The 54,104-nt window shown below is 61.3% G+C and carries 66 protein-coding genes (1 of these 66 running past the window's edge); 57 read left to right on the top strand and 9 right to left on the bottom strand.

Annotated features, from left to right (window positions below; translation table 11 throughout):
* Both hemA and murI read right to left on the bottom strand, forming a co-directional pair.
* Positions 1-1,033, bottom strand: the 5' portion of a protein-coding gene (hemA, locus tag FEV51_RS03615) for a 5-aminolevulinate synthase (protein ID WP_138615946.1). It extends 188 nt beyond the left edge of the window; 1,033 of the gene's 1,221 nt are visible here — the first part of the coding sequence; it begins with the start codon at positions 1,031-1,033; the stop codon falls past the left edge of the window.
* Positions 1,034-1,140: 107 nt separating this feature from the next.
* The gene (gene murI, locus FEV51_RS03610; protein WP_246034417.1) at positions 1,141-1,941 is read right to left on the bottom strand and encodes a glutamate racemase; all 801 of its coding nucleotides are present in this window, start codon (positions 1,939-1,941) and stop codon (positions 1,141-1,143) included.
* A gap of 131 nt (positions 1,942-2,072) precedes the next feature.
* On the opposite strand from murI, the gene plsY reads away from it, so the two are divergent.
* The 5 genes from plsY to FEV51_RS03585 all read left to right on the top strand — a co-directional run bounded on the left by plsY (position 2,073) and on the right by FEV51_RS03585 (position 7,906).
* Complete coding sequence (gene plsY, locus FEV51_RS03605) at positions 2,073-2,672, top strand: glycerol-3-phosphate 1-O-acyltransferase PlsY (protein ID WP_246034416.1); 600 nt, start codon at positions 2,073-2,075, stop codon at positions 2,670-2,672.
* Entirely contained in the window at positions 2,669-3,763 is a 1,095-nt protein-coding gene (gene dprA, locus FEV51_RS03600) for a DNA-processing protein DprA (RefSeq protein WP_138615944.1), read from the top strand. Before plsY ends, dprA begins: the two co-directional genes overlap by 4 nt.
* An 87-nt stretch (positions 3,764-3,850) precedes the next feature.
* Positions 3,851-4,840 (top strand): hypothetical protein, encoded by a 990-nt coding sequence (locus tag FEV51_RS03595; protein ID WP_138615942.1) that lies wholly within the window; start codon positions 3,851-3,853, stop codon positions 4,838-4,840.
* Between the two features lie 145 nt (positions 4,841-4,985).
* Positions 4,986-7,604, top strand: a complete 2,619-nt coding sequence (gene topA, locus FEV51_RS03590; RefSeq protein ID WP_138615940.1) for a type I DNA topoisomerase — start codon at positions 4,986-4,988, stop codon at positions 7,602-7,604.
* 119 nt (positions 7,605-7,723) lie between these two features.
* A complete protein-coding gene (locus tag FEV51_RS03585; protein ID WP_138615938.1) occupies positions 7,724-7,906 on the top strand; it encodes a hypothetical protein in 183 nt (60 codons plus the stop codon).
* Between the two features lie 121 nt (positions 7,907-8,027).
* Here the strand turns inward: FEV51_RS03585 and era are convergent, their stop codons facing one another.
* Genes era through lepB form a run of 3 tightly spaced genes read right to left on the bottom strand, consistent with a single transcriptional unit; the run spans position 8,028 to position 10,458 of the window.
* A complete protein-coding gene (gene era / locus FEV51_RS03580) occupies positions 8,028-8,945 on the bottom strand; it encodes a GTPase Era (RefSeq protein WP_138615936.1) in 918 nt (305 codons plus the stop codon).
* Entirely contained in the window at positions 8,942-9,613 is a 672-nt protein-coding gene (gene rnc, locus FEV51_RS03575; RefSeq protein ID WP_138615934.1) for a ribonuclease III, read from the bottom strand. Before rnc ends, era begins: the two co-directional genes overlap by 4 nt.
* Entirely contained in the window at positions 9,610-10,458 is an 849-nt protein-coding gene (gene lepB, locus FEV51_RS03570) for a signal peptidase I (RefSeq protein ID WP_138615932.1), read from the bottom strand. Before lepB ends, rnc begins: the two co-directional genes overlap by 4 nt.
* A gap of 30 nt (positions 10,459-10,488) precedes the next feature.
* Between lepB and pgi the strand changes: the two genes are divergently transcribed.
* On the top strand, positions 10,489-12,075 hold the full coding sequence (pgi, locus tag FEV51_RS03565; protein WP_138615930.1) for a glucose-6-phosphate isomerase: 1,587 nt from the start codon (positions 10,489-10,491) through the stop codon (positions 12,073-12,075).
* Here pgi and FEV51_RS03560 read toward each other — a convergent pair.
* Positions 12,068-12,256, bottom strand: coding sequence for a hypothetical protein (locus FEV51_RS03560; protein ID WP_138615928.1), 189 nt, complete (start codon positions 12,254-12,256; stop codon positions 12,068-12,070). The genes pgi and FEV51_RS03560 overlap by 8 nt on opposite strands.
* 327 nt (positions 12,257-12,583) lie before the next feature.
* Between FEV51_RS03560 and FEV51_RS03555 the strand changes: the two genes are divergently transcribed.
* Positions 12,584-13,969: a DEAD/DEAH box helicase gene (locus FEV51_RS03555; RefSeq protein WP_138615926.1), complete on the top strand. Its 1,386-nt coding sequence runs from the start codon at positions 12,584-12,586 to the stop codon at positions 13,967-13,969.
* A gap of 6 nt (positions 13,970-13,975) precedes the next feature.
* On the opposite strand, the gene FEV51_RS03550 is transcribed toward FEV51_RS03555, so the two are convergent.
* On the bottom strand, positions 13,976-15,037 hold the full coding sequence (locus FEV51_RS03550; RefSeq protein ID WP_138615924.1) for a phosphatase PAP2 family protein: 1,062 nt from the start codon (positions 15,035-15,037) through the stop codon (positions 13,976-13,978).
* Between the two features lie 110 nt (positions 15,038-15,147).
* Between FEV51_RS03550 and gorA the strand changes: the two genes are divergently transcribed.
* From gorA to FEV51_RS03505, 9 genes are all read left to right on the top strand, one after another.
* Entirely contained in the window at positions 15,148-16,512 is a 1,365-nt protein-coding gene (gene gorA, locus FEV51_RS03545; protein WP_138615922.1) for a glutathione-disulfide reductase, read from the top strand.
* 75 nt (positions 16,513-16,587) lie between these two features.
* Positions 16,588-17,607: an SDR family oxidoreductase gene (locus FEV51_RS03540; RefSeq protein ID WP_138615920.1), complete on the top strand. Its 1,020-nt coding sequence runs from the start codon at positions 16,588-16,590 to the stop codon at positions 17,605-17,607.
* A complete protein-coding gene (locus FEV51_RS03535; protein WP_138615918.1) occupies positions 17,607-18,329 on the top strand; it encodes an SDR family oxidoreductase in 723 nt (240 codons plus the stop codon). Before FEV51_RS03540 ends, FEV51_RS03535 begins: the two co-directional genes overlap by 1 nt.
* Positions 18,330-18,429: 100 nt before the next feature.
* The gene (locus tag FEV51_RS03530; protein WP_138615916.1) at positions 18,430-18,990 is read left to right on the top strand and encodes a TspO/MBR family protein; all 561 of its coding nucleotides are present in this window, start codon (positions 18,430-18,432) and stop codon (positions 18,988-18,990) included.
* A 90-nt stretch (positions 18,991-19,080) separates the two neighbouring features.
* Positions 19,081-19,332 (top strand): accessory factor UbiK family protein, encoded by a 252-nt coding sequence (locus FEV51_RS03525; protein WP_138615914.1) that lies wholly within the window; start codon positions 19,081-19,083, stop codon positions 19,330-19,332.
* 58 nt (positions 19,333-19,390) lie between these two features.
* Positions 19,391-19,636, top strand: coding sequence for a hypothetical protein (locus FEV51_RS03520; protein ID WP_138615912.1), 246 nt, complete (start codon positions 19,391-19,393; stop codon positions 19,634-19,636).
* Positions 19,637-19,682: 46 nt separating this feature from the next.
* The gene (gene recO / locus FEV51_RS03515; RefSeq protein WP_138615909.1) at positions 19,683-20,282 is read left to right on the top strand and encodes a DNA repair protein RecO; all 600 of its coding nucleotides are present in this window, start codon (positions 19,683-19,685) and stop codon (positions 20,280-20,282) included.
* Positions 20,282-21,352, top strand: a complete 1,071-nt coding sequence (leuB, locus tag FEV51_RS03510) for a 3-isopropylmalate dehydrogenase (protein WP_138615907.1) — start codon at positions 20,282-20,284, stop codon at positions 21,350-21,352. The genes recO and leuB overlap by 1 nt, the downstream gene beginning before the upstream one ends.
* Positions 21,353-21,384: 32 nt before the next feature.
* Entirely contained in the window at positions 21,385-22,533 is a 1,149-nt protein-coding gene (locus FEV51_RS03505) for a glycosyltransferase family 2 protein (RefSeq protein WP_171033021.1), read from the top strand.
* A gap of 21 nt (positions 22,534-22,554) precedes the next feature.
* On the opposite strand, the gene FEV51_RS03500 is transcribed toward FEV51_RS03505, so the two are convergent.
* Complete coding sequence (locus FEV51_RS03500; protein WP_138615903.1) at positions 22,555-23,826, bottom strand: phospholipid carrier-dependent glycosyltransferase; 1,272 nt, start codon at positions 23,824-23,826, stop codon at positions 22,555-22,557.
* Positions 23,827-23,910: 84 nt separating this feature from the next.
* Here FEV51_RS03500 and FEV51_RS03495 point away from each other — a divergent pair, with 84 nt between their 5' ends.
* The 5 genes from FEV51_RS03495 to FEV51_RS03475 all read left to right on the top strand — a co-directional run bounded on the left by FEV51_RS03495 (position 23,911) and on the right by FEV51_RS03475 (position 29,358).
* Entirely contained in the window at positions 23,911-25,116 is a 1,206-nt protein-coding gene (locus FEV51_RS03495; RefSeq protein WP_138615901.1) for a trans-sulfuration enzyme family protein, read from the top strand.
* Positions 25,113-25,715 carry a 2-hydroxychromene-2-carboxylate isomerase gene (locus tag FEV51_RS03490; protein WP_138615899.1) on the top strand — a complete coding sequence of 201 codons (603 nt, stop codon included), beginning with the start codon at positions 25,113-25,115 and terminating at the stop codon, positions 25,713-25,715. Before FEV51_RS03495 ends, FEV51_RS03490 begins: the two co-directional genes overlap by 4 nt.
* Positions 25,716-26,061: 346 nt before the next feature.
* Complete coding sequence (gene apaG, locus FEV51_RS03485) at positions 26,062-26,460, top strand: Co2+/Mg2+ efflux protein ApaG (RefSeq protein WP_138616391.1); 399 nt, start codon at positions 26,062-26,064, stop codon at positions 26,458-26,460.
* Between the two features lie 69 nt (positions 26,461-26,529).
* Positions 26,530-28,518, top strand: a complete 1,989-nt coding sequence (locus FEV51_RS03480) for an alpha/beta hydrolase family protein (protein WP_138615897.1) — start codon at positions 26,530-26,532, stop codon at positions 28,516-28,518.
* Positions 28,519-28,560: 42 nt separating this feature from the next.
* On the top strand, positions 28,561-29,358 hold the full coding sequence (locus tag FEV51_RS03475; protein ID WP_138615896.1) for a LysR family transcriptional regulator: 798 nt from the start codon (positions 28,561-28,563) through the stop codon (positions 29,356-29,358).
* On the opposite strand, the gene FEV51_RS13295 is transcribed toward FEV51_RS03475, so the two are convergent.
* Positions 29,348-29,899: a hypothetical protein gene (locus tag FEV51_RS13295; protein ID WP_246034415.1), complete on the bottom strand. Its 552-nt coding sequence runs from the start codon at positions 29,897-29,899 to the stop codon at positions 29,348-29,350. The genes FEV51_RS03475 and FEV51_RS13295 overlap by 11 nt on opposite strands.
* A 284-nt stretch (positions 29,900-30,183) precedes the next feature.
* On the opposite strand from FEV51_RS13295, the gene FEV51_RS03465 reads away from it, so the two are divergent.
* The 36 genes from FEV51_RS03465 to FEV51_RS03290 all read left to right on the top strand — a co-directional run bounded on the left by FEV51_RS03465 (position 30,184) and on the right by FEV51_RS03290 (position 54,077).
* The gene (locus tag FEV51_RS03465) at positions 30,184-31,227 is read left to right on the top strand and encodes a type I restriction endonuclease (protein WP_246034414.1); all 1,044 of its coding nucleotides are present in this window, start codon (positions 30,184-30,186) and stop codon (positions 31,225-31,227) included.
* A 142-nt stretch (positions 31,228-31,369) separates the two neighbouring features.
* Positions 31,370-31,603 (top strand): hypothetical protein, encoded by a 234-nt coding sequence (locus FEV51_RS03460; RefSeq protein ID WP_138615892.1) that lies wholly within the window; start codon positions 31,370-31,372, stop codon positions 31,601-31,603.
* Between the two features lie 55 nt (positions 31,604-31,658).
* Positions 31,659-31,886 carry an AbrB/MazE/SpoVT family DNA-binding domain-containing protein gene (locus FEV51_RS03455; protein ID WP_138615890.1) on the top strand — a complete coding sequence of 76 codons (228 nt, stop codon included), beginning with the start codon at positions 31,659-31,661 and terminating at the stop codon, positions 31,884-31,886.
* Positions 31,887-31,925: 39 nt separating this feature from the next.
* Positions 31,926-32,294, top strand: coding sequence for a type II toxin-antitoxin system death-on-curing family toxin (locus tag FEV51_RS03450; RefSeq protein ID WP_222927434.1), 369 nt, complete (start codon positions 31,926-31,928; stop codon positions 32,292-32,294).
* 351 nt (positions 32,295-32,645) lie between these two features.
* A complete protein-coding gene (rpsL, locus tag FEV51_RS03445; protein ID WP_138615888.1) occupies positions 32,646-33,017 on the top strand; it encodes a 30S ribosomal protein S12 in 372 nt (123 codons plus the stop codon).
* Between the two features lie 148 nt (positions 33,018-33,165).
* Positions 33,166-33,636: a 30S ribosomal protein S7 gene (gene rpsG / locus FEV51_RS03440; protein ID WP_138615886.1), complete on the top strand. Its 471-nt coding sequence runs from the start codon at positions 33,166-33,168 to the stop codon at positions 33,634-33,636.
* 135 nt (positions 33,637-33,771) lie between these two features.
* Positions 33,772-35,865, top strand: coding sequence for an elongation factor G (gene fusA, locus FEV51_RS03435; RefSeq protein WP_138615884.1), 2,094 nt, complete (start codon positions 33,772-33,774; stop codon positions 35,863-35,865).
* A 93-nt stretch (positions 35,866-35,958) separates the two neighbouring features.
* Positions 35,959-37,149 carry an elongation factor Tu gene (tuf, locus tag FEV51_RS03430; RefSeq protein WP_138615882.1) on the top strand — a complete coding sequence of 397 codons (1,191 nt, stop codon included), beginning with the start codon at positions 35,959-35,961 and terminating at the stop codon, positions 37,147-37,149.
* A 149-nt stretch (positions 37,150-37,298) separates the two neighbouring features.
* Positions 37,299-37,610: a 30S ribosomal protein S10 gene (gene rpsJ / locus FEV51_RS03425; protein WP_138615880.1), complete on the top strand. Its 312-nt coding sequence runs from the start codon at positions 37,299-37,301 to the stop codon at positions 37,608-37,610.
* Positions 37,611-37,898: 288 nt separating this feature from the next.
* A complete protein-coding gene (rplC, locus tag FEV51_RS03420) occupies positions 37,899-38,774 on the top strand; it encodes a 50S ribosomal protein L3 (RefSeq protein WP_138616388.1) in 876 nt (291 codons plus the stop codon).
* A 2-nt stretch (positions 38,775-38,776) separates the two neighbouring features.
* Positions 38,777-39,412, top strand: coding sequence for a 50S ribosomal protein L4 (rplD, locus tag FEV51_RS03415; protein WP_138615878.1), 636 nt, complete (start codon positions 38,777-38,779; stop codon positions 39,410-39,412).
* Positions 39,405-39,722 carry a 50S ribosomal protein L23 gene (locus FEV51_RS03410; protein ID WP_138615876.1) on the top strand — a complete coding sequence of 106 codons (318 nt, stop codon included), beginning with the start codon at positions 39,405-39,407 and terminating at the stop codon, positions 39,720-39,722. The genes rplD and FEV51_RS03410 overlap by 8 nt, the downstream gene beginning before the upstream one ends.
* Before the next feature lie 11 nt (positions 39,723-39,733).
* Positions 39,734-40,570 (top strand): 50S ribosomal protein L2, encoded by an 837-nt coding sequence (rplB, locus tag FEV51_RS03405; RefSeq protein WP_138615874.1) that lies wholly within the window; start codon positions 39,734-39,736, stop codon positions 40,568-40,570.
* Between the two features lie 6 nt (positions 40,571-40,576).
* Positions 40,577-40,852 carry a 30S ribosomal protein S19 gene (gene rpsS, locus FEV51_RS03400; RefSeq protein WP_138615872.1) on the top strand — a complete coding sequence of 92 codons (276 nt, stop codon included), beginning with the start codon at positions 40,577-40,579 and terminating at the stop codon, positions 40,850-40,852.
* Positions 40,852-41,229 (top strand): 50S ribosomal protein L22, encoded by a 378-nt coding sequence (rplV, locus tag FEV51_RS03395; RefSeq protein ID WP_138615870.1) that lies wholly within the window; start codon positions 40,852-40,854, stop codon positions 41,227-41,229. Before rpsS ends, rplV begins: the two co-directional genes overlap by 1 nt.
* Before the next feature lie 2 nt (positions 41,230-41,231).
* On the top strand, positions 41,232-41,927 hold the full coding sequence (gene rpsC, locus FEV51_RS03390) for a 30S ribosomal protein S3 (RefSeq protein WP_138615868.1): 696 nt from the start codon (positions 41,232-41,234) through the stop codon (positions 41,925-41,927).
* 23 nt (positions 41,928-41,950) lie between these two features.
* Positions 41,951-42,385 carry a 50S ribosomal protein L16 gene (gene rplP / locus FEV51_RS03385; protein ID WP_138615866.1) on the top strand — a complete coding sequence of 145 codons (435 nt, stop codon included), beginning with the start codon at positions 41,951-41,953 and terminating at the stop codon, positions 42,383-42,385.
* Positions 42,386-42,396: 11 nt separating this feature from the next.
* A complete protein-coding gene (rpmC, locus tag FEV51_RS03380; RefSeq protein ID WP_281281592.1) occupies positions 42,397-42,606 on the top strand; it encodes a 50S ribosomal protein L29 in 210 nt (69 codons plus the stop codon).
* Between the two features lie 10 nt (positions 42,607-42,616).
* On the top strand, positions 42,617-42,907 hold the full coding sequence (rpsQ, locus tag FEV51_RS03375) for a 30S ribosomal protein S17 (protein ID WP_138615864.1): 291 nt from the start codon (positions 42,617-42,619) through the stop codon (positions 42,905-42,907).
* A 59-nt stretch (positions 42,908-42,966) separates the two neighbouring features.
* Positions 42,967-43,335: a 50S ribosomal protein L14 gene (rplN, locus tag FEV51_RS03370; protein WP_138615862.1), complete on the top strand. Its 369-nt coding sequence runs from the start codon at positions 42,967-42,969 to the stop codon at positions 43,333-43,335.
* Positions 43,335-43,655 (top strand): 50S ribosomal protein L24, encoded by a 321-nt coding sequence (rplX, locus tag FEV51_RS03365; RefSeq protein WP_138615860.1) that lies wholly within the window; start codon positions 43,335-43,337, stop codon positions 43,653-43,655. Before rplN ends, rplX begins: the two co-directional genes overlap by 1 nt.
* The gene (gene rplE, locus FEV51_RS03360) at positions 43,648-44,226 is read left to right on the top strand and encodes a 50S ribosomal protein L5 (protein ID WP_138615858.1); all 579 of its coding nucleotides are present in this window, start codon (positions 43,648-43,650) and stop codon (positions 44,224-44,226) included. Before rplX ends, rplE begins: the two co-directional genes overlap by 8 nt.
* A 27-nt stretch (positions 44,227-44,253) precedes the next feature.
* A complete protein-coding gene (gene rpsN / locus FEV51_RS03355) occupies positions 44,254-44,559 on the top strand; it encodes a 30S ribosomal protein S14 (RefSeq protein WP_138615856.1) in 306 nt (101 codons plus the stop codon).
* Positions 44,560-44,570: 11 nt separating this feature from the next.
* The gene (rpsH, locus tag FEV51_RS03350; RefSeq protein ID WP_138615854.1) at positions 44,571-44,966 is read left to right on the top strand and encodes a 30S ribosomal protein S8; all 396 of its coding nucleotides are present in this window, start codon (positions 44,571-44,573) and stop codon (positions 44,964-44,966) included.
* The gene (gene rplF, locus FEV51_RS03345) at positions 44,966-45,499 is read left to right on the top strand and encodes a 50S ribosomal protein L6 (protein ID WP_138615852.1); all 534 of its coding nucleotides are present in this window, start codon (positions 44,966-44,968) and stop codon (positions 45,497-45,499) included. Before rpsH ends, rplF begins: the two co-directional genes overlap by 1 nt.
* 1 nt (position 45,500) lies before the next feature.
* Positions 45,501-45,845, top strand: coding sequence for a 50S ribosomal protein L18 (rplR, locus tag FEV51_RS03340; protein WP_138615850.1), 345 nt, complete (start codon positions 45,501-45,503; stop codon positions 45,843-45,845).
* A complete protein-coding gene (rpsE, locus tag FEV51_RS13290; protein WP_246034413.1) occupies positions 45,845-46,660 on the top strand; it encodes a 30S ribosomal protein S5 in 816 nt (271 codons plus the stop codon). Before rplR ends, rpsE begins: the two co-directional genes overlap by 1 nt.
* A gap of 5 nt (positions 46,661-46,665) precedes the next feature.
* Positions 46,666-46,857 (top strand): 50S ribosomal protein L30, encoded by a 192-nt coding sequence (gene rpmD / locus FEV51_RS03330; RefSeq protein ID WP_138615848.1) that lies wholly within the window; start codon positions 46,666-46,668, stop codon positions 46,855-46,857.
* Between the two features lie 86 nt (positions 46,858-46,943).
* A complete protein-coding gene (gene rplO, locus FEV51_RS03325; RefSeq protein WP_138615846.1) occupies positions 46,944-47,456 on the top strand; it encodes a 50S ribosomal protein L15 in 513 nt (170 codons plus the stop codon).
* A 106-nt stretch (positions 47,457-47,562) separates the two neighbouring features.
* Positions 47,563-48,927: a preprotein translocase subunit SecY gene (gene secY / locus FEV51_RS03320; protein ID WP_138615844.1), complete on the top strand. Its 1,365-nt coding sequence runs from the start codon at positions 47,563-47,565 to the stop codon at positions 48,925-48,927.
* Between the two features lie 31 nt (positions 48,928-48,958).
* A complete protein-coding gene (locus FEV51_RS03315) occupies positions 48,959-49,603 on the top strand; it encodes an adenylate kinase (protein WP_138615842.1) in 645 nt (214 codons plus the stop codon).
* Positions 49,604-49,697: 94 nt separating this feature from the next.
* Positions 49,698-50,342: an SRPBCC family protein gene (locus FEV51_RS03310; protein ID WP_138615839.1), complete on the top strand. Its 645-nt coding sequence runs from the start codon at positions 49,698-49,700 to the stop codon at positions 50,340-50,342.
* A gap of 99 nt (positions 50,343-50,441) precedes the next feature.
* Positions 50,442-51,803 (top strand): NADP-specific glutamate dehydrogenase, encoded by a 1,362-nt coding sequence (gene gdhA, locus FEV51_RS03305; RefSeq protein WP_138615837.1) that lies wholly within the window; start codon positions 50,442-50,444, stop codon positions 51,801-51,803.
* Between the two features lie 293 nt (positions 51,804-52,096).
* Positions 52,097-52,465: a 30S ribosomal protein S13 gene (rpsM, locus tag FEV51_RS03300; protein ID WP_138615835.1), complete on the top strand. Its 369-nt coding sequence runs from the start codon at positions 52,097-52,099 to the stop codon at positions 52,463-52,465.
* A gap of 57 nt (positions 52,466-52,522) precedes the next feature.
* Positions 52,523-52,912, top strand: a complete 390-nt coding sequence (rpsK, locus tag FEV51_RS03295; RefSeq protein WP_138615833.1) for a 30S ribosomal protein S11 — start codon at positions 52,523-52,525, stop codon at positions 52,910-52,912.
* A gap of 109 nt (positions 52,913-53,021) precedes the next feature.
* Complete coding sequence (locus FEV51_RS03290) at positions 53,022-54,077, top strand: DNA-directed RNA polymerase subunit alpha (RefSeq protein ID WP_138615831.1); 1,056 nt, start codon at positions 53,022-53,024, stop codon at positions 54,075-54,077.
* Positions 54,078-54,104 lie beyond the last annotated feature (27 nt).

The following is a 54,104-nucleotide window of genomic DNA, read 5'->3' as shown; positions in this document are numbered from 1 at the left end:
TGATCTTCTTGGCGCGGACCGGGTCGCCCACCATCAGCGGCACGATATGCGTCACGCTGTTCATTACCGGCAATCCGGCATCGCGCATTGTCTGTTTGAGCAGAGCGGCGGCGGTCTGCTGCGCATCGCGTTCTTCGGACGAAGATTTGAGATGGCGGACCGAAGCCAGCACGCCAGCGACTAGTACAGGGCTGAGCGAGGTGGTGAAGATGAAGCCGGGCGCATAGCTGCGGATACAGTCGATCACCCGCATGTCGGCCGCGATATAACCGCCCATCACGCCAAATGCCTTGCCCAGCGTGCCTTCGATAATGTCGATGCGATCGGCAGCATCATCGCGTTCGGAGATACCGCCGCCGCGCTTGCCATACATGCCCACTGCGTGGACTTCATCGACATAGGTCAGCGCGTTGAACTTGTCCGCCAGATCGCACAGCGCGTGGATCGGGGCGATATCGCCGTCCATCGAATACACGCTTTCAAACGCAATCAGCTTGGGCACATCGGCGTCTTCGGCGGCGAGCAATTCTTCGAGATGGTCCAGATCATTGTGACGGAACACCCGCTTCTCGCACCCCGAATTGCGGATGCCTGCGATCATGCTGGCGTGATTAAGCTCGTCGGAAAAGATCACACAGCCGGGAAGCAGCTTGGCCAATGTGGACAGCGTCGCGTCGTTGGAGACATAGCCGCTGGTGAACAGCAGCGCGCCGTCTTTGCCGTGCAGATCGGCCAGTTCACGTTCCAGTTGAATATGGAAATGGGTGTTGCCGCCGATATTGCGGGTGCCGCCGCTACCCGCGCCGACATCATGCAGCGCGTCTTCCATCGCGGTGATGACCTTGGGGTGCTGCCCCATGGCGAGATAGTCGTTGGAGCACCATACGGTGACCGGCTTGGGGCCATTATGCCCGGCAAAGCAGCGCGCGTTGGGAAAGGCGCCCTTGTTGCGCAGAATATCGATGAAGACGCGGTAACGTCCTTCGGAGTGGAGGCGGTCGATCGCCTCGTCGAAGACCTGGTTGTAATTCACGCGTCTCTTCCGTCATTGCACCGCCAATGCGCGGCTGCCGGTGGCAGTCGCCCTAAGGCAGTCAGTCCCGAATTGCCACCGTGATCTTTGCGACCAGTTCGCAACGCTCAGAACTTGCGCAGATCGCTGATGCCCTGTGCGGCAAAGGCGGGGGCGAGCGTCTGGAAGTCGCTGAGTGATCCGGTGGTGATGGCATAATCGGGGCCAGTGCGGGTGAATTGCTGGTCGCTGGTCAGATCGACAATCCGCCGAGCGATGCCCGCTGCCCCGTCGACCAGCGTAATGTCGCGCCCGAAGGCTTCGCGCAGCTCGGCTTCGAGCAGGGGGAAATGGGTGCAGGCCAGCACCAGCGTGTCGATATCGCCCGCGCCGTCCTGCGCCAGCAGGCCCGCCAGTTCAGCGCGCACCGCTGCCACCGACACCGCCTCGCCGCGCAGCTTCGCCTCGGCCAGTGTGACCAGCCCGCCTGCACCATGGCGCAGCATCCGCTTGCCGCCGGCAAATTCCGCCTCCAGCCGGTCAACATAGCCCTGCCGCACGGTCGCTTGGGTGCCCAGCACCGCAAAGGTGCCGGTCCGGGTCAGCGCAGCGGCGGGCTTGATCGCGGGGACAGTGCCGACAATCGGCGTTTCCAGCACTTCGCGCACCATCCCCAGCGCAATCGTGCTGGCGGTGTTGCAGGCAATGGTGATCAGACGCGGGCGATAGCGTTCCGCCATCCGGCCCAGCAATCCGGCAACTCTGGCGGCCACCTCAGCCTCGCTTTTCGCGCCATAGGGCAGGCCAGCCATGTCGGCGGCGTAGATTACCGGGGCGTGCGGCAGCAGGCGGCGCAATTCGGCGAGCCCGGTCAGCCCGCCGACGCCGGAATCGAACAACAGAATGGGGGCGGCGGGTTCGGCGCTCAAAATATGCTCGGTTCGTCCTGATCGGGTCGAAGGACTGTCCTTCTTGTCCGAACTGGTCCTAAAAGGAAAAACCGCCCTTCGACAAGTTCGGGGCGAGTGGTTATGCGGGTTTGGCAACAGGGGAAGCACTTTTGGGCACCGATATCACCATCACCGTCTTGTGGGCCGCGCTGCTGGGCTATGGCTTTGGCTCGATTCCCTTCGGGCTGATCCTGACCCGGCTGGCGGGCAAGGGCGATGTGCGCCAGCAAGGCAGCGGCAATATCGGCGCCACCAATGTGCTGCGCACGGGCAGCAAGGGGCTGGCAGCAGCGACATTGCTTCTCGACGGTATGAAGGGCTTCGTGCCGGTCTGGCTCGCCTCGGGCTGGTTCTGGGATGATATGGGCTGGACCGCGCTGTTCGCGGTGCTGGGGCATTGTTTCCCGGTCTGGCTGGGGTTCAAGGGCGGCAAGGGTGTGGCAACCAATGCGGGCGTCAGCTTCGCGCTCGGCTGGCCAATCGGACTGGCCTATGCACTGGTGTGGGTGGCCATGCTAGCGGTGACGCGGATCAGTTCGCTGGCGGGAATGACGGCGGTTGTTGCGGCGGCAATCACCGCGGCAGTGCTGGGTATTCCCACCTTTACCAAGGTGCTGGTGCTGATCGCATTGCTGGTGCTGTGGCTCCACCGTGACAACATCAAACGCCTGATGGCAGGCACGGAACCAAAGGTCGGCGCTGCGAAGTGAGCGGGTTGTCGCAGGCAGAAGCCTTTGCGCGCATTCGGCTGCTGCGCTCTCCCAACATCGGCCCGGTGTCCTATGCCATGTTGCTGGGCCGCTTTGGCGATGCCTGCGCCGCATTGGCGGCGCTGCCCGATCTCTCGCGCCGGGGTGGGCGCAGTTACAAAGCGGCGGCTGCCGACAAGATCGAGCGCGAGATTGACGCGGTACGCAAGGCGGGCGCGAAATATCTGTTCCATGACCAGCCGGATTATCCCGCATTGCTGGGCGAGATAGCCAGCGCTCCGCCAATCCTGACCTGGCGCGGCGATCTGGCACTGGCGTCGCAGCCCTGCGTCGCCATGGTCGGCGCGCGCAATGCCAGCGCGGCGGCGGTGAAACTGGCCCGCGATTTCGCCAATGCGCTGGCGGCAGAGGGGTTCACGGTGGTTTCGGGTCTGGCACGCGGGATCGACGGTGCTGCGCATCAGGGCGCCTTGCCGCGCACCATCGGGGTGATCGCCAGCGGGATCGACATCGCCTATCCGCCGCAGCACAGCGATTTGCAGGAACGGATCGCTGCCGAGGGGCTGCTGATCGCCGAACAACCGCCGGGGACAGAGCCGCGCGGCAGCCACTTTCCCAGCCGCAACCGCATCATCGCCGGGCTGGCCGCTGGCACGCTGGTGGTCGAAGCCGCGCCCAAATCGGGCAGCCTGATCACTGCGCGGCTGGCGGGTGAGGCGGGGCGCGAGGTTATGGCCATCCCCGGCAGCCCGCTCGACGCGCGCAGCCACGGCTGCAACACGCTGATCCGCGATGGCGCGGTGCTGGTGAACACGCCCGAGGATGTGGCCGAACTGCTCTCCGGCTTCGATGGCAACCCGCGCTCTACCTTCCGCGAACCCGCCGCAGGCTTCGATTATGCGTCTGACGAACTGGCCGATGCCGAACCGGCGGAACTGGCCGACCTCCTCACCACCGCGCCCGTCGCAGTCGATGAACTGGTCCGCCAATCGGGGGAGGGCGCCGCTGCCGTCCAACTCGCGCTGCTGGAACTGGAGATTGCCGGACGGCTGGTCCGCCATGCGGGCGGACGGGTTTCTCTCGCCGCCTGAACTCTCCGCGGCGATATGGCGATTCTGTGCAATGCAAGCGCTGCCGAACGGCGCAACAACCCCGGTAGTGTTTCAACAGGGGGTTGGATGATGACGAAGTTAATTCAAAAATTGATGATGGTTCTGGCACTGGTTGGATTGGCGCTGCAACCGGCTGCGGCCGCGGCCAAGAGCAAGGATCCGATCAAGGTTTCCAATGCCAAGGCGGCGGCCGGGACCCAGCAGGTGGCGATTGGCCAGTTTACGCTGGCGGTGCTGGTTGAACGCAAGGACAATGCCAAGGCTGGCGGCGGTTTGCTGGGCGGTGGTTTTGGCGGGAAATCGACTGTCCGCAGCCGGCTTGAAGGGGTAACGCCTGAACAGATGCAGGCGGTGGCCGATGCGGCTTACGAAGATTTCGCGGCCAAGCTGACCGCGCAGGGCTTTACACTCATCGATCACGCGGCACTGGCCGCCTATGTCGCGCCGCTCAAGGCTGCCGAACAATTTGCCGAAAAGACGATTGTTGTCGGCAAAGACGACAAGGCCAAGGCGCTGATGGTGGGGGCAACCCAGACCGGGCCTCTGCGGCTGATGGATGGCGATTACAACATGGCCGGTATTGGTGACATGGGTACCCGCCAGACCGCGTGGAAAACGCAAGGGGCGATGCAGCAATACGCCAAGGACACCGGCGTCCGCGTGATCAATGTGGTTTATGTGATGAACTTCGCCGCATCGGACGAATATGGCGGCTGGCACCGCTCGACATCGTCGGTGAAGGTCGCCAGCTCGCTGGGCCTGGCACCAGAAGCCACCAAGGTCACATTGGTTGGGCCAGGTACACCAGCGCAGCTGGTGCTGAAGCAGCCGATCGGTGTCGGCGGTGATTATTTCGCCAAGGCCGATGCGATGGGCGGCGGTGAAAAAGCTGTTCGCGCGGTCACCAAGGTCCTCAGCATACTCGGCGGCGGCGGCAGCAACAGTGTGAAAAAATTCACTTTTACCGCGTTGCCGGGGGCCTATCCCGATGCCGCCATTCAGGCTGCGGCAACAGCCAATACCGGAATGGCCGAACGGCTCGCCAGCCTGCGCTGAAATCGAACTCCAGCAACGGTGCGTGAGACGGGTCGTCCGGTCGATTATGACTGGGCGACCCTTTTCTTTTTACGACTTGACGCTATCGCCGCGCCGACCCCACCCTCGCGTACACGTATACGCGTAAGGATATCACACCAGTCTCATGCAACTTGTCATCGTAGAATCGCCAGCCAAGGCGAAAACCATCGAAAGCTATCTGGGCAAGGACTTCAAGGTCCTCGCCAGTTATGGCCATGTCCGCGATCTGCCGCCCAAGGATGGCAGCGTCCGCCCGGACGAGGATTTCGCGATGGACTGGGAGCTGTATCGCGACAAGCAGAGCCGCTTCAAGGAAATCGCCGACGCTTCCAAGCAGGCGACCCGACTGATCCTGGCAACTGACCCTGACCGCGAAGGTGAAGCCATTTCGTGGCACGTTCGGGAACTGCTGGCCAAGCGCAAGGCACTGCCCGACAAGGTTGACCGCGTTACCTTCAACGCGATTACCAAGCAGGCGGTGACCGACGCGATGAAGGCTCCGCGCGAGCTCGATAGCGATCTGATTGACGCCTATCTTGCGCGCCGCGCTCTCGATTACCTCTATGGCTTCACCCTGTCGCCCGTGCTGTGGCGGCGGTTGCCCGGAGCCAAGAGCGCCGGGCGCGTGCAATCGGTGGCGCTACGGCTGATCGTCGAGCGTGAGCGGGATATCGAGGCGTTCACGGCAGACGAATATTGGTCCGTCGTCGCCACGATGGAGCAGGACGGCACCGAATTCGCCGCGCGGCTGGTCAAGTTCGATGGCAAGAAGCTCGACAAGCTGACGCTGGGCGATGAAGCCAGCGCTGCTGCGGCCAAGGCTGCGGTGGAGGCCGGGCGCTTCACGATCGAGGATATCGAGACCAAGCCGGTCAAGCGCCACCCCGCGCCGCCGTTCACCACCTCGACCCTGCAACAGGAAGCCGCGCGCAAGCTGGGCTATTCCGCCAGCCACACCATGCGGCTGGCGCAATCGCTGTATGAAGCGGGCGCGATCACATACATGCGGACCGACGGTGTGCAGATGGATCACAGTGCCATCTCCGCCTGCCGTAAGGCGGTGAGCGAGCGTTATTCGGGCCATTACCTTCCCGAAAAACCACGCATTTACAAAAGCAAGGCCAAGAACGCTCAGGAAGCGCATGAAGCCATTCGCCCCACCGACTTTGGCCGCGACCGCGCCGGATCGGGTGATGAGGGCAAATTGTATGACCTGATCTTCAAGCGCGCGATGGCCAGTCAGATGGCCGCTGCCAGTATGGAACGCACCACGGCGACATTGCGCGATCCGACCGGCCAGCACGAGCTGCGCGCGACCGGCCAGGTGGTCAAATTCGCTGGCTTCCTGGCGGTTTATCAGGAAGGTTTCGACGACCGCGATGATGCCGATGAGGACGGGCTGCTGCCGGTCATGCGCAAAGGCGACAGCCCCTTGAAAAAGGCAGTCGATGCCAATCAGCATTTCACCCAGCCGCCGCCGCGTTTTTCCGAGGCATCGCTGGTCAAACGGCTTGAGGAGCTCGGCATTGGCCGTCCCTCCACCTATGCCTCCACCATCCAGACACTGCGCGACCGCGCCTATGTACGGATGGAGAAAAACCGTTTCTTTGCAGAGGAAAGCGGGCGGCTGCTGACGGCTTTTCTTGAACGCTTTTTCGAACGCTATGTTGCCTTCGATTTCACTGCCAGCATGGAAGATGAACTCGACGAAGTTTCCGACGGCAAGGAAGAATGGAAAAAGCTGCTCGCCGCCTTCTGGAAGGACTTCAAGCCCAAGACCGAAGAGGTCATGGAGAAGAAGCCCAGCGAGGTCACCGAGGCGCTTGACGAGTTCCTGTCGGACTTCCTGTTCCCCGAACGCGCCGATGGCAAGAACCCCCGGTTCTGCCCGCTGTGCGAAAGTGAAGGGCGCGAAAACGGCCGGTTGGCGCTGCGCGGGGGCCGTTATGGTGCGTTCGTCGCCTGCGCCAATTATCCTGAGTGCAAGTTCACCCGTCAGTTCGCCCAGCCGGGCGGTGACGAGGATGGCGCGGGTCAGGATGCGGTCATGGGCAAGGACCCTGAAAGCGGGCTGCCGGTCGAACGCAAGACCGGGCGGTTTGGCCCCTATGTCCAGCTGGGCGAAGGCAAGGAAGCCAAGCGCGCCAGCATTCCCAAGGATCTTGACGATTTCGATCTGGAATGGGCCCTCAAGCTGCTCCAGCTGCCCCGCATCGTCGGCGCGCATCCCGAAACCGGCAATGAAATCGAAGCGAATATCGGGCGTTACGGTCCATACCTGCGTCATGACGGCAAATATGCCAAGCTGACCAGCACGATGGATGTGTTCGACACCGGGATGAATGCGGCGGTCACGCTGCTGGCCGAAGCCGCCAATCGCAAGGGCGGCAGCCGCGGCAAGGCCGAACCGATCAAGACGCTGGGCGCCCACCCCACCAGCGGCGGCGAGATCAAGGTGATGCCGGGCCGCTATGGCCCCTACGTCACCGATGGCACCACCAACGCTACAATTCCCAAGGATGTAAAGCCCGAGGACGTGACCGAGGCGCAGGCCATCGAACTGATCGACATCCGCGCTGCGAAGGGCCCGGCCAAGAAAAAGCGCAAGGCCCCCGCGAAAAAGAAAGCCCCCGCGAAAAAGAAAGCTTCGGCCAAAAAGGCAGCCGCCAAGAAGCCCCCTGCCAAGAAAGCTCCGGCCAAGAAAAAGGCAGCGCCCAAGAAGAAGGCTGCGGCAAAGGAATAACCACCCCCCCTCCCTGCGGGGAGGGGCCGGGGGTAGGGGCTCTACGATCATATAGGGCAGAGCACCCCCACCCGGCTTCCCCCTCAATGGAGAGGGGCAAACGAGCAAAGGACCGAATAATGGCCAAAGACCATTTCGAACGCCACAAGCAGCCTTGGAAGGGCGAAGAAGCGGGTCAGCTGCGCACTCTTGCCGCCAAGGGCAAAGGCCTGCGCGAGATCGCCAAGTCGCTCAACCGCAGCGAGGAATCCACCAAGGATTTTGCGCGCAAGAACGGCATCGAGATCTTGAAGAAGCGTTAAAGCAGATTCTCAGCCACCAGCCGCGTCAGTGCGGGCTAACTATGGCAAGGTGCTGAATTGGGCGGCAACTGGAAACTGGTTGAATCAACGCCGGGTCCTTTCGACCCGATCTCGATTGGTTTCACTTCCCCCAGTCCAGCCCCATTTCCTCGAACACTTCCTTGTCGTCGGCCCAGCGGTCATCGACTTTGACATGAAGGAACAAATGGACTTTCTGGCCCAGCACTTCGGACAATTCCTTGCGGGCTGCCTCGCCGATAGCCTTGATGCGTGACCCGCCTTTGCCCAGCACAATGGCGCGCTGGGTTTCGCGGCCGACCACGATCTGCTGGCGCACTTCGACGCTGCCGTCCTTGCGCTGGGTATAGCTTTCGGGACGCACCGCGCTGTCATAGGGCAGTTCTTCGTGCAGCTGCTGGTACAGCTGTTCGCGGGTGATTTCGGTGGCGAGCAGGCGTTCGCTGGTGTCGGACACCTGATCCTCGGGATAATGCCATTCGCCAGCAGGCATCAGCTTGGCGAGCGCGTCCTTGAGTTCGGGCACGCCGTCTCCTGTCAGCGCGGAGATGAAGTAGATTTCCGAAAACTCGCCCTTTTCGTTCAATTCCTCAGCCAGCTTGAGCAGCGGTTCCTTCTTCGCGCGGTCGACCTTGTTGAGTACCAGAATCTTGCGTTCGGGCCGCTTGGCGAGCGTTTCCAGCAGCGGCTCCAGCTCGTGACGGCGCTGTTTTATGGGATCGACCAGCAGCAGCACGGCATCCGCCGCCTCGGCACCTTCCCATGCGGCGTGGACCATCGCGCGGTCGAGCCGCCGCCTGGGTTCAAAAATGCCCGGCGTGTCGACCAGCAACATCTGGATATTGGCCTGCGGTGTCTGGTGCAGCGCAATGCCCAGCATCCGGGCGCGGGTGGTCTGCGCCTTGGCGCTGGTGATCGCCACCTTCTGGCCGACCAGCTGGTTGACCAGCGTCGACTTGCCCGCATTGGGGGCACCCAGCACGGCAACCACGCCGCAACGGGTGTCCTGATTATCGCTCATCCATATTGCTCCATGAAAGCCGCCGCGGCGACGCGTTCGGCTTCTTGCTTGCTGCTGGCGGAGCCTTCGGCCTCACCAACCTTGTGCACTTTGACGCGCACGGTGAATTTGGCGGCGTGATCCGGCCCGCTGCGGTCAACCACCTCATATTCTGGCGGCTTGCGCTGGTTGCCGGCGGCCCATTCCTGCAATGCGCTTTTGGGATGTTTGGATTTGCCTTCGCCGCTTTCCAGCGCGGGACGCCACAGCAAATGCACCACTTCACAAGCGGCGGTAAAGCCATTGTCGAGGAATTCAGCGCCCAGCAGCGCCTCCATCACATCGCCCAGAATGTTGTCGCTGTCACGCCCGCCATCGGCATTGGCCTGTTTGGAGATGCGGATATGCGGTGCCAGCCCGATCCCGCGGGCCACTTCGGCGCACATCTGGCGGCTGACCAGCACATTGAGCCGCTGCGCCAGCGTACCCTCGGGCGCTTTCATGCAATCATACAGCCAGTGCGCAATGCTCATCCCCAGCACCCGGTCGCCAAGGAATTCCAGCCGTTCGTAATCGGCTTTCTCGCCCATGCTGCCATGTGTCAGCGCGGCGCGCCAGCGCGATTCGTCGCGCACGGTAAAGCCGTGCTGTTCCAGCCAGGCGCGGGCCTCTGCGGTGATCTGGCTCATATTCCGTCTCCCATCCGATCCCACCGCGCGGCGGTGAACCAGGTCCACGGCTTGGGCCATTCGGCGCTGCCATCGGTGGACCACAACACCATGCTGGCGCGTCCCACCAGCAGATCGGCATCGACCATGCCGACCCCTCCGGCGGGCCGTGCGGGAAAGCGGCTGTCCATCGAATTGTCGCGGTTGTCGCCCATGACGAACAACTGGCCATCGGGGACCATCACCGGCTCGAAATCGTCCTGAATACTACGGCCAAAATCGAGCACTTCGTAGCTCTTGCCCGAGGGCAGGGTTTCGCGGAAACGGGTGTATTGGCATTTGGTCCCGGCAGCCACTGTGACCGCCAGCGGGTGACATTTGGTGTTGGGGCTGACGTTCAGCACGAAATCCCCAATGGCTTGCTTGGCGACCGGATCGCCATTGAGCACCACCTGACCGCCGCGCATTGCCACGGTATCGCCGGGCAGGCCGATGACGCGCTTGACGTAATCGGTGCCGTCGACCGGATGTTTGAAAATCACCACATCGCCGCGTTCGGGCAGGCTGGCGAAAATGCGGCCCGAAATCAGTGGCGCTTCGAACGGCAGCGAATAATTGCTGAAGCCATAGGGCCATTTGGCGGCCACCAGATAATCGCCATTCTCCAGCCGAGGCAGCATGGATTCGCTGGGAATGGTGAACGGCGAGAACAAGAAGCTGCGGAAAATCACCACCGCCAGCACCAGCTTGCCAACGAATTTGAGATAATCGCCCCAGCTTTCGCTTTCCTGCGCAGATGTGTCTGCCTTGGTCACGGGGGTTTCTGCGCTTGTGTCTGCGGCTGGTGCAGTACCATCAGTGCTCATGCGCGGCGTCCATTTGCGGGGTTCCCAATCATGGCCCCGGTCACTAGTCGCGCGGATGCAGACACGAAAGGATTTTCGACCGTGACCAAAACCGCCGACCTGTGGAGCCGCCTTGCGGCCAGCCCGAGCCAGACGCTGGCCCAGCTGTTTGCTGCCGATGCCGGGCGGGTGGAGAGCCTGTCGGGCCGGATCGATCTGGGCGATGCAGCCGATGGCGGGGGGATCCTGTTTGATTGGTCGAAAACCCATCTGGACAGTGGTCTGCTGGAAACCTTCTCGCAGCTGGCAGAGGCAATGGATTTCGCCGCCATGCGCGCCAGCCTGTTCGCGGGCGAAGTGGTCAATATCACCGAAGGCCGCGCCGCCGATCATGCCACCCTGCGCGGCGTGGGTGACGCGGCGAAGGTCGAGGAAGCCGCCGCGCTGATCGACCGGATGGGAATGCTGGTTGAGGCGATCCATCAGGGCGCGCTGGGCGAGGTCAATCATCTGATCCACATCGGCATTGGCGGGTCGGCGCTTGGCCCGGCGCTGGGCGTCGATGCGTTGAGCCGAGAATTTAAGTATTGCGATGTCCATGTGGTGTCGAACATCGATGGCGTGGCGCTGGAGGCGGCGTTCGACAAATGCGATCCCGCCACCACGCTGATCGCGGTGGCCAGCAAGACCTTCACCACCATCGAAACCATGACCAACGCCGCCAGCGCGCTGAAATGGCTGGCCGATAGCGGGGTGGACGATCCATCGGGCCGCGTGATCGCGCTGACCGCTGCGCCGGACAAGGCGGTCGAATGGGGCGTGGACGAAACCCGCGTGCTGCCGTTCCCCGAAAGTGTGGGTGGGCGCTATTCGATCTGGTCATCAATCGGTTTCCCGATCGCGATGGCTACCGGAATGGAGGATTTCCGCGCCTTCCTGGCCGGGGCCAAGGCGGTGGACGAACATTTCCGTGACAGCGACATGGCAGACAATCTGGTGCTGCGCGCTGCTTTTGCCGATCTGTACTATGCCCGCGTGCGCGGCTGCCAGACGCGCGCCGTGTTTGCCTATGACGAGCGGCTGGGGCTGTTCCCCGACTATCTCCAGCAGCTGGAGATGGAGAGCAATGGCAAGCGCGTGACGACCGCGGGCGAGGAAGTCGATGCACCCACCGCGCCGATCACCTGGGGCGGGGTGGGGACCGATGCGCAACATGCGGTGTTCCAGCTACTGCATCAGGGGACGCATCTGATCCCGGTGGATTTTATCGCCAGCATCGCGCCCGGCGATATGCTGGACCCTGCACATCACCGCATCCTGCTGACCAATTGTTTTGCGCAAGGCGCGGCGCTGATGGCGGGCGGGCAGATGGGGTCAGGCAATGATCCGGCACGCAGCTTCCCCGGTGACCGGCCCAGCGCCGCGATCCTGTGCGATGATATCGATCCCGCCACGCTGGGCGCGCTGATCGCGTTTCATGAACACCGCACCTTTGCCAGCGCCGTGCTGATGGGGATCAACCCCTTCGACCAGTTCGGTGTCGAGCTGGGCAAGGAAATGGCGAACAAGATCGAGAAAGGCGGGCAGAGCTTCGATGCCAGCACCGAGGCTTTGCTGGACGCTGCGGGGCTCAGTTAGGGCCGCATTCCTCGGCGTTGTCCCGCGCAGCTTTCGCTTGGCGTTCGCGCTGCCAATAGGCGTGTTCTTCGCGGCGGCGTTGCTGCGATACGGAATTGCGGCGGGCCATGTGAATGGCAAAGCCGCCGCCAATGACGATCACCGCGATCAGGATATAAGCGATTATAAGCCGTTCGGTCATTGTACCCTCACATCAGCAGGGAGCACATGTCTCTCAGTCGCAGAGTCACCAGATGGTACTGCAATTATCATTTGATACACTTTTAGTCCGATATTGAGAAGCGCGAAGTTTTTGCACTGCACAATAAAATTGACAATCCGCCGCTTTGCGCCCACATGGCAGCCATCGAGGCTCCTGGCAGCGTGAACAGGCGGACAGTTACATCCTCCGCCCCGGCCGCGCCTCGGTCGATTTTTCCCAGACTTCCCTTTTCACGCGGGCGGTTATTCCTCCCGCGCCGCGCGAGCTTTGACTCTGCGCGCCGCATATTTTGCGAGTTTCACTCACATGACTACCACTTTTGACCAGCTTGGTCTGTCGCAGCCTGTTCTTCAGGCGCTCGACATGAAGGGCTACACATCACCCACACCGATCCAGGAGCAGGCGATTCCCGCCGTGCTGTCTGGCCGTGACCTGATGGGCATTGCCCAGACCGGCACCGGCAAAACCGCTGCGTTCATGCTTCCCAGCATCGATCGACTGCGCGAAGCCGATAACCAGACACCGTTCAAATCCTGCCGTATGCTGGTGCTGGCACCGACCCGCGAACTGGCGGGCCAGATCGCCCAGAGTGCCAAGGATTATGGCGCGATGGCGGGCCTCAAGGTTCACTCCATCGTTGGCGGTACTTCCGTCAGCAAGGACCGTAACAAGCTGCACCGCGGCACCGATATTCTGGTGGCGACACCGGGCCGCCTGCTCGATCTGATCGACCAGCGTGCGCTGAACCTCGATGGCGTGGAAATCCTCGTCCTCGACGAAGCGGACCAGATGCTCGACCTCGGCTTTATCCATGCGCTGCGCAAGATCAGCCAGCTGGTCCCCGACGACCGCCAGACGCTGTTCTTCAGCGCCACAATGCCAACCGCGATCAAGGAGCTGGTGGGCAAATATTGCAAAAACCCGGTTCAGGTCTCGGTCACTCCGGCGGCCACCACTGCTGAACGGGTCGACCAATATCTGATCATGGTCCAGCAGGACGAAAAGCAGTCGCTGATCGAGATGATCTTGAAGGGGCGTCACCCGATCCCCGGCAAGATCGAACGCGTGCTGATTTTTGCGCGCACCAAGCATGGCTGTGACCGGGTGGTGAAGAAGCTGGCTCAGGTCGGTGTCCACTCCAATGCGATCCACGGCAACAAGAGCCAGCCGCAGCGCGAACGCGCGCTGGATGAATTCCGCCGGGCCAAAACCCCCGTGCTGATTGCCACCGATGTGGCCGCGCGCGGGATCGACATCCCCGGTGTCAGCCACGTCATCAATTACGAACTGCCCAATGTGCCCGAACAATATGTTCACCGCATCGGACGGACCGCGCGTGCGGGTGCCGATGGCATCGCGATTGCCTTTTGTGCCGAGGATGAGCGCGCTTATCTGAAGGATATCCGCAAGCTGACCGGCGAGGAATTCGAGCGGCTGCCGCTGCCCGACAATTTCCGTGCCGTGGTCGAAGGCGTTGGCCCGACCAAGCGCGAGCACAAGCAGAAGATGGCGCGTCCCAAGGTTACGCCGCGCGGCGATTCCAAGCGTCCTTCGCCGCACAAGAAGCATTCCAGCCGTGCGGGCCAACCGCGCCGCGATGGTGATGGCGGGCAGGGCCGGTCTGACGGCGGTCAGGGCCAGCGTTCATCGGGCGGCGGCGGTGGCCGCAACCGTCATCGCGGCGGGCGCTAAGCTGAGCTAACTGGCGGGCTGCAACCGGACGGCGTGCGGTGCCGGGACTGTGTCCCACCAGGCGAAAACGAAGGGGACGCCCTTCCAGATCGCCATCACCGCAATGAAGCTGACCAACCCGTCAACCGCGTAGTGATACGCAAGGTGGACCGAACTTACCCAGATCACCACCATGAACCAGAAGAAGGCCCGCCCGGCGCGCGGGCCGACTTCGCGCATCGCTAGCCAGAACAGGGTGGCGATGGCAATATGCATGCTCGGCATGGCAGTGATGCCGCTGCCCAGACCGCGATAATCATCATGGAAGCTGTTCAGCAGCATATCTTGCACAGTGAGGGTGATGATGGGAATTTGCGCATCTGCCGCGCGCAAATAAGCCATCTGGTCGCGGAAAATGTCGATCCCGGTCAGCGGTTCGGCAAATGCCGGGCCAACGCTCGCCAGCGAAGTCGCCATGAAGGCACCGATCACTGTCCAGGCCAGCGCGTAAGACAGGAAAAACCGGCGCTGCAGGTCGGGCGACACCGTCTCGCTGAATGCAAAAAACATACAGCCGGGATAAAGCAACAGGAACCAGACCTGATAATTGACCGCCAGCGCTGCGGTCACGGCAGGATAGCCCAGCACGGGCTGCAGCACCTGCCAGGCGTCCCTTCCGAAAAACAGCGCGCGATCCGCGGCGATGAACGTGGCATCCCAGTCGTAGACGGCAAATAGCGGGATCATCGACTTGAGGCTGGAGAAAAGCGGGATCAGCACGACGCAGATCGTGATGGCAGGAATTCCGCGGAGCAGAAACCTGGCACGGTGCGCCGAGAGATAACGTTCCTTCGCCCAGCGCAGCGGATGGTCTGGCCGGTCCCGATACAGTCGCCACACGATGTCGATGAAAAACATGACGATGGCGAAGACATACAGCATGGTGAAGCTGACCACCGTTTGCTCGTGGTCATAAGCCACGCCCTTGGCATTCCACAGCGCCAGGCACAGCGCGCCGCACAGTGCGACGTATATGTATAGCGGTATCTGGGCCCAATAGGTTCGCAACAGGTCGGTAAGCGCGCGCATGACGATTTGTTTACCATGCGATGCGTGTAAAAATCGCTAATGCCACACGGTTGGCAATCGCCATGCTTGGGGCCATATCGCGCGCAACCCGCATTATTTGGAGCGCGCGCATGGCCGACAAGACCTCTGGCGAATATGATTACGACCTGTTCACGATCGGAGCGGGTTCGGGCGGCGTGCGCGCATCCCGCGTGGCCGCCGCGCATGGCGCGAAAGTCGCCATTGCCGAGGAATACCGTGTCGGCGGCACCTGCGTGATCCGTGGCTGCGTGCCCAAGAAAATGCTGGTTTACGGCGCGCATTTTGCCGAGGATCTGGAAGATTGCGCCAAGTTCGGCTGGACCGTCGAAAAACCGCAGTTCGAGTGGACCACCTTGCGCGACAATGTGCTGGCCGATGTCGACCGGCTCAACCAGGCCTATACCGAAACGCTGGAAAACCATGAGGTCACGATTTTCGACGAGCGTGCCGAGCTGACTGGCCCGCATGAAATCACGCTGGCCAGCGGCAAGATCATAACGGCGAAGCATATCCTGATCGCGGTGGGCGCGCGCCCGCATGTGCCCGGCTGTGACGGGCACGAAATGGGCATCACCAGCAATGAGGCGTTCCATCTCGACGCGATCCCGGAACGTGTGCTGATCGCGGGTGGCGGCTATATCGCCAATGAATTCGCCGGGATCTTCAACGAATTTGGCAGCAAGGTGACGATCATCAACCGCACCGATACGCTGCTGCGGTCCTATGACCACGCACTGCGCGACCGGCTGCTGCAGATCAGCATGATAAAGGGCATCGATTTCCGCTTCCACGCCGAGTTTCGTGGGATCGAGAAGACTGACAGCGGCTGTCTCAAGGTGTCGATGACCAATCACGACGATATGGAAGTCGATTGCGTGCTGTTCGCCACTGGCCGTGTTCCCAACACCGAAGGGCTGGGGCTGGAGAAGGTGGGCGTAGAGCTGGGCAAGAAGGGCGAAATTGTCGTCGACCGCTTCTCCAAGACCAGCATCGATCACATCCATGCCGTGGGCGATTGTACCGACCGCGTGCAGCTGACCCCGGTTGCCATCCGCGAAGGGCAGGCGTTTGCCGACATGATCTTTGGCAAGGGCGATCCGGTGGCGGTCGATCACAATTGCATCCCCAGCGCGGTGTTCAGCCATCCGCCAATAGCCGCCGTGGGCCTGACCGAAAGCCAGGCGCGCGAACAATTGGGCAGCATCAAGGTCTATCAATCCGACTTCCGCCCGATGAAAAACGTGCTGGCGGGCCGTAACGAACGCTCGCTCTACAAGATGGTCTGCGAAGGCGATAACGACCGCATCGTGGGCATTCACATGATCGGGCCGGAAGCGCCGGAGATCATGCAGGCTGCTGCCGTTGCGGTGAAGGCCGGGCTGAGCAAGGCCGATTTCGACGCGACTGTCGCGATCCATCCGACAATGGCGGAAGAACTGGTGCTGCTGCGCTAGGCCGCGCGCACTGCTTCCATTGCCGTAAGGCTGCGCCTGTCCTACCCATTGCCGCCATATGGTGGGAGCAGGATTATGACAGGCACAGTATTGGTAACCGGCGGCACGGGCTATATCGGCGGCGAGGTTATCGATCAGCTGTTGGCGGACGGCTGGAGCGTCCACACCACCGTGCGCGATGCGGCGAAGAGCGAGCCGCGGCTGCGCGCGCGCTGGAGTGATGCGGGCGAGCGGCTCAAGGTGTTTTCTGCCGATCTGCTGTCCGATGCTGGCTGGGCGCAGGCCACTGCCGGCTGTGATGCGGTGGCGCATGTCGCCTCGCCCTTTCCGATGGCGACACCCCGGGACGAAAACGATCTGATTGTACCGGCCCGCGACGGCACATTGCGCGCACTGCGGTTTGCTCATGAGGCGGGGGTAACGCGCTTTGTCCAGACCAGCTCTGCCGCCGCGATTGCCTATGGCCACGGCGACAAGGAGCATTTTGACCAGAACGACTGGACCAATCTGGCCGCCGATCCGCCGCCCTATATCAAGAGCAAGACCATTGCCGAACGTGCGGCGCGTGACTGGGTGGCGGACAATGCGCCCGGCATGGTGTTCTGTTCGATCAATCCGGTGGCAGTGTTCGGCCCGGTCTATGACGGCGATCTTTCGACCTCGGTGGAAATCGTCAAGAAGATGATCGACGGATCGATCCCGCTGCTGCCCGATATGGGCATTGGCGTGGTCGATGTGCGCGATGTCGCAAAGATGCACGTGCTCGCGCTGGAAGCCCCGGCAGCCACTGTGGCGGGCGAACGTTTCCCGGCATCGGCAAGCTTTCTGTGGATGCGCGACATGGCCGCATCCTTGCGCCGCCGCGCGCCGGAACTTTCGCGCAAGATCCCGACCCGCGCGATGCCGGACTGGCTGGTTGGCGTGCTGGGCCTGTTCATGGCCGAAATGAAGCTGATCAAGGGCGAGCTTGGCAAGGTGCGCGATGTGTCCGGCAAACATTCCGAGGACGTGCTGGGCTTCACCTTCATTCCCGCCGAGCAATCGCTGGAAGATACGGCGCGCAGCCTGACCGAACGGGGGATCGTGAAACTCTAATGCAGATTTCAGGAAAGACCGTCCTCCTGACCGGAGGCACCGCAGGAATTGGCGAGCAGATGGCGCATCAGCTCAAAGCCAAGGGCGCAACCGTGATTGTCACGGGCCGCTCTGCCGAGGGGCTGGCAGCCCGGCGCGGCGAGGGGTTCGAGGCGATTGCCGCCGATCTGTCCTCCCCCGCCGGTGCGCAGGCTATCCTTGATGCCTTGGGCGACCGGCCCATCGACATCCTGATTAACAATGCCGGGCAGGGCGTGGATCATGATTTTCGCGAGGCAGTGCCCGATGCCGATGCGACCGATGATTGCATCTATGCCAATCTCAACACTCCGATCCGGCTGATGGCAGGGCTGATCCCGCGGTTGAAACAGCGGGGCGAGGCGGCGATTGTCAATGTCACCAGCGGACTGGCCATCGCACCGCGCGCGGGCGGGCCGGTCTATTGCGCCACCAAGGCCGCGCTGCGCAGCTACACGCAGGCCATCCGTGCGCAATTGGCGGATACTGGCGTCCATGTGATCGAGGCGCTGCCGCCGGTGGTGGCAACGCAGATGACCGCCGCGCGATCAGGCAGCAAGATGGCGCCCGAGGAATGCGCCCGCCAGATCATCGCCGCGATCGAGAACGACCGGACCGAGGCGAATGTGGGCATGGTCAAGCTGCTCAAGGCGGTGCATTCGGCCTCGCCCGCACTGGCGCGCAAGGTGATGCTGCGCTTCTGACGCCCCGCTGCGGGACGGATTGGCGGCGCGCGATTGCGCCCCAGCCGCCGCACGGCCACAAGGGGTCCGGTTGCGAATCGGGAAATCGGGGAGTTTTTCCATGAACATGCTGGCATCGCGCGGACAATTGCGCGCGAGCTTCATTCGTTGGGCGCTGTTTATCGTGCCGCTGGTGATGCTGCTTGGTTTCCTGTCGGGCCGCGTTGCCGGCTCCGGGCCGGGCAATCCGTGGTTCGATGCGCTGGTGAAACCGGGTATCTATCCGCCGCCCGCCGCCTTCGGAATTGTCTGGTCGATCCTTTACCTGATGATGGGCGTCGCGCTGGCGATGGTCTGCGCCGCCTGGGGCGCGCGCGGACGCAAAGCGGCGATCTGGGCCTTCGTGGTGCAGATGGCGCTCAATCTGGCGTGGACGCCTGTGTTCTTCGCCGCGCATCAGCTGACCGGCGCGCTGGCGGTGATCATTCTGCTGGATATTGCCGTGGTGATCACGATCATGCGGTTTTGGAAAGTGCGTCCGGTCGCGGGCATGCTGCTGGTGCCCTATCTGGCGTGGATCCTGTTCGCGACGGCACTCAACTGGCAATTCCTTGAACTGAACCCTGATGCCGATGGCGCCAATCCATCCGGAGCGGTTGAACGGGTGCGGATCGGCGGTTGAGTGCGCTGATCCGGCCTGGGCAATGGCGGACCAGCACCGCATCAGGCAGAAGCCCTAGACAAAATCTCCCTCCCGCCCCATCTGGGCGGGATGCAATCACAGAACCCGCTTATCGCCGATTTCGTCAAGCTCGCCAATTCGGCTGCCGGCACGCTCGCCGGAATGACCCGTGAGGCGCGCGACAGTGCGCGTGAACGCGCGCGTGAGACCTTTGGCGGAATGGATTTCGTCACCCGCGAGGAATTCGACGCGGTCAAGGCGATGGCCCGCAAGGCCCGCGAAGACAATGACGCGCTGGCCGACCGTATCGCCGCACTCGAAGCGCGCATCGGCGGCGGCTGACCGTTCGGGAACCTTCGCAAATTTTGTAGCGTTGCTATTGCCGAAAGGCGTCGCAACCATGTTCACCCAGCTTGATCCACCGATCCCCCTCCATGTGCTCGGCAAGGGAGACGGTTATGCGCTTGGCGTTATCGATTACGGTCAGGAGCACAATTTGATCTGGGTTACTGCCATCGATGAAACTGGCGAAATCTGGTGTGCTCCCAATCCTGAGGTCCGGATGCAGGCGAACTGGACAATGGGCCGAGCGCCGGGTCTGGCAATGAAGGCCTCGAAAGATGCTCTGAAGCAGGCTGCAAGCTGATAGCATCCTCTCGACACGCCTCTGCATTCGGGTAACCATCGCCCCCATGCAGCTTCGCGCCCCCGCCATACTGATCGCCGCGCGTGCGCATGGCGAAACTGCCGTGATCGCGCGGCTGCTGACCGAAGAGGTTGGGCTGATCGCTGCCTATATCGCGGGCGGCCGCGGGCGGCAGCTGCGCCCGGTGGTGATCCCTGGCAATCTGGTGGCGGCGGATATCCGCTCCAAATCCGAAAACCAATTGCCCTATGCCCGGCTGGAACTGACCACCAGCCGGGGGCCGTGGCTGTCCGAGCCGCTGGCGTCGGCTGCCATCAGCTGGGTCTGCGCGCTGACCGCCAGCACGCTGCCTGAACGCAATGCCTATCCCAGTCTCTATCGTGCGCTGGGCGGGTTGCTCGATGCGATCTGCGCGGCCCCTTCGGCGCGGGGCTGGGTGGAGGGGCTGGTGGGCTATGAAATGCTGCTGCTGCGCGAGCTGGGATATGGCGGCGGCCCGCGACCCGCGATAGCCAGCCTTGAGCAGGGCCTCGAAATTCTCGACCGGTTGGAGAGTCAGATCGCCGCCTACCTGCTTGCCGACACCCGCGCCGACGTTATGGCCGCACGCACGCTGCTGCGTGAACGGCTCGCAAGGATGGTTTGATGAAAATCGCGATACTCCCCGGTGATGGCATAGGCCCAGAAGTAACCGATCAGGCGGTGCGGGTGCTCGATGCGCTGGCGCTGCCCGGACTGACGCTGTTCAGCGGCGATGTCGGCGGGATTGCATACCAGCGCCACGGCACGCCGCTGCCCGCCGAAACGCTGGAAATGGCGCGCGCTGCGGATGCTGTCTTGTTCGGCGCAGTGGGCGACCCCTCATGCGACGATTTGCCGCGCGAGCACCGTCCGGAACAGGCAATTCTGGGGCTGCGCAAGCAGCTGGGACTGTTCGCCAATCTGCGGCCCGCAGCGGGCTGGGCGGGGCTGGAGCATTTGTCCCCGCTGCGACCGGAACTGGCCAGCGGGATCGACCTGCTGGTGGTGCGCGAACTGACCGGCGATGTTTATTTCGGCGCCAAGGGTGAGCGGACGACGGCGGCGGGTGAGCGCGAGGGGTGGGACGAAATGGCCTATTCCGCCCCCGAAATACGCCGCATCGCGCATACGGCCTTTCGCGCCGCGCAAGGCCGCCGGGGCCGGGTCACCAGTGTCGACAAGGCCAATGTGCTGGAAACCAGCCGCATCTGGCGCGAGACTGTGATCGAAATCGCCGCCGAATATCCCGATGTCACGCTCGACCATATGTATGTCGACAATGCCGCGATGCAGTTGGTGCGGGCACCCGCCAGCTTTGATGTAATCCTGACCGGCAATCTGTTTGGTGATATCCTGTCCGATCAGGCCAGCGCCTGTGTCGGGTCGATCGGCCTGCTGGCCAGCGCTTCGCTGGGCGAGCGCCAGACCGCATACGGCACCTTCGGCTTGTATGAACCCATCCACGGCAGCGCGCCTAATATTGCCGGGCAGGGCAAGTCCAATCCGGTCGCCGCAATCCTCAGTCTGGCAATGCTGCTGCGCCATTCGCTGGGGCGCGAGGCGGAGGCCGAGCGGATCGAACGCGCAGTTGCCAAGACACTTGCCACGCAGGTGCGCGGCGCGGACCTTGGCGGCAGCGCCGCGACCAGCGAAATCGGCGATGCCGTTGTTAGGACGCTGCTAACCATATCTTGAGTTTTGCCCCATATCCGGGTCATGCAATGGATATGACTCACCCGACCCCCGCCTCTGTCCCGCCTGCCGCCATCCGGCCCGCAGTTGCGCAATCGCTTGAGCTGGCGATCATCCTGCCCACGCTGAACGAGCGCGACAATCTGGCGCCGCTGGTCGAACGGATCGAAGGCGCGCTGGGCGTTCACGGCTGGGAGGTGCTGATTGTCGATGACAATTCCGCCGATGGCACCGCCGATGAAGCGCGCCGCCTGTCGCTGACTGACAACCGCGTGCGCGTGATCCAGCGGATCGGCCGCCGCGGGCTGGCCAGCGCCGCGATCGAAGGGTTCTGCGCCACCGCTGCACCCTATGCCGCCGTGATGGATGCCGATCACCAGCACGATCCCAAGCTGCTGGCCGATATGCTGGCCGCAGTGAAATCGGGCGAAACCGATGTGGCGGTTGCCAGCCGCTTTGCCGATGGTGCCAGCATGGCCGAATGGAACCGTCCCGACCGCGAGAAGCTGTCCGGCCTCGCCAATGCGCTGGCCCGCAAGCTGACCGGCGTGGAGCTGAGCGACCCGATGAGCGGGTTTTTCCTGCTGCCCACCGCCACCGCGCGCAAACTGGTCCCCAGCCTGTCCGGCATCGGCTTCAAGATCCTGCTCGATTTGCTGGCAACCTCCGAAGAGCCGCTCAAGGTGAAAGACTTTCCCATGAACTTTTCCGCCCGCCGCGCCGGCGAATCCAAGCTTGACCGCGCGATTGCCTTCGATTTCCTCGCCGGGCTGTATGACAAGAGCTTTGGCCGCGTCATCCCGACCCGTTTTGCCCTGTTCGCTACCGTCGGCGCACTGGGCGTGGTGGTGCACATGGCAATCCTCTACGCTCTGATGCTGGCCTTTTCGGCAGGGTTTTCATGGGCACAGGCCATTGCGACCTTTGGCGCGATGAGCTTCAATTTCTGGCTTAACAATTGGCTGACTTACCGTGACAAGCGGCTGAAAACGGCGGACAAGGTGTTCTGGGGCTGGGTCAGCTTCATCGCCGCCTGCTCGATTGGCGCCTTCGCCAATGTCGCGGTGGCCACCACGCTGCATGACCGGGGCCTGCACGCGATCCTGGCCGCATTGGTCGGCATCGTCATCGGTTCGGTGTGGAACTACGCCCTGTCCAGCCGCTTCGTCTGGGGCCGGTTCTAAGCCGATAGGCACGGCGGGAAATCACCGCCAGCTGATCAGCCAGGTCCACCATGTGAAGCTGTTGACGCCTTCCAGCGGCGCGGCGCTGAGGATCGGATAGAAGCCTGCAAACAACACCATGCTAGCCGCCAGCACTGCCAGTGCCGACTTGCGCCATCCCGCCTCCCGCAGATCATCCATCGACAATGCCAAGGCGGCGAGCAACACCATGCCGGGCAGGAAATAGTGGTAATAGAACTGCACAGATTTGGGTGCGACCATCCAGAAGCCCAGGCTGACAGCATACAGCAGCACCACCGCGCCATGCGCCGCGCGCCGCCGCACCATGCCCTGCCACAGACACCAGAACAGCGCGGGCAATCCCAGCAGCATCGTCAGCGGATTGCCGATCAGCATCACTCCGCGCTGCGCCCCGTCGACCAGCTCGTAAAGATACCAGATTGCGCGCCAGTTGATCACCCAATCGGGCCAGCTTGACTGATAGGGATGCGATGACAGCACCTGCGTTTGCAGCGACAGCATCTCGCGGTGATGCGCGATCAGGCCCCCCTCGATCGCGCCATTGGCGAAGCAATACGCCGGGATGAAAGTGGCGGCGTAAACCAGCAATGGCACCGCGCCCAGCCACAGCGCAGCCTCTGCCAGAGTGATCCCCGGCACCGGCGCACCGCGGCGTGACAGCAGCAAACGCCGCCGACCCGCGCGCCAGCGCAGCATCAGGAACGCCAGCCCCGGCAGCACCGCCAGCGGGATCGCATTCCACTTGGCCGCCATCGCCAGCCCCAGCGCCGCGCCGGTCAGCGCCAATCGCCAGCGCCCCGTCTCCGGCTCGCGCATCGCGCCCGCCATCTGCCACGCCGCTACGCACAGGAATGCGACCATGAAAATATCGAGCATCGCGATCCGCGCATGGACAAACAGCGCAAAGCCGGTCGCCAGCAGCACGCCATAGGCCAGTGTGGCAAACCGGCTGCAACTGGAAAACCACAGCGCCCGCATCGCAGCGAACAGTGCCAATGCCCCCGCCAGCGAGGGGAATATCCGCCACCCCCAGCTGTTATCACCCAGCAGCGCGATACCCGCCGCCAGCAATTCCTTGCCCAGCAACGGATGTTCGCGATTGGTGTAATCCCCCATCGCCAACAGCTCACGCGCGGCGGGCAAATAATGCACCTCGTCGAAATAGGGCGCGGTGGGGATCGCCAGATTGGCCAGCACCAGCAGCCAGAACGCCAGTGCGATGATGGCGCACCAGGCCAGGGGGTCGCGGGGCTGGTCGGGGGCGCGGCTCATCACGCCATCGCCTAAGCGAGGCTTTGCGCGCTGACAACAGCCTTTGCTTGCGGCGACTTGGGTGGCTGCTAGACACCGCCCGCTATGAAAAAGACCACCGGAACCGACCGCTCGATCACGTCACATTGGCGCCCCGCAACGCAGGCTGTGCGCGGGGGGACCTGGCGCAGCGAACATGGCGAGACCAGCGAGGCGCTGTTCCTGTCCTCTGGTTATACCTATGACGATGCCGCGACTGTCGCGGCGCGCTTTGCGGGTGAGGCGGAGGGGATGACCTATTCGCGCCTGCAGAACCCCACCGTCGCAATGCTGGAGGAACGCATCGCGCTGATGGAAGGCGCAGAGGCGTGCCGGGCGCAGGCCAGCGGGATGGCGGCGATGACGGCGGCGTTGCTGTGCCAGTTGTCAGCGGGCGACCATGTGGTTGGCGCGCGCGCGGCGTTTGGCTCGTGCCGCTGGCTGCTCGATTCTCTGTTGCCACGCTTCGGGATCGAATGCAGCGTGATCGACAGCACCGATGACGCCGCGTGGGAGGCCGCAATCCGCCCCAACACCAAAGTCTTCTTTTTCGAGACGCCCGCTAATCCCACGCTCGACGTGGTCGATCTGGCGCATGTCTGCGGGCTGGCCAAGGCGCACGGGATCACCAGCGTGGTCGACAACGCCTTTGCCACTGCGGCGCTGCAACGCCCGATGGAATTTGGTGCTGACGTGGTGGCCTATAGCGCCACCAAGCTGATGGACGGGCAGGGCCGTGTGCTGGCCGGCGCGATCTGCGCATCGCAGCAATGGATCGAGGAAGTGCTGCTGCCGTTCCAGCGCAACACCGGGCCGAATATCTCGCCCTTCAACGCCTGGGTTGTGCTCAAGGGGCTGGAGACGCTGAGTCTGCGCGCGCACCGGCAGAGCGAAAATGCGCTGGCGCTGGGCCGCTTTATCGAAACCCGCGTCCCGCGCATCCTGCACCCCGGTCTGCCAAGCCACCCGCGCCATGAACTGGCGGCCAGCCAGATGGATGCCTTCGGCCCGATCTTCGCATTCGAAGTGGCTGACCGTGCGCAGGCCTTTGCCCTGCTCGACGCATTGGAACTGGTCGATATCTCGAACAATATCGGCGATGCGCGCAGCCTGATGTGCCATCCCGCCAGCACCACCCACGCGGGCATGACGCAGGAAGACCGCGACGCGATGGGCGTGACCGAGGGGCTGCTGCGGATCAATGTGGGGCTGGAGGATATTGAGGACGTCAAGGAAGACCTCGTCCGCGCGCTAAAGGCTGCGGGGCTGTGAACCGCACGGTCGAACTGATCTTCGACCTCGCCGCGCCCAATGGCTATCTCGCATATTATCCCCTGCGCGATATCGCACAGCGGCAGGGCGCCGCGCTGGTGGTGACGCCGGTGTTTCTTGGCGGAATGCACAAGCTTACCGGCAATTCCCCGCCGATGACGCGGGACGCAGGGGTGAAGGGCAAAGTCGAATATGCGATGCTGGAATTCCAGCGTTTCGTGAAAAAGCACGGCATGGACCGGTTCCGCGTGCATCCCGCACTGCCATTCAATTCAATCCTGCTCCAGCGGCTGCTGGTGGCTGTATCTGGTGACGAGCGGATCCGGTTGGTCGAGGCGCTGCTGCCCGCCGTGTGGGAGCGCAATATCGACTGCGGCGATGTTGAGATGGTAGCTGCGGAACTGACCGCTGCGGGCTTCGACGCGGCGGCGCTGCTCCAACGCACTCAGGACCCGGCGGTGAAACAGGTCTTGGCCGACAACACCGCCCACGCGGTGGTGCGCGGTGCATTCGGCATTCCGACAATGTTCGTCGGTAATGAAATGTTCTTCGGCAAGGAACGCCTGAGCCAGATCGAGGACGAACTCGCCCGCGTCTGAATGCTGCGGCGCGTTAGACGATCAGCAGTGCTACCAGAGGCGCAGCGAGCGCCAAGGGCACCCGGCCGACTCCACTGGTCTGGCACACCAGACGCTGGACAAAGGAAAACAGCATGACCCACTCCGCTTTGCAAAAGACAATCCGGCCTTTCGCTCCAGTGTTCACACTAAAACCACCATACTAAGGCTTGCTGTCGAAGCGCGGTAAACCGATGTTAACCATCGGCTACGGATTTATACTCAGGAATATGGGCTTGGCGTCGGTGAGGTAAGTGAGCCACGCCACAGAGGGTAACTGGCCCGCTGCCCTTGTCGGGGGCGGATCAGGCGCTATTTTGGGGGGGTGATTGCAGAACTCTTCCAGCATGCCGCCATGACCGACGGGATAACCGTTCGGGTCGTGGCCAATTTCCTTCCCGAACAGTCGGAGCCGGAGGCGGGGAAGTGGTTCTGGGTGTATCATATCCGCATTGAAAACCATTCGCACGAGCGGGTCCAGCTGATGACGCGGCATTGGCGGATCACCGATGGTGCGGGCATGGTCAGCCATATCGAAGGTGACGGTGTGGTTGGCGAACAGCCGGTGCTGATGCCGGGGCAGAGCCATGATTATGTCTCTGGCTGTCCGCTGGATACGCCGCATGGTTCGATGGAGGGGTTCTACACTTTCCACGCCGAAGACGGATCACCGCTGGAAGTGCGCATCCCGTTCTTCCCGCTGGCGGCGCCTGCCACTGCATCCTGATTGGCGGCGCGCATAAGCGCTTGTCATAGGGCACAATTCGCATAGACTTTGCCTGTCGCAGGGGGTTTTATGTCGCGTTTTCGTTCAAGGTTCAGCTTCGCTGCCGCCTCTGTTGCGCTGGCTCTGGCCGCACCTACAGCCGTTATCGCGCAGGCAGCACCGGAACCCGCGCCCGCGATTGATGCGCAGGGCCGCCCTGCAGAAATCCCGGTCAAAGCCTTCGCTTCTCAGCTCAAACTTGGCGGGGCCAAATTGTCCCAGACCGGGCGGCGGCTGGCGATGACCGAAAGCGTCGATGGCAAAATGCTGGTGCGAATTTACGATGCCTCGACCCGCGCGCTGGAGCGTACGGTCGAAGTTGCCGACGCGGACAATTTTCTCTGGTTCAAATGGGCGGGCGACAACCGCATCCTGCTCTCGGTAATTCGGGAAGACAAGACCGCGCTGTATTGGGCGCAGAGCTCGCGGTTGCTGGTGGTCGATGTCGCCACGGGCGCGCTGAGCTATGTCGGGTTGGCGCGGCAGGGTCAGGAAGGCGACGACCTGCTTTATACCGATCCGGCTGGCAGTTATGTGCTGCTGTCGCTGAACAATGACGGATCGCGGCAACAGGACGTCTGGCGCCTCCCGCTTGATGGCAATGCTGAGCAAAACGGCATTATCGTGCAGGAAAAAGATCGCGATATCGATGAATGGTACGCTGATAGCGCGGGGGTCGTGCGGCTGGGCATCGGGATTACCGGCGGCGGCTCTGTCGAGATATTCTATCGCTCCGGTCCGGGTCAGGAATTCACCCGCGTCACCAAGTTCAAGGCCAAAGACGAAGCAGCGATGGACGCGTGGGATATCATTGGTATCCGGCCGGGCAGCGATCTGGGCTATGCTTTCGTCAAAACCGATGACGGCCGCAAGGTGTTGCGCGAAGTGGATTACCGGACTGGCGAGCCGGGGCGGATCGTTTTCGAAGACCCGCGCTGGGATGCTGAAGAGGTCGTTTTCGACAAGGCGGGCAAGGCGATCGGTTCTGGGATTACCGAAGACTCCTCGCGGCGCATCTGGTTCACTCCGGAAATGCAGCGGGCGCAGGCAGATCTTGAGGCGGCTCTGGGGGTTGGTCAGGTTCGCATTATCTCGGTGGCCGAGCAGGGCCGGATGCTGGTGCTGCAGGATGGGCCTGATGATCCAGGCGGCCTGTATATTTACAGCCCCAATGAAAAGCGCCTCGATTTCTTCGCCAATCTACGGCCTAAAATCGATTTCCGGCTGCTGGCAAAGGGGCAGGCATTTGACGTGCCCACGCGCGACGGGGGCACCATGCGCAGTTATCTCACGCTGCCGCGCGGGCGGGGTGATGGCAATTTCCCGCTGGTGATCATGCCCCACGGCGGCCCGTTCGGAGTGCGCGACACGCTGGACTATCAGGACTGGGTGCAATTGCTCGCCAATCGCGGCTATGCGGTGGTGCAGCCCAATTACCGCGGATCAGGCGGGTTCGGCAAAGCCTATGAGGATCGCGGCGAGGGCGAGATCGGTCGGCGGATGCAGGACGATCTGGATGATGCCGTGGCCTGGGCCGTGGCGCAGGGGCATGCCGATCCGGCGCGGGTGTGCATCTTCGGGGCCAGTTATGGGGGCTATGCTGCGCTGTGGGCGGTGATCCGCAACCCGGATATCTATCGCTGCGCGGCGAGCTGGGCTGGCGTGACCGATTGGGACCGCCAGCTGGCCTATGACAAGGACTATCTCGGCAACCGTTTCTATCGCGAGAAGTGGAAGCCGATCGTCCGGGGCAAGACGCGCAATTTCGACCTCAGCGATGTGTCGCCGGTGGCCAAGATCAGGCAGCTCGACCGACCGGTGCTGCTGGCGCATGGCCGCAAGGACAAGCGCGTGCCGTTCCGCCAGTTCGAGGTGATGACCAAGGCGGCAGAGCGCAATCGCAAGACGCTGGAGACGCTGGCTCTGGATGATGGCCATTCGATTGCGGACGAGGAGAATGAGGAAAAGCTGCTGATCGCGGTGGTGGATTTCCTCCAGCGGCACAATCCGGCGGACTGACCGCTTGTGTTGCAATGCAGCACTGCTTAACAGGCGTGCACCATGAAGCGTACGCACCTGCCCCTCAACGCCCTGCGCGTCTATGACGCCGCTGCCCGGCACCTCAGCTTTACCCGCGCGGCGGACGAGCTGGCGGTGACACCCGCCGCCGTGGGCCAGCAGATTCGCGCGCTGGAGGATCATCTGGGCACCGTGCTGTTCCGCCGCACCAGCAAGGGGCTGGAGCTGACCGAGGAAGGCGATGCCGGGCTCGACGCGCTGCGCGAAGGCTTCCTGAAGTTCGAGGAAAGCGTCGCCGCAATGCAGGCCGGGCAGGCCAGCGACAGCTACACCATCGCCGCCCCGCGCGAATTCTACGCGCAGTGGCTGGCCCCGCGGCTGGCCGAATTTGCCAGCTCCTCGCCCGATCTGCGCTTTACCTTCGTGGCGGACGAGAATGCCGACTTTACCGAGGCGAACCTCGATTGCGCGATCCGGCTGGTTGACGGGCCGGGCGATCTGGAGGGCGTGGAACTCGCCCCCGCCAGCCGCATGACGGTGGCCCGCGCGGCCGCCCACGGCGGCGCTCCCGATCGCTGGATCGACTGGGGCGTGCCGCTGCCCGACGGGGCGGAGGCGCATATCGCGGTCAGCAATGCGGGTCAGGCGCTGTCGAGCGCGCTGGCCGGGCTGGGCCGCGCGGTGCTGCCCGAACTGCTGGTGCGCGATGCGCTGGACGATGGCCGGCTCGATGCGCTGGAAGGCCCCGCCGCCGGCCGCCGCGCCTATTGGCTGGTCGCCCCCACGCCGCAATGGCGCACGCGCAAGGTCAGATCGCTGGTGGATTTCCTCAGCGCGTAATCACGCCGGCTGCGGCCAGCACCTCGCCGCGAATACGCTCGTACAGCGGGTGTCCGGGCACGATAGCACGCTCGTCCACGCGGAAGGCAGTGCGCAAGCCCAGAAGATAGATCAGCAACCCGTTGCCGCGTCCGGCCCAGCCGCTGACGGGATCATCGTCGAACCCGCCGCCCAGCGCCCGCTCCAGCGCGCAATCCTCCAGCCGTTCGGTCCCGTGGCGCAGCGCGGCATCCCAGGCGGCGGCAAACCCCTCCGCCCCGGGCCGTGCGCGCAGCTTGTACAGCGCCTCCAGCGATTTGCCGATGGAGCGCGCCGCCTGGGTGACGATGCCGGTGGCGGCGAGGGTGGCGACAAAGCGGCGCTGGAGATCGGGCGTAATCGAATTGCGCCGCGGCGCGGTGTGGAGATAGGGCGCAAAACCCAGCAGCGGATCGTCCGCCTCCGGCTCGGGCGCAGTATAGGCAACCGCAGAAGTCGCCTGCCGCGCAATCGCGCGGGTGGGGGTGAGGGAGGGGCTGCTGGGTGTTTCGTGGTCGCTCATGACCGCGATCAGATTGCAGAAAGCAGGCGTGTAGGAAAATGGTTCTTTTTGAGCGCGAAGTTGAGCTGAAGCCTAAAAGCCCGCATTCCTCCGACAACCTAGACTAATCAGCCCAGAGGCCAGTTCGACGAAGTGATACAGTTCGGCATTGCCGACGTCTTTACGGTGCTGCGGGTGATCCGCAAAATCTTCGAGAGATAGACCTTTTTCCGAAGCAAGATCATGATAAGACTGTGCGTCTAGATTATCGGCAAATGGAGGGAAATATGGACCTAGAAGCAAGCATGACTGACCTGCAGTCAAAGTTGCGTGAGCATCGCGAGATCTTAGAAACTGAAGAAGCAGCTAAGACGACGCTTGTCCTGCCCTTTCTGCGAGCGCTCGGCTACGATATTTTTGACCCATCTGAGGTCAAGGCCGAGTTCACTTGCGACGTAGGCACCAAAAAAGGTGAAAAGGTCGATTACGCTCTTTGCGTTGGTGGTGAGGTGACAATTTTAGTTGAGTGTAAGCCAGTCACGAGCGAACTATCAATTAAGCACGCAAGTCAGCTTTTTCGATACTTTGCAGCTACATCAGCGCGAGTGGCGCTGCTAACAAATGGCGTAATTTATAAGTTCTTCACGGATTCCGAACGCGCCAACATGATGGACGAGAAGCCATTCTTTACGTTCAATCTCGAGATATTCCGTAAGTCCGACATAAAACATCTTAGTACGTTTCAAAGAGCCGATTTTGATCTTGATCGCATTGTCAGTCAGGCCGGAACGCTAAAGCTCCACTCCCAAGTTTCCGCTGAACTGCGTAAGGAATTTTCGGAGCCATCAGAAGAATTTGTTAGATTGTTTGCCTCACGGTTGCATGATGGCCGCTTAACAGAGCCGGTACGCCAAAGATTCCAAGCGGTCATCGTTCAAGCAATCTCCAGCCTGATCCGCGAAGGCATCAATGAGCGATTGGAAAACGCGATGTCGCATGGGCAGGATGTAACTGAGCCGAATCAAGGTGGCCCATTGCCAGACGCTATCGAAACTACGCAAGTTGAGATTGATGGCTTCAATATCGTACGTGCTATTTGCTCTAAATTTGTGGCTCCTGACAGGGTAATAATGAGGGATGCAAAGTCGTATTGCGCTGTGTTGTTAGACGATAATAATCGCAAGCCGATTGCACGCTTACATTTTAATAGCTCAACCGCTCGTTATCTCGGCGTCTTTACAGGAAAGAATGAAGAGGAGCGTCGCGTTGTCACCACACCCGTAGATATTTATCAACATGCAGACGCGATAGCGGCTCGAGTGCAAGAACTTCAAGAAGTTAAATCTTGACTTTAATTTGCTAAAATAATTATGAATTTAGGTCCAAGTTATTATGCCTCCTTGACTTTTATCACTTGGGATAGCCTGTGTACGAAAATTAAGTGATGCATATGTTAAGGCAAGTAAACCTTTTTAAAGTTTAGGAATGGTTATGAAATGGGTTTTAATTTTCATGATTTATGCGGCGCCAGTAGACGCAGTGGACTGGGACGGTCCTTGGACATTTGGGTCGACACATTTGGTCGAAGAACCTTTTAATTCCGAAGCGGAATGTCGAAACGAAGCAGTGCAAGCAATCGGTCGTATCCATCAGGGCATGTTGGCTCCGGTGCGCTATCGTTGTGTTCAAGTAGAAGCTGGTCTGCCCGAAGGCGCGCCGCGCTGATTCCCGAAAACAACATCCCATTGCACCGCCCCACCTCCACCGTTATAACACCCGTATGAACACAACGCTCAAGATAACCCGCATCGGCAATTCCGCCGGAATCGTGCTGCCCAAGGAGGTGCTGGCCCGGATGCGTGTCGGGCTGGGCGATGCGCTGTATCTGACCGAGGCGCCTGACGGGGTTCGCCTCACCGCGCACGATCCGGACTTCGCAGCGACGTTGGAAGTGGCCGAGGAGATCATGCGCGAGGATCGCGGCATCCTGCGCGCACTTGCCAAGTAGGTGCCCAAGCTGGTCACAGGCCGTAGCGAACCGCTCTGGTTGGGCGAGCCGGTTATTCTTGCGGTGCATGACCGTCAGCTAGGCGAGCACGGCGGGCCCGCAGGGCTGCGCGACGCCGGCGCCATGGCGAGCGCGCTCGCGCGGCCGGTCAACCAGTGGCATTATGGCGAGGAAGATCGGTGTGCGCTGGCGGCTGCCTATGCCTTCGGCATCGCGCGCAATCATCCGTTCGTGGACGGCAACAAGCGCACGGCCTGGGTCGCGGCACGGCTTTTCCTTCGGCTTGCGGAGTATCCGCTGCGTTTTGCGGAAGCGGATGCGATTGCAACCGTGCAGGCGCTGGCAGCGGGCGATCTGGCCGAAGATGAACTGGCCGATTGGCTGCGCGGGCATTGCGGCGCGGCTTGACCCGCGCCCCGTCCCCCGCTAAGCGCACCGCCATCCGGACGTAGGATTCGCCCACGCGGCTCCAACCCCGGCCAAATAGAGCTGAACATTGCCGGTCATGTCCCGGGAGCCTGCCGCATTTGCGATCAGGCTTTTTTCTATTGCAGCGATCGTGCCCCGCGGGGTGCTGACCGCTTCGGGGCATCCGTCAAAGTAACCCGGTGGCCGTGTGCGGCCGGGCGGAGTGTTTCAGGCTCGTGCGAACAGACTGCCCCGGTGCTCTTGCAGCATCCGTGCGGTGCTCGCCCGATCCTCCGACCCGCCGCCCGCAACCACACGTCGCCGCCATTCAAACGGTGAAGTGAGTAATTCATGCCGACAATCAACCAGCTGGTCCGCAAGGGCCGCGTTGCGCAGAAGGCCAAGTCCAAGGTCCCTGCCATGGAAGCCAACCCGCAGAAGCGCGGCGTTTGCACCCGCGTCTATACGACGACCCCGAAGAAGCCGAACTCCGCATTGCGCAAGGTTGCCAAGGTCCGCCTGACCAACCAGCGCGAAGTGATCACTTACATCCCCGGTGAAGGCCACAACCTGCAGGAGCACAGCGTTGTGCTGATCCGCGGCGGGCGTGTGCGCGATCTTCCCGGTGTGCGTTACCACGTCCTGCGCGGCGTGCTCGACACACAGGGTGTGAAGGACCGCAAGCAGAGCCGTTCGAAATACGGCGCCAAGCGTCCGAAGTAAGGTTTAGTCGCGGCGTAAGCCCGGCTCCGGCCCGATGCGCCACCCGGCTACCCCTGGCGAGGTAGCATTTGGGTGGCCGGGTGGGGGAGCGGGCCGGAGCCGCAAGCCCCGACGGATGTCGGGGCGCACTCCGAAGGAGTTCGAGAAAATGTCACGTCGTCGTCGTCCCGAGAAGCGGGAAATCCTGCCTGATCCGAAATTTGGTGATCAGGTCCTGTCCAAGTTCATGAACAACCTCATGTATGATGGCCGCAAGGCTGTTGCCGAAGGTATCGTCTACACCGCGCTCGACACTGTCGAGACGAAGGCCAAGGCGAACCCGGTCGAGCTGTTCCATACGGCTTTGGAAAACATCAAGCCGCAGGTCGAGGTGCGTTCGCGCCGCGTCGGCGGTGCCACTTATCAGGTGCCGGTCGAAGTTCGTCCCGAGCGTGCCCAGGCGCTGGCCATTCGCTGGCTGATCTCGGCCGCGCGTGGTCGTCCTGAAACCACGATGGCAGCACGTCTGTCGTCGGAACTGATGGATGCGGCCAACAATCGCGGTAACGCGGTCAAGAAGCGCGAAGACACGCACCGCATGGCGGACGCGAACCGCGCCTTCTCGCACTACCGCTGGTAACAGATGGACTGCTCCCGCTCCTGCGCGCCATGAGGCGAGGCAGGGGCGGGGCGGCCCGTCTTTAACCGGTCACGACAAACCCCATATGGGGAGTGCTCGACCCCGAGCCCCCTTTTCGACCCTGAGGAATTCCACATGGCCCGCGAGTATCCGCTTGAGCGCTATCGCAATATCGGCATCATGGCCCACATCGATGCCGGCAAGACCACCACGACCGAACGCATCCTCTACTACACCGGCAAGTCCTACAAGATCGGCGAAGTCCATGACGGCGCCGCGACCATGGACTGGATGGAGCAGGAGCAGGAGCGCGGGATCACCATCACGTCAGCCGCCACGACCACGTTCTGGCAGGCCGAAGACGGCGAAGGCCCCAAGCACCGCATCAACATCATCGACACCCCCGGGCACGTCGACTTCACCATCGAAGTCGAACGCTCCCTGCGCGTGCTCGACGGCGCGGTCGCGGTCTTTGACGGCGTCGCGGGCGTAGAGCCCCAGTCCGAAACCGTATGGCGCCAGGCCGACAAATACGGCGTTCCGCGTATGTGCTTTATCAACAAATTGGACCGCACCGGCGCCGACTTCTATTACTGCGTGCAGTCAATCGTCGACCGCCTCGGCGCGAAGCCGCTGGTGCTGTATCTTCCGATCGGCGCGGAAGCCGATCTGAAGGGGGTTGTCGACCTGGTAAACATGCGCGGTATCGTATGGGAAGACGAAGCGCTGGGTGCCAACTTCAACTATGTCGATATCCCTGCGGATATGGCCGACAAGGCCGCAGAATACCGCGAGATGCTGGTCGAGACTGCCGTTGAGCAGGACGACGACATCATGGAGCAGTACCTTGAAGGTAACGAGCCTGACGCGGCGACGCTGAAGATGCTCGTCCGCAAAGGCACGATGAACCAGTCATTCGTTCCTGTGCTGTGCGGTTCGGCGTTCAAGAACAAGGGCGTCCAGCCCCTGCTCGACGCGATTGTCGACTACATGCCGAGCCCGCTCGACGTGCCAGCGATCAAGGGCGTGTTGCCCGACAGCGACGTTGAAGAAACGCGTCCATCGACCGATGACGCGCCGTTCAGCGCGCTGGCGTTCAAGATCATGAACGATCCGTTCGTGGGCTCGCTGACCTTCACCCGCATCTATTCGGGCAAGCTGGCCAAGGGCCAGGTCCTGAATTCGGTGAAGGACAAGAAAGAAAAGATCGGCCGTATGCTGCTGATGCATTCCAACAACCGCGAAGACATCGAAGAAGCCTTTGCCGGTGACATCGTTGCGCTGGCCGGCATGAAGGATACCACCACCGGCGATACGCTGTGTGACACGGCCAAGCCGATCATTCTTGAGCGGATGGAATTCCCCGAGCCGGTGATCGAGCTGTCGGTGGAACCCAAGACCAAGGCCGACCAGGAAAAGATGGGCGTTGCGCTCAATCGTCTGGCTGCCGAGGATCCCAGCTTCCGCGTTGCGACCGATCACGAATCGGGTCAGACGATCATTAAGGGCATGGGCGAGCTTCACCTCGATATCCTGGTTGATCGCATGAAGCGCGAATTCAAGGTTGAGGCCAATGTCGGTGCGCCGCAGGTGGCTTACCGCGAATCACTGGCACGTCCGATCGACGTCGATTACACGCATAAGAAGCAGTCGGGCGGCTCCGGCCAGTTCGGCCGCGTCAAGGTCAAGGTCACTCCGGGTGAGCGCGGTCAGGGCGTCGTTTTTGATGACAACATCAAGGGCGGCAACATTCCGCGTGAATACATTCCGGCGATCGAAAAGGGTTTCCGCGAGCAGGCCAACAGCGGCTATCTCGTCGGCTTCCCGATCATCGATTTCAGCATCGAGCTGTATGACGGTGCATACCATGACGTCGATTCGTCCGCGATTGCGTTCGAAATCTGCGGCCGTGGTGCGATGCGTGAAGTGGCCGAACGGGCGGGTATCAAGCTGCTCGAGCCGGTCATGAAGGTCGAAGTTGTCACTCCCGAGGATTACCTCGGCGATGTGATCGGCGATCTCAACAGCCGTCGTGGCCAGATCCAGGGCACCGACACGCGCGGCAACGCTCAGGCTGTCGAGGCACACGTGCCGTTGGCCAACATGTTTGGCTACGTTAACGAGCTGCGTTCGTTCACTCAGGGGCGTGCCCAGTATTCGATGCAGTTCAGCCACTATGAAGAGGTCCCGGCAAACGTCGCGGCCGAGGTCAAGGAGAAGCTTGCTTAAGCACGCTTCAAGGTCTAGGGGCGGCGCCTAATTCATCGGGTGCCGCCTGCGACTTGGTGAAATTCAATCTGACAAACAGAGGTTACTAGTAACATGGCGAAGGAAAAATTTCAGCGGAACAAACCGCACTGCAACATTGGCACCATTGGTCACGTTGACCATGGTAAAACTACGCTGACTGCGGCGATCACCAAGGTGATGGCCGAAGCTCATGGCGGTGCAGCGGTTGACTTCGCGAACATCGATAAGGCTCCCGAAGAGCGCGAGCGCGGCATCACCATTTCGACCGCACACGTCGAATATGAAACCGAAGCGCGCCACTATGCGCACGTCGATTGCCCTGGACACGCCGATTATGTGAAGAACATGATCACCGGTGCCGCCCAGATGGACGGTGCGATCTTGGTTGTGAATGCAGCTGACGGCCCGATGCCCCAGACCCGCGAGCACATCCTGCTTGCTCGTCAGGTCGGCGTTCCGGCGCTGGTCGTGTACATGAACAAGGTCGATCAGGTTGACGACGAGGAAATCCTCGAGCTCGTCGAACTGGAAGTCCGCGAACTGCTCAGCTCGTATGATTTCGATGGCGACAACATTCCGATCGTTAAGGGTTCGGCTCTGGCCGCTCTTGAAGGCCGCGATGACAACATCGGCAAGGAATCGATCCTTGAGCTGATGAAAGCTGTCGACGAGCACATTCCGCAGCCTGAACGTCCGGTCGACAAGCCCTTCCTGATGCCGATCGAAGACGTGTTCTCGATCTCGGGTCGTGGTACGGTTGTGACCGGCCGTGTTGAAACCGGCATCGTGAATGTTGGCGACGAATGCGAAATCGTCGGCATCAAAGACACTACCAAGACGACCGTGACCGGCGTTGAAATGTTCCGCAAGCTGCTCGATCGCGGCGAAGCTGGTGACAACATTGGTGCGCTGATCCGCGGTGTTGGCCGTGAAGATGTTGAGCGTGGTCAGGTTCTGGCCAAGCCCGGTACCGTGAACCCGCACACCGAGTTCTCGGCAGAAGTTTACGTGCTGTCGAAGGATGAAGGCGGCCGTCACACGCCATTCTTCGCCAACTACCGCCCGCAGTTCTACTTCCGCACCACCGACGTGACCGGTGAAGTGATCCTCCCCGAGGGCACTGAAATGGTCATGCCGGGCGACAACGTAACCATCGGCGTCAAGCTGATTGCACCGATCGCTATGGACGAAGGCCTGCGCTTCGCCATCCGTGAAGGTGGCCGGACCGTCGGTTCGGGGGTTGTCAGCAAGATCACGAAGTAATATAGGCGCGCGACCGGCGGGGGATTCGCTCCTTCGCCGGTCGCAGTTTTCAGGAGGGCCGCCCCTCGCCAGTTGCTGGCTTGGTGGGGCGGTTCTTCATTTTTGGGCGGTCTTCGGACTGTCTTGGCTCTTTCGCATCGGTATAGGTAATGGAAGCTCAGAATATCCGCATTCGCCTCAAGGCGTTCGACCACCGCGTCCTCGATCAGGCAACTGGCGAAATCGCCGAAACTGCCCGCCGGACCGGCGCTCTTATTCGTGGCCCCATTCCGCTGCCGACGCGTATCGAGAAGTTCACCGTGAACCGCGGCCCGCACGTCGACAAAAAGTCGCGCGAGCAGTTCGAAGTTCGCACTTACAAGCGGTTGCTCGATATCGTGCAGCCCAACGCCCAGACCGTGGACGCGCTGATGAAGCTCGACCTGGCAGCGGGCGTCAATGTCGAGATTAAGCTCGCTTAAGTCTCGATCCGGTCGCCGGCTGCGACCTTAAACTGGCCGAAAGTTAAAGGGGTCCTCGATGACCCCGCCGGTCACAAGATCGGCAAGACATCGGGATACCGCCGGATAATATCCGGGTCTGCGTCCCCCGTCTGTTTCTCCAAGCCATCCTGGCTGCGGGAAGCAACTCAGCCCGGACGGGGCGCCGCATCATACATCGGGCTGAACGGGTCCTGTCGAAGGAAACTTTGATAGGCGCCCACACGCACCTGGAATGGGTTCAGGTGCCTCTGGTTAGGAGTTTTGACGATGCGCACAGGCGTGATCGCAAAGAAAGTCGGGATGACCCGCCTCTTTCAGGAGGACGGTCGGCACGTGCCGGTTACCGTTTTGGCACTGGAAGAATGCCAGGTTACATTGCACCGCACCGTCGAACGTGATGGCTATTTCGCGCTTCAGGTCGGTTCGGGCGAGGCCAAGCAGAAGAACGTCAGCAAGCCGCAGCGCGAAGCTTTTGCCAAGGCAGAAGTCTCGCTGAAAATGAAGGTCGCCGAATTCCGTCTCGAAGACGAAAATGGTTTCCTTCCTGTCGGCGCTACGATCTCTGCCGAACATTTCGTAGCAGGCCAGAAGGTCGACATCACCGGGCACACCCAGGGTAAGGGTTTTGCCGGTGCCATGAAGCGCTGGAACTTCGGCGGCCTGCGGGCATCGCACGGCGTTTCGGTCTCGCACCGTTCGCACGGTTCGACGGGTAACCGTCAGGATCCGGGCCGCGTGTTCAAGGGCAAGAAGATGGCCGGCCACATGGGCGACCGTCAGCGCACCCAGCAGAACCTCGAAATCGTCCGCACCGACGCGGCGCGCGGCCTGCTCTTCGTCAAGGGCTCGGTGCCAGGCTCGAAGAATGGCTGGCTGCTGGTCCGTGACGCGGTCAAGCTTTCGCTTCCCGAAGGCGTGCCGTTCCCCGGCGTGATCCTTGAGAAGAAGAGCACCCAGCCCGAGCATGAAGAAGCGGCTCCCGGCCTGGTCGAGAGCGCAGCTGAGCATGAAGTCGTGACCGACGTAACGCCGGAGCAGCAGGCTGAACTGCTGAAAACGCAGGAAGCCGGAGCCGACACCGAGGCCGAAGCCACCGAGAACAGCACCGACGGCGCCGCCGACGGTGAAAGCAAGGAGTCCTGATCGTGAAGGTCAAGGTCCAGAAAATCGACGGTAAAGCCGTTACGGGCGCCGGGGGCGACATCGAACTGAACGATGGCGTGTTTGGGGTCGAGCCGCGTGCCGACATCCTGCACCGCGTCGTGACATGGCAGCTTGAAAACCGCCGCGGCACAGCACGTCCCACGCGTGAGCGTTCGGACGTTGCCCGCACTGGCGCGAAGTTTGGCAAGCAGAAGGGCGGCGGTACTGCCCGTCACGGCGACCGCGCAGCCCCGATCTTTATCGGCGGCGGCAAAGCGCACGGTGCTCGCAAGCGCGACTTCAATCCGTCGCTCAACAAGAAGATCCGTGCACTCGGTCTGAAAATGGCGCTTTCGAGCAAGGCCAAGGACGGCCTCATCGTCGTCGACAGCCTTGATCTCAAGGATGCCAAGACCAAAGCGCTCAAGGGTCACTTCGACAAGGCTGGCTGGAGCGGCAAAGTGCTGTTCATCGATGGCGAGACTGTCAACGACGGCTTCATGAAAGCCGCGAGCAACTTGCCGAACGTGAACGTGCTCCCGGCGATGGGCGCCAATGTTTACGACATCCTGAAGCATGACACGCTGGTCCTCACCAAGGACGCTGTCGAGAAGCTGGAGGCGCGCTTCAATGGCTAAGAAGCAAAAAGCCGAGATCGACGCGCGTCATTATGACGTGATTGTTGCTCCGCACATCACCGAGAAAGCGACGTTGGCTTCCGAGCATAACGCCGTTGTCTTCAAGGTAGCGACCGACGCGACCAAGCCGCAGATCAAAGAGGCCATCGAGGCCATCTACGATCGCAAGGTCAAAGCCGTGAACACCCTGGTGATGAAGGGCAAGACCAAGCGTTGGAAGGGTAAACCTTACAAGCGCACCGATGTGAAAAAAGCAGTTGTGACTCTGGTCGATGGCCAGGACGCAATTGATATCACCAGCGGTATCTGAGGGCAGGAACGATGGCACTCAAGAATTTCAAACCGACAAGCCCCGCACGCCGCGGCCTCATCCTTGTCGACAAGTCCGGCCTGTACAAAGGCAAGCCGGTCAAGTCGCTCACGGAAGGCAAGCGCAAGACGGGCGGCCGTAACAACAAAGGTCATATCACTTCGCGTGGTATCGGCGGCGGTCACAAACAAAAGTACCGCTATATCGACTTCAAGCGTCGCAAGTGGGACGTTGAAGGCACCGTGGAGCGGATCGAATATGATCCCAACCGCACCGCTTTCATCGCGCTCATCAAGTATGCTGATGAAGAGATGGCCTACATCATCGCCCCGCAGCGTCTTGCTGTTGGCGACAAGGTGGTTGCAGCGGAGAAGACCGACACCAAGCCGGGCAACGCCATGTTGCTGGGTCAGATGCCGGTCGGCACCATCTGCCACAATGTCGAGATGAAGCCGGGCAAGGGCGGTCAGATCGCCCGTTCGGCAGGCGCTTATGTGCAGCTGGTCGGTCGTGACCGCGGCATGGTCATCGTCAGGCTCAATTCAGGCGAGCAGCGTTATCTGCGCTCCGACTGCATGGGTACTGTTGGTGCCGTTTCGAACCCGGACAACCAGAACCAGAACCTGGGCAAGGCCGGTCGTCGCCGTTGGATGGGCATTAAGCCGCTCACCCGTGGTGTCGCAAAGAACCCGGTCGATCACCCGCACGGCGGCGGCGAAGGCCGCACCAGCGGTGGCCGTCATCCCGTTACGCCATGGGGCAAGCCGACCAAGGGCGCCCGGACCCGCAACAACAAGCAGACGGACAAGATGATCATCCGTTCGCGCCACGCGAAGAAAAAGAGGTAATCCGACATGGCTCGTTCCGTCTGGAAAGGTCCGTTCGTCGAACTCAGCCTTCTTAAGAAGGCTGAGGACGCGCAGGACAAGAGTGCCCGTGCACCGATCAAAACCTGGTCGCGCCGCAGCACGATCCTGCCGCAGTTCGTTGGCCTCACGTTCAACGTCTACAACGGTCGCAAATTCATCCCCGTCGCTGTTTCGGAAGAAATGGTCGGCCACAAGCTTGGCGAGTTCGCACCCACGCGTACTTTCCCGGGCCACGCTGCCGACAAGAAGGGTAAGCGCTAATGGGCAAGGCTAAATCTCCCCGCCGTGTTGGCGAAAACGAGGCGCTTGCTGTCGGGACCACGATCCGTGGGTCGGCACAGAAGCTGAACCTCGTCGCCGGTCTGATCCGCGGCAAGAAGGCCGAAGAGGCCCTGAACATCCTCTCCTTCAGCAAGAAGGCGATGGCGCGGGACGCCAGCAAAGTGCTCGCCAGTGCGATCGCCAATGCGGAAAACAACCACAACCTCGACGTCGATGCGCTCGTGGTGGCAGAAGCTTCGGTCGGTAAATCGATCACGATGAAGCGCTTCCACACTCGCGGCCGTGGCAAGTCCACACGCATCCTCAAGCCGATCAGTCGGCTGCGCATCGTGGTTCGCGAAAGTGAGGAGGCCTGATCATGGGTCATAAAAGTAATCCGATCGGCCTGCGTCTGCAGATCAACCGCACTTGGGACAGCCGCTGGTACGCCGAAGGGCGTAACTATGCCCAGCTGCTCAAGGAAGACATCGAGATCCGCAAGTACATCATCGGCGCGCTGCCGCAGGCAGCGATTTCGAAGGTGGTGATCGAGCGTCCGGCAAAGCTTTGCCGGGTATCGATCTATGCGGCCCGTCCTGGTGTCATCATTGGCAAGAAGGGCGCGGACATCGAAAAGCTTCGCACCAAGCTGGCCTCGATGACCGACAGCGAAGTGAAGCTGAACATCGTTGAAATCCGCAAGCCGGAAATCGATGCCAAGCTGATCGCCCAGGGCATTGCCGACCAGCTGATCCGCCGTGTGGCTTTCCGCCGGGCAATGAAGCGCGCGATGCAGTCTGCCATGCGTCTGGGTGCCGAAGGCATCAAGATCATGTGCGGCGGCCGTCTTGGCGGGGCAGAAATTGCCCGTGTCGAGCAGTATCGCGAAGGCCGTGTGCCGCTGCATACGCTGCGTGCAAATGTCGATTACGCCGATGCCGAGGCACTGACTGCCTATGGCATCATCGGGATCAAGGTGTGGGTCTTCAAGGGTGAGATCCTCGCTCATGATCCGACCGCACATGACCGCCTGATGATGGAAGCGCAGACCTCCGGCGTCCGTCCGGCGCGCTGAGCTAGAATTCGAGAGTAAGCAAGATGCTGCAACCGAAGAAAACCAAGTACCGCAAGGCGTTCAAGGGTAAGATCCATGGACTGGCCAAAGGCGGCACGTCGCTGAATTTTGGCTCCTATGGCCTCAAGGCCCTAGAACCCGAGCGTATTACCGCTCGCCAGATCGAAGCTGCGCGCCGTGCAATCACGCGTCACATCAAGCGTCAGGGCCGTCTCTGGATCCGCGTTTTTCCCGATGTGCCGATTTCGAAGAAGCCTGCCGAAGTCCGTCAGGGTAAGGGCAAGGGTTCAGTCGAATATTGGGCTGCCCGCGTGAAGCCGGGTCGGATCCTGTTCGAACTCGACGGCGTCGCTGGCCCGCTGGCTGCCGAAGCTTTTGAACGCGCTGCGATGAAGCTGCCGATCAAGACGAAGGTCGTAGCACGTCTCGGCGACACCTCGCACCTGGGAGGCGAATGATGGCCCAGAAATTGACCAAGACCGAAGACCTTCGCCAGAAGAGCGACGATCAGCTGTCCGAAGAACTCGTCACGCTGAAGCGTGAAGCGTTCAATCTCCGCTTCCAGGCGGCGACGAACCAGCTCGAAGGACCGGCGCGTATTCGCGAAGTCCGTCGCACGATCGCGAAGATCAAGACGTTGCAGTCCGAGCGTTCGCGCTCGGAAGCTGCAAAGGCTTAAGGAGTAGACCATGCCCAAACGTATCCTTATCGGGACCGTCACCTCCGACAAGACCGACAAGACCGTGACCGTGCTTGTCGAGCGCAAGGTGAAGCACCCGCTGTACGGGAAGATCATCCGTCGTTCGAAGAAGTATCACGCCCACGACGAGAGCAACGAGTTCACGCTCGGTGACAAGGTTCGCATCGAAGAGACGCGACCGATCTCGAAGACCAAGACCTGGCGGGTTCTCGACCGGGTCGTTGCCGGCGGCGTGCAGGCAATCGAAGCGGACCTCGACGTCGAGGCCGCGGGCAACTGAATTAGACGTTAGGAACTGCCGGACCCGTTCCGGCAAGCCAGTGAGAAGGAAACGGATCTATGATCCAGATGCAATCCAATCTCGACGTCGCGGACAACAGCGGCGCAAAGCGCGTCCAGTGCATTAAAGTACTGGGTGGCTCTAAGCGCCGGACTGCTTCCGTAGGCGACGTGATCGTGGTTTCCGTCAAGGAAGCCCAGCCGCGCACCAAGGTGAAAAAGGGCGATGTCCATCGCGCTGTCATCGTGCGCACCCGTAAAGATGTCCGTCGTCCCGATGGCAGCGTCATTCGCTTCGACAGCAATGCTGCGGTTCTCGTCAACAAGAACGAAGAACCTATCGGTACGCGTATCTTTGGCCCGGTTGTGCGCGAGCTGCGCGGCCGCGGCTTCATGAAAATCATCTCGCTTGCGCCGGAGGTGCTGTAATGGCTTCCGCTAAGATCAAGAAGGGTGACACCGTTGTCGTGCTCTCGGGCAAGGACAAGGGTCTGACCGGTACGGTTTCCAAGGTCATGCCGAAAGACGGCAAGATCGTGGTCGAGGGCGTCAACATCGCCGCTCGTCACCGCAAGCCGAGCCAGACAAACCCGCAGGGTGGTATCGATCGCTTCGAAGCGCCGATGCACCTGTGCAAGGTTGCGCTCGCCGATCCCAAGGACGGCAAGCCCACCCGCGTTCGTTTTGAAGACAAGGACGGCAAGAAAGTCCGCGTCGCTGTAAAATCTGGGGAAACCATCGATGGCTGATTATACCCCCCGCATGCGCAAGCGCTTTGACGATGAAATCGTCAAGGCGATGACTGAAAAGTTCGGCTACAAGAACCGGCTCGAAGTCCCCAAGCTCGAAAAAGTCACGATCAATATGGGCGTGGGCGAAGCGAGCCAGGACAAGAAAAAGGTTCAGGTTGCAGCCGAGGAAATGGCGCTGATCGCTGGTCAGAAGCCGGTTATCACCAAGGCCAAGAAGTCGATCGCCCAGTTCAAGCTGCGCGAAGGCATGCCGATCGGTTGCAAGGTGACCTTGCGCCGTGAACGTATGTACGAATTCATGGACCGTCTGGTGACTGTCGCAATGCCTCGTATCCGCGACTTTCGTGGGGTTAACCCCAAGTCGTTCGATGGCCGCGGCAATTACGCGATGGGCCTGAAAGAACAGATCATCTTCCCCGAGATCAGCTACGACAGGATCGATACGGTCCGGGGCATGGATATCATTGTAACCACCACGGCGAAGACCGACGACGAAGCGCGTGAACTGCTGCGTCTGTTTGGTTTCCCGTTCCCGGCTGAAGAGTCGGAAGAGAAGGAAGCGGCGTAAGCCGCCAGGAAAGAGAGCTTAAGTCCAATGGCGAAACTGAGTTCGATCAACAAGAACGAGCGTCGTAAGAAGCTCGTGAAGCAGTACGCGGAAAAATTCGCGAAGCTGAAGGCGATCGCTGATGACAAATCCCTCGACGAGGGTGACCGTCTGATGGCGCGGCTGAAGCTTGCGGAACTGCCCCGTAATGCCAACCCCACTCGTGTGCGCAACCGCTGCACCACCACCGGCCGCCCGCGCGGCTATTACCGCAAGTTCGGGCTTAACCGCATTGAACTACGCGACCTCGGCAACAAGGGCCTGATTCCAGGCCTGACCAAGTCGAGCTGGTGAGGTACTGATAGATGGCTATGACCGATCCCCTGGGTGACATGCTCACCCGCATCCGTAATGGACAGCAGGCAAAGAAGGACTCCGTCCTCAGCCCGGCATCCAAGCTGCGTGCAAACGTGCTCGAAGTGCTCCAGCGTGAAGGCTACATCCGTGGCTATTCCGAAGACACGACCGGCAAGCATAAAGCGCTGCGGATCGAACTGAAATATTTCGAGGGCGAAGCTGCAATCAAGCACGTCGCCCGCGTCTCCAAGCCTGGCCGCCGCGTCTATTCGGGTTCGAAAGAACTTCCGACTGTGCGCAACGGCCTTGGCATCACCATCGTCTCGACCCCGCGCGGCGTGCTTTCGGACGCCGAAGCGCGCACGCACAACGTCGGTGGCGAAGTGCTGGCGGAGGTATTCTGATGAGCCGCATCGGCAAGAAAGCGGTGGCGATCCCCAGTGGGGTCACTGCCAGCATCGAAGGCAAGACGCTCACCGTGAAAGGCCCCAAGGGCACGCTCACGCTGGGGCTCTCCGACCTGATCGACTACAAGGTCGAAGGCGACGAGATCCAGGTCAAGCCGGCCAATGATACCAAGCAGGCACGTGCCTTCTGGGGTATGCAGCGCACGCTGGTTTCGAACCTTGTCGAAGGTGTAACCGAAGGGTTCGCCAAGACGCTCGAGATCACCGGTGTCGGTTATCGTGCAATGGGTCAGGGCAAGAAGCTCAAGCTTCAGCTCGGCTATTCGCACGATGTCGATCTGGACGTGCCCGAAGGACTGGAAGTCAAAACCCCCGACCAGACCACGATTGTGATCTCGGGCATCGACAAACAGTCCGTTGGTCAGTTCGCCGCCGAAATCCGCCGCTGGCGCAAGCCCGAGCCTTACAAGGGCAAGGGTATCAAGTACCGCGGCGAATATGTCTTCCGCAAGGAAGGGAAGAAGAAGTAACATGGCAAAGCTTTCCCTCTTCGAACGCCGCCGCCGTCGTGTTCGCACGGCGCTCCGGTCCCGTGCCGGCGGCAAGCCGCGCCTGTCCGTGCATCGCACTGGCCAGCACATCTACGCGCAGATCATCGATGACACGGCGGGCAAGACGCTTGCTGCTGCTTCGACGCTCGGTGCGAAGAAGTCGGGTGCCAATATCGATGCTGCCAAGCAGGTCGGTAGCGACATCGCCTCCGCCGCCAAGAAGGCGGGCGTGACCACCGTCGTGTTCGATCGCGGCGGCTTCCTGTTCCACGGCCGCGTCAAGGCGCTGGCCGACGCCGCCCGCGAAGGCGGTCTGGAGTTCTGATGATGGCTGACGAAAACAAAACCGAAGAAACCGCTGCTGAGACCCCCGTGGTCGACAATGCGGGTTCGACCCCAACGCCTGCGGTCACCTCGACCGAAGCCGCTGACAACCAGTCGGCAGCAGCAGGCGATCCGGCCAAGCCGGTTGCGGCCGCTGATGTGGCCAAGCCCGCCGAACGTTCCAATCAAGGGCGCGGTGGACGCGGCGGCGGCAATCGCGGTGGCGGTGGTGGCCGTGGGCGCGGTGGCAATGATCGCCGTGGTGGTCGCCAGGAAGAAGACGATGGCATCATCGAGAAGTTGGTTCACATCAATCGCGTCTCGAAGACGGTAAAAGGCGGCAAGCGCTTTGGTTTCGCTGCGCTGGTTGTGGTCGGCGATGGTTCGGGCCGCGTCGGCTTTGGCAAAGGCAAGGCGCGCGAAGTGCCAGAAGCGATTACCAAGGCCACCGCTGCTGCGCGAAAGCATATGATCCGTGTCCCGCTGAAAGAGGGCCGTACCCTCCATCACGACGGCAAAGGTCACTTCGGCGCTGGCAAGGTTACCGTTCGCAGCGCGCCTCCGGGTACCGGCATTATCGCTGGTGGTCCGATGCGCGCCGTGTTCGAAAGCCTGGGTGTTGCCGACGTTGTGACCAAGTCGAATGGGACATCCAATCCCTACAACATGATCCGCGCCACATTCGATGCGCTGACCAACCAGACTTCGCCGAAGTCGGTTGCCCAGCGTCGCGGCAAGAAGGTTGCTGACCTTCTGGGCCGTGGTGGCGCCAGCGAGGCAGAGGCTGACGCCGACGCCGCTGCGATGGCGGAGTAAGACACATGGCCGACAAGAAAACGAAGACCGTCAAGATCAAGCAGATCGGTTCGCCGATCCGCCGTCCCGAAGGTCAGCGCAAGATCCTGATCGGGCTTGGCCTGAACAAGATGCACAAGGTCGTCGAGCGCCAGGACACCCCAGAGGTGCGCGGCGCGATTGCCAAGGTCCCGCATCTCGTAACGGTGGTCGACTGACTGCCACACGACAATTGACCTGAGTGGCCCGGGCTTGTGCCGGGCCGCTTCTTTTCCAGCGCGAACAAAGCGAAAGCGAGTGCACCATGAAACTGAATGAACTCCGCGACAATCCCGGCGCCCGTAAGTCCCGCATGCGTGTGGGCCGTGGTATCGGCTCCGGCAAAGGCAAGACCGCAGGCCGCGGCCAGAAGGGCCAGAAGAGCCGTTCGGGCGTCGCCGTAAAGGGCTTCGAAGGCGGCCAGATGCCGCTCCACATGCGTTTGCCCAAGCGTGGCTTCAACAACATCTTCGGCAAGGATTATGCAGAAGTGAACCTGGGCATGGTCCAGAAGTTCATCGACGCTAAGAAGATCGACGCCAAGGCTGTTCTCGATCACGACGCGCTGAAGGCAGCTGGCCTGGCACGCGGCGGCAAGGACGGCGTCCGTCTTCTCGGCAAGGGCGAACTGACTTCCAAGGTCAGCTTCAAGGTTGCCGGTGCGTCCAAGGGCGCGCTTGAGGCAGTCGAAAAGGCTGGCGGCAAGGTCGAATTGATCCCTGCGAAAAAGAAGTGGGTCAAGGCTGACCGCAACGCAGCCAAGGCGAAAGCCGACTAATCGGCAGATTTATATCGGGGCGGGGTTCGACATAACGGGCCTCGCTCCCTATCTGTCCTGTCTGCGCGGCGTCATGCCTGCGCCAAGCTAGGATCGAAGACGACCGATGGCATCACGCGCCGACAATATCGCGAGCAATATGAGTCTCGCCAATTTTTCGAAAGCTACCGAGCTGAAGAACCGTATCTGGTTCACGATCGGTGCGCTTATCGTATTCCGCTTTCTGAGCTTCGTGCCGCTGCCAGGGGTCAATCCGTTGATCCTCAGCACGCTGTATGACCAGACGCGCGGCGGTATCCTTGATCTGTTCAACACTTTTTCGGGCGGCAGCCTTGAGCGGATGAGTCTGATTGCGCTGGGCGTCATGCCCTATATTACTGCGTCGATCGTCATCCAGCTGGCCGCAGCACTGCACCCGTCACTGGCGGCTCTCAAGAAAGAGGGCACTGCCGGGCGGCAGAAAATCAACCAATATACGCGTTACGGGACCGTGTTCCTATGTGCGATCCAGGGCTGGTTCCTGGCATCGGGACTGGAAAGCTACGGCGCGCAGAGCGGTTTGCAGGCTGTGGTTGAACCCGGCCTGATGTTCCGCGTTGGCGCGGTGGTCAGCCTAGTTGGCGGCACTATGTTCCTGCTGTGGCTGGGCGAGCAGATCACCAGTCGCGGGATCGGCAATGGCGTTTCGCTAATCATTATGGCGGGCATCGTCGCGCAGTTCCCCAGCTTCACCTCGAACATGTTCTCGGGTTACAGCGAAGGCTCGATTGGCGCCGGTATCGTGATCGGCTTTATCGCCATGGTGGCGATCCTGATCCTGATCATCTGTTTCATGGAGCGCGCCCAGCGGCGTCTGCTGATCCAGTATCCCAAGCGGGCGACGCAGCGCGGCATGATGCAGGCAGATCGTTCGCATCTCCCGCTCAAGTTGAACACTGCCGGTGTTATCCCGCCGATTTTCGCCAGCTCGCTGCTCTTGCTGCCGCTGACGATCAGCCAGTTCGCGGGCAATTCGGTAGATACCGAAAGCTCGTTTGGTAGCGCGATCGTGACGCTGAACCAATATCTTGCGCATGGGCAGCCGATCTACATGGGACTCTATGCGATCGGGATCATCTTCTTCTGCTTCTTCTACACCGCAATCGTCTTCAACCCTGAGGAAACTGCGGAAAATCTGAAGAAGAACGGCGGCTTCATTCCGGGCATCCGTCCGGGCAAGCGGACCGAGCAATATCTCGATTACGTGCTGACGCGCATCACTGTGATCGGCGCGATCTATCTGACCGTCGTCTGTGTGGTGCCAGAATATATGATCGCCCAGACCGGGGTTCCGCTGTTCCTGGGCGGCACCAGCCTGCTGATTGTGGTCAACGTCACAGTCGATACGATCAGCCAGATCCAGTCGCATTTGCTGGCACACCAGTATGGCGATTTGATCAAGAAGGCGAAATTGAAGGGCCGTATTCGCTAAGCGGCGAAGTCGGGCGAAGGGGACTTTCACGATGGACATCATCCTTCTGGGGCCTCCGGGCGCGGGTAAAGGCACGCAGTCGGCGCGCCTGGTCGAGCATCACGGCATGCGCCAGCTATCGACGGGCGATATGTTGCGCGGCGCGGTCAAGGCGGGCACGCCTGTCGGCCTCAAGGCCAAGGAAGTCATGGCTCGCGGCGAGTTGGTCTCTGACGAGATCGTCTCCGAACTGATAGACGCTGAACTGGCGGCGATGGGTCCGCACACCAGCGCAATTTTCGACGGTTATCCGCGCACCGAAGCGCAGGCCGCTGCGCTCGATCGCATTCTTTCCCGCCACGGACGCAAGCTTGACCATGTGATCGAGCTGGAAGTGAACGAGGACGCGCTGGTCGAACGGATTACCGGGCGCTTCACTTGCGCCGAATGCGGCGAGGGCTATCACGACATCTTCAAGCCACCCGTGGTTGACGGGGTTTGCGACAAATGCGGCAGTACCGAATTCAAGCGCCGTCCTGATGATACCGAAGAGACCGTCCGCAAGCGAATGCAGCTCTATCGCAGCGAAACCGCGCCGATCCTGCCGGGCTATGAAGCACGCGGGATTGTCAGCCGGGTTGATGGTATGGCCTCGATCGAGGATGTGACCCACGCGCTGGATGCCATCCTCGTTTAATACTGGCCTTTGCGGCGCCGCTTCGCCCAATTCTCTTTGCTTTCCAATCGCCGTGCCTTGCCCTAGATAGTGCGGCAAGAGGGGGAGTGGGCAAATGTATCTCGGCAAATTCGCACTGGTGATGGCTGTGCTGCTGGCAGGCACGCCTGCTGCGGCTGAAGTCATCGAGGTCCGCGATGATGGTTTCATCATCCGCGCCGTTGCTACCGTCAGCGCCTCTCAGCGCGAAGTCTGGCTGAAGCTGACCAAGCCTGCAGACTGGTGGAGCGGGGAGCATACCTGGTCCGGTGATGCAGCGAATATGACGCTGACCCCGCAGGCTGGCGGCTGCTTTTGCGAAACCATTCCCGGTGAAGACGACGATAGTGGCTTCAAGCTCAATGGCAGCGTGGCGCATGCCACCGTGCTGTTGGCGAACCCGTTGAAACTGTTGCGCATGGAGGGGGGAATTGGCCCGCTGCAAAGCGAACCCGCTCGCGGCATCCTGACCTATGCATTGAAGCCGATAGACGGCGGCACCATGATCCAGATGGAATACGCCTATGGCGGATCGATGCGGTACAAGCCCGCCGAGATGGCACCGACAGTCGATAAAGTCCTGACCCAACAACTGGCGCAGCTACAGGCCGCGCTTGGCGCGCTGACCGATGGGGCAGCAGCAGAGGCTGCGCCTACGGATGATGACGCTGAGGAACCATCGCTGGAAGCGCAGATCGACGCGTTGGGCACGCAGGAATAGACACGGATAACGCGCGTCCGCACGAACGGACGCCGGTCGCACGACAGGGTAAGCGAGCTCGCCATTATAAGGCGGGTCATTTTGGGAGAGGTGTGACTTATGGCTTCAGTGTACGACCGCCACGTTGATTTTCCGACCTTCATGGAAGGGGTGAAACGACGCAATCCCGGCCAGCCAGAATTTGTCCAGGCGGTGCAGGAGGTGGCGCATGACGTCTACACCTTCATCGACGACAAAGAGAAATATCATGAGGCGCAAATCCTGCGCCGGATTGCCGAGCCCGACCGCGTTGTGTCGTTCCGCGTGTGCTGGGAAGATGACAATCACAACGTCCGGGTCCAGCGCGGTTGGCGGGTGCAGAACAACAATGCGATCGGCCCCTATAAGGGCGGCATTCGTTTCCACCCTAGCGTCAACGAAAGCGTCCTCAAATTTCTGGCGTTCGAGCAGACGTTCAAGAATTCGCTGACCGGGCTGCCGATGGGCGGCGGCAAGGGCGGGGCCAATTTCAACCCGCGCGGCAAGAGCGACAGCGAAGTCATGCGCTTCTGCCAGTCCTTCATGACTGAACTCTACCGTCATATCGGGCCTGATACCGATGTCCCGGCAGGCGATATCGGCGTTGGCGGGCGTGAAATCGGCTATATGTTCGGCCAGTACAAACGTATCACCAACCGCTGGGAAGGCGTATTGACCGGCAAGGCGACCGAGTATGGCGGTTCGCTGATGCGGCCTGAAGCCACCGGATATGGTGCGGTGTATTTCATGCAGAATATGCTCAAGCACCAGGGCCAGGATGTCGAAGGCAAGAGCGCCGTCATCTCCGGATCGGGCAATGTTGCAACGCATGCTGCAGAGAAGATTGTGCAGCTTGGCGGCAAGGTGCTGACCCTGTCCGACAGCGGCGGCTTCATCCATGATCCCGACGGCTTCACGCAGGAGAAGATCGACTGGGTCAAGCAGCTCAAGAACGTGCGGCGCGGGCGGATCAGCGAATATGCCGACCACTTCACCGATGCCAGCTTCCATGAAGGCAAGCGACCGTGGGATGTGGCCTGCGACCTCGCCCTGCCTTGCGCCACCCAGAACGAACTGAACGAGGATGAGGCCAAATCGCTGGTTAGCAACGGCGTTATCGCAGTGAGCGAAGGGGCCAATATGCCGACCACGCTCGACGGTGTGAAGGTCTTCCACGATGCGAAGATCCTTTATGGTCCGGGCAAGGCGGCAAATGCCGGCGGCGTGGCGGTTTCGGGCTTGGAGATGAGCCAAAATGCCGAACGGATCAGCTGGAATCACTCGCGGCTTGGCGAGATGCTGACCGAGCTGATGGAGGGCATCCACGGCCAGTGCGTCGAATATGGCAAGCAGGATGGCGGCTATGTCGATTACGTACGCGGAGCGAACATTGCCGGCTTCAAGAAGGTGGCCGACGCAATGCTGGCATTCGGCGTGATGTGACGGCTTTGACCTGACTACCGTGTTGGGTTAGAATGCGCATCAGCAGACGGGACGGACCGCTTTTGGCGGGCTCGTCCTGTCGTGCGCGCTAGGCGGTTGACGCCGCCTGCGAATCACCCTAAGCGCGCGCTTCATCGACAAATGCGGTCAGACCGGCAGGCGGCAGCCTAATCAGCGCGCCATCCGGTCATTTGCGCGAGCAAGACGCTGCAGCTGTCAATGGTAACAACCGCGATGAGATAGGGGCGCGGCCGCCCGTCGGCTGATGACCCCTGTGGAGCATGGAGAAGTAAGTGGCACGTATCGCCGGGGTAAACATCCCCACCAATAAGCGCGTTATTATCGCGCTGACCTACATTCACGGCATTGGCCGTACCACCGCCGTCAACATCGCTGACAAGCTGGGTTTCGACCACAGCCGCCGCGTGCAGGACCTCAGTGACGAGGAAGTGCTGCGTCTGCGCGAGACGATTGACGCCGATCACACGGTCGAGGGTGATCTTCGCCGCAGTACTGCGATGAATATCAAGCGGCTGATGGACCTGCGGTCCTATCGCGGCCTGCGTCACCGGATGGGCTTGCCCGTTCGCGGCCAGCGCACCCACACCAACGCCCGTACCCGCAAGGGTAAGGCCAAGGCGATTGCCGGCAAGAAGAAGTAAGTCTCGGGGTTTCCCGACAGGCTTTTCCCTTCTTGAGTTAATGTAAGGAAGACACACATGGCACGCGAACCTAGCCGTATCCGGCGCCGCGAGCGCAAAAATATCAGCAGCGGCGTGGCGCACATCAACGCCAGCTTCAACAACACCATGATCACCATCACCGATGCACAGGGCAATGCGATAAGCTGGTCCAGCGCCGGTACGATGGGCTTCAAGGGTAGCCGCAAGTCCACGCCGTATGCCGCGCAGGTCGCTGCCGACGACGCGGGCAAGAAGGCCGTCGAGCACGGTGTTCGCACTCTCGAAGTTGAGGTCAAGGGCCCCGGCTCGGGTCGCGAAAGCGCGCTGCGCGGTCTCGCCGCAGTCGGGTTCACGATCACCTCGATCCGCGATGTGACACCGATTCCGCATAACGGGGTTCGCCCGTCCAAGCGGCGCCGCGTCTGATCCGTACCTGCCTGGCGGCTCGCTGAACGCGGGCCGCCGACATTTTCACGGACCGGACGCTCTTGCCCAAGAGCTCCGGTCCTGTCCGCATCCGAACCAGGGGAAATCCATGTCCGTCAACACCAAGAACTGGCAGGAACTCAAGAAACCCAACAGCCTTGAAATCAAGGAAGGCGGCGACAAAGCGCGCAAGACGACCTTCGTCGCCGAGCCGCTCGAGCGTGGCTTTGGCCTGACGCTTGGCAACGCGCTGCGCCGCGTTCTGCTGTCCTCGCTTCAGGGCGCTGCCATCACCTCGATCAAGATCGAAGGTGTGCTGCACGAATTTTCCAGCCTTGCCGGCGTGCGTGAAGATGTCACCGACATCGTCCTGAACGTCAAACAGATCGCGCTGAAGATGGAAGGCGAAGGCATGAAGCGCCTGCAGCTTTCCGCAACTGGCCCGGGTGAAGTCAAGGCTGGCGATATTGCCGTGACCGGCGACATCGAAGTGATGAACAAGGATCTCGTGATCTGCCACCTCGACGAAGGCGCAACGCTCAACATGGAGCTGACCGCCAACATCGGTAAGGGCTATGTGCCCGCAGTGATGAACCGTCCGGTCGACGCGCCGATCGGTCTGATCCCGGTCGACTCGCTCTATTCGCCGGTTCGCCAGGTCAGCTACAAGGTCGAGAATGCCCGCGTCGGGCAGGAACTCGATTACGATAAGCTCAGCCTGACGATCGAAACCGACGGCACTGTAACGCCGGAAGATTCGGTGGCCTTCGCTGCGCGCATCCTGCAGGATCAGCTGACCCTGTTCGTCCACTTCGAAGACGGCATTCCGCAGCCTTCGAGCGCGATGATCGGCGTTGCTGCAGAACCGCAGGAAAGCGACACCAACCAGCTCAACCGTTACCTTCTCAAGAAGGTCGACGAGCTGGAACTGTCGGTGCGTTCGGCCAATTGTCTCAAGAACGACAACATCATCTACATTGGCGATCTGGTCCAGAAGACCGAAGCCGAGATGCTGCGCACGCCGAACTTCGGCCGCAAGTCGCTCAACGAGATCAAGGAAGTCCTGAGCTCGATGGGCCTGCGCCTTGGCATGGACATCCCTGGTTGGCCGCCGGAAAACATCGAGGAAATGGCCAAGAAGCTTGAGCAGGAATTGCTCGGCTGATCGCTTCTGCGAGGTTAAGGCGAAAGG

Source organism: Qipengyuania marisflavi (assembly GCF_005884405.1).
GTDB classification, from domain to species: domain Bacteria; phylum Pseudomonadota; class Alphaproteobacteria; order Sphingomonadales; family Sphingomonadaceae; genus Qipengyuania; species Qipengyuania marisflavi.
This window is presented reverse-complemented; position numbering and strand designations above follow the sequence as displayed.

Excerpts from the sequence above, each read along its gene's own strand:
- FEV51_RS03595 (WP_138615942.1), top strand. The coding sequence starts at position 3,851 with ATGATGACGAAGTTAATTCAAAAATTGATGATGGTTCTGGCACTGGTT.
- topA (WP_138615940.1), top strand. The coding sequence starts at position 4,986 with ATGCAACTTGTCATCGTAGAATCGCCAGCCAAGGCGAAAACCATCGAA.
- FEV51_RS03585 (WP_138615938.1), top strand. The coding sequence starts at position 7,724 with ATGGCCAAAGACCATTTCGAACGCCACAAGCAGCCTTGGAAGGGCGAA.
- era (WP_138615936.1), bottom strand. The coding sequence starts at position 8,945 with ATGAGCGATAATCAGGACACCCGTTGCGGCGTGGTTGCCGTGCTGGGT.
- rnc (WP_138615934.1), bottom strand. The coding sequence starts at position 9,613 with ATGAGCCAGATCACCGCAGAGGCCCGCGCCTGGCTGGAACAGCACGGC.
- lepB (WP_138615932.1), bottom strand. The coding sequence starts at position 10,458 with ATGAGCACTGATGGTACTGCACCAGCCGCAGACACAAGCGCAGAAACC.
- pgi (WP_138615930.1), top strand. The coding sequence starts at position 10,489 with ATGGCCCCGGTCACTAGTCGCGCGGATGCAGACACGAAAGGATTTTCG.
- FEV51_RS03560 (WP_138615928.1), bottom strand. The coding sequence starts at position 12,256 with ATGACCGAACGGCTTATAATCGCTTATATCCTGATCGCGGTGATCGTC.
- FEV51_RS03555 (WP_138615926.1), top strand. The coding sequence starts at position 12,584 with ATGACTACCACTTTTGACCAGCTTGGTCTGTCGCAGCCTGTTCTTCAG.
- FEV51_RS03550 (WP_138615924.1), bottom strand. The coding sequence starts at position 15,037 with ATGCGCGCGCTTACCGACCTGTTGCGAACCTATTGGGCCCAGATACCG.
- gorA (WP_138615922.1), top strand. The coding sequence starts at position 15,148 with ATGGCCGACAAGACCTCTGGCGAATATGATTACGACCTGTTCACGATC.
- FEV51_RS03540 (WP_138615920.1), top strand. The coding sequence starts at position 16,588 with ATGACAGGCACAGTATTGGTAACCGGCGGCACGGGCTATATCGGCGGC.
- FEV51_RS03535 (WP_138615918.1), top strand. The coding sequence starts at position 17,607 with ATGCAGATTTCAGGAAAGACCGTCCTCCTGACCGGAGGCACCGCAGGA.
- FEV51_RS03530 (WP_138615916.1), top strand. The coding sequence starts at position 18,430 with ATGAACATGCTGGCATCGCGCGGACAATTGCGCGCGAGCTTCATTCGT.
- FEV51_RS03525 (WP_138615914.1), top strand. The coding sequence starts at position 19,081 with ATGCAATCACAGAACCCGCTTATCGCCGATTTCGTCAAGCTCGCCAAT.
- FEV51_RS03520 (WP_138615912.1), top strand. The coding sequence starts at position 19,391 with ATGTTCACCCAGCTTGATCCACCGATCCCCCTCCATGTGCTCGGCAAG.
- recO (WP_138615909.1), top strand. The coding sequence starts at position 19,683 with ATGCAGCTTCGCGCCCCCGCCATACTGATCGCCGCGCGTGCGCATGGC.
- leuB (WP_138615907.1), top strand. The coding sequence starts at position 20,282 with ATGAAAATCGCGATACTCCCCGGTGATGGCATAGGCCCAGAAGTAACC.
- FEV51_RS03505 (WP_171033021.1), top strand. The coding sequence starts at position 21,385 with ATGACTCACCCGACCCCCGCCTCTGTCCCGCCTGCCGCCATCCGGCCC.
- FEV51_RS03500 (WP_138615903.1), bottom strand. The coding sequence starts at position 23,826 with ATGAGCCGCGCCCCCGACCAGCCCCGCGACCCCCTGGCCTGGTGCGCC.
- FEV51_RS03495 (WP_138615901.1), top strand. The coding sequence starts at position 23,911 with ATGAAAAAGACCACCGGAACCGACCGCTCGATCACGTCACATTGGCGC.
- FEV51_RS03480 (WP_138615897.1), top strand. The coding sequence starts at position 26,530 with ATGTCGCGTTTTCGTTCAAGGTTCAGCTTCGCTGCCGCCTCTGTTGCG.
- FEV51_RS03475 (WP_138615896.1), top strand. The coding sequence starts at position 28,561 with ATGAAGCGTACGCACCTGCCCCTCAACGCCCTGCGCGTCTATGACGCC.
- FEV51_RS13295 (WP_246034415.1), bottom strand. The coding sequence starts at position 29,899 with ATGAGCGACCACGAAACACCCAGCAGCCCCTCCCTCACCCCCACCCGC.
- FEV51_RS03465 (WP_246034414.1), top strand. The coding sequence starts at position 30,184 with ATGACTGACCTGCAGTCAAAGTTGCGTGAGCATCGCGAGATCTTAGAA.
- FEV51_RS03460 (WP_138615892.1), top strand. The coding sequence starts at position 31,370 with ATGAAATGGGTTTTAATTTTCATGATTTATGCGGCGCCAGTAGACGCA.
- FEV51_RS03455 (WP_138615890.1), top strand. The coding sequence starts at position 31,659 with ATGAACACAACGCTCAAGATAACCCGCATCGGCAATTCCGCCGGAATC.
- rpsL (WP_138615888.1), top strand. The coding sequence starts at position 32,646 with ATGCCGACAATCAACCAGCTGGTCCGCAAGGGCCGCGTTGCGCAGAAG.
- rpsG (WP_138615886.1), top strand. The coding sequence starts at position 33,166 with ATGTCACGTCGTCGTCGTCCCGAGAAGCGGGAAATCCTGCCTGATCCG.
- fusA (WP_138615884.1), top strand. The coding sequence starts at position 33,772 with ATGGCCCGCGAGTATCCGCTTGAGCGCTATCGCAATATCGGCATCATG.
- tuf (WP_138615882.1), top strand. The coding sequence starts at position 35,959 with ATGGCGAAGGAAAAATTTCAGCGGAACAAACCGCACTGCAACATTGGC.
- rpsJ (WP_138615880.1), top strand. The coding sequence starts at position 37,299 with ATGGAAGCTCAGAATATCCGCATTCGCCTCAAGGCGTTCGACCACCGC.
- rplC (WP_138616388.1), top strand. The coding sequence starts at position 37,899 with ATGCGCACAGGCGTGATCGCAAAGAAAGTCGGGATGACCCGCCTCTTT.
- FEV51_RS03410 (WP_138615876.1), top strand. The coding sequence starts at position 39,405 with ATGGCTAAGAAGCAAAAAGCCGAGATCGACGCGCGTCATTATGACGTG.
- rplB (WP_138615874.1), top strand. The coding sequence starts at position 39,734 with ATGGCACTCAAGAATTTCAAACCGACAAGCCCCGCACGCCGCGGCCTC.
- rpsS (WP_138615872.1), top strand. The coding sequence starts at position 40,577 with ATGGCTCGTTCCGTCTGGAAAGGTCCGTTCGTCGAACTCAGCCTTCTT.
- rplV (WP_138615870.1), top strand. The coding sequence starts at position 40,852 with ATGGGCAAGGCTAAATCTCCCCGCCGTGTTGGCGAAAACGAGGCGCTT.
- rpsC (WP_138615868.1), top strand. The coding sequence starts at position 41,232 with ATGGGTCATAAAAGTAATCCGATCGGCCTGCGTCTGCAGATCAACCGC.
- rplP (WP_138615866.1), top strand. The coding sequence starts at position 41,951 with ATGCTGCAACCGAAGAAAACCAAGTACCGCAAGGCGTTCAAGGGTAAG.
- rpsQ (WP_138615864.1), top strand. The coding sequence starts at position 42,617 with ATGCCCAAACGTATCCTTATCGGGACCGTCACCTCCGACAAGACCGAC.
- rplN (WP_138615862.1), top strand. The coding sequence starts at position 42,967 with ATGATCCAGATGCAATCCAATCTCGACGTCGCGGACAACAGCGGCGCA.
- rplX (WP_138615860.1), top strand. The coding sequence starts at position 43,335 with ATGGCTTCCGCTAAGATCAAGAAGGGTGACACCGTTGTCGTGCTCTCG.
- rplE (WP_138615858.1), top strand. The coding sequence starts at position 43,648 with ATGGCTGATTATACCCCCCGCATGCGCAAGCGCTTTGACGATGAAATC.
- rpsN (WP_138615856.1), top strand. The coding sequence starts at position 44,254 with ATGGCGAAACTGAGTTCGATCAACAAGAACGAGCGTCGTAAGAAGCTC.
- rpsH (WP_138615854.1), top strand. The coding sequence starts at position 44,571 with ATGGCTATGACCGATCCCCTGGGTGACATGCTCACCCGCATCCGTAAT.
- rplF (WP_138615852.1), top strand. The coding sequence starts at position 44,966 with ATGAGCCGCATCGGCAAGAAAGCGGTGGCGATCCCCAGTGGGGTCACT.
- rplR (WP_138615850.1), top strand. The coding sequence starts at position 45,501 with ATGGCAAAGCTTTCCCTCTTCGAACGCCGCCGCCGTCGTGTTCGCACG.
- rpsE (WP_246034413.1), top strand. The coding sequence starts at position 45,845 with ATGATGGCTGACGAAAACAAAACCGAAGAAACCGCTGCTGAGACCCCC.
- rpmD (WP_138615848.1), top strand. The coding sequence starts at position 46,666 with ATGGCCGACAAGAAAACGAAGACCGTCAAGATCAAGCAGATCGGTTCG.
- rplO (WP_138615846.1), top strand. The coding sequence starts at position 46,944 with ATGAAACTGAATGAACTCCGCGACAATCCCGGCGCCCGTAAGTCCCGC.
- secY (WP_138615844.1), top strand. The coding sequence starts at position 47,563 with ATGGCATCACGCGCCGACAATATCGCGAGCAATATGAGTCTCGCCAAT.
- FEV51_RS03315 (WP_138615842.1), top strand. The coding sequence starts at position 48,959 with ATGGACATCATCCTTCTGGGGCCTCCGGGCGCGGGTAAAGGCACGCAG.
- FEV51_RS03310 (WP_138615839.1), top strand. The coding sequence starts at position 49,698 with ATGTATCTCGGCAAATTCGCACTGGTGATGGCTGTGCTGCTGGCAGGC.
- gdhA (WP_138615837.1), top strand. The coding sequence starts at position 50,442 with ATGGCTTCAGTGTACGACCGCCACGTTGATTTTCCGACCTTCATGGAA.
- rpsK (WP_138615833.1), top strand. The coding sequence starts at position 52,523 with ATGGCACGCGAACCTAGCCGTATCCGGCGCCGCGAGCGCAAAAATATC.
- FEV51_RS03290 (WP_138615831.1), top strand. The coding sequence starts at position 53,022 with ATGTCCGTCAACACCAAGAACTGGCAGGAACTCAAGAAACCCAACAGC.